This is a genomic window from Verrucomicrobiota bacterium, from assembly GCA_016871675.1.
Classification (GTDB): domain Bacteria; phylum Verrucomicrobiota; class Verrucomicrobiia; order Limisphaerales; family VHCN01; genus VHCN01.
In genome coordinates, this window is the sequence record VHCN01000019.1 from 1 (window position 1) to 55,026 (window position 55,026).

A 55,026-nucleotide genomic window follows, 5' to 3' on the forward strand; every position below is an offset into this window, starting at 1 on the left:
GGCGGGATGACGATGGAATACGCCGGGCGCTTCTCGCTGACGCGCGCCGGGTCGGCAGTGAAGCAGCCTTGCTTCACCCAGAAGTCATACCATTTGTCCTCCACGGACTGCGGTTCGTAGGCTTTGGTAATCTCGGTCATGGGAGGAAAACCACAAAGGCACGAAGTGCACGAAGGTTCACAGCGAGTCGGGTTCTGTGTGGTCTTTGCGTCTTCGTGGTTTTGAAATCACTTCTTCAGCAGCGCGAACTCCATCGAGTCCACGAGCGCTTGCAGGCTTGCCTCGATGATGTTCTCGCTCACGCCCACGGTGCCCCACTCGCGCCGGCCGTCGGTGGAGGTGATGAGCACGCGGGTCTTCGCGCCGGTGCCGGCCACCCCGTCGAGGATGCGGACCTTGTAGTCGGTCAGCGTCACGCGCTTGAGCTGCGGAAAAGACTTCGCCAGCGCGGTGCGGAGCGCGCCGTCGAGCGCGTTCACCGGGCCGTCGCCCTCGGAGACCGTATGATGCACCACGTCGCCGACGCGCACCCTCACCGTCGCTTCGCACACGGATTCCTTTGCGTCGCGGCGCATCGAGACGTGGTAGGCGTCCACGGTGAAGAGCAATTGGGGCTTGTGATCGAGGATGCCGCGGATGAGCAGCGCAAGGGAAGCCTCGGCGGCCTCGTATTCGAAGCCCTCGTGTTCGCGCTGCTTGATGGTGTCGAGAATCTGCCGCAGTTCGGGCGTGTCGTTCGTGAGCTTGAGGCCGAGCTCGCGCGCCTTGAGGACGATGTTGCTGCGGCCGGCAAGGTCGCTGATGAGCACGGTGCGCGCATTGCCGACGAGCGCGGGGTCAATGTGCTCGTAACTCGCGGCGACCTTTTGCACGGCGTTCACGTGCGTGCCGCCCTTGTGCGCAAAGGCCGTCGGGCCGACCCACGGCTGGCGCGGGTTGTGGCGGAGGTTGGCGACCTCGTCCACGAACTGCGACAAGTCCTTGAGCTTGCGCATCGAGGCGTCGGGCAGGCAGCGCAATCTCATCTTGAGTTGCAGGCACGGCAGCACACTCGTGAGGTTGCAATTGCCCGTGCGCTCGCCGTAGCCGTTGATGGTGCCCTGCACGTGCGTCGCACCGGTTTCGATGGACGCGAGCGCGTTGGCCACGCCCACGCCGATGTCGTCGTGCGAGTGGATGCCAACCTTGCAGGTCAGGTTGCCTATCGCGTCGCGCGTGACTGCGGCGATGTCGGTTGGAAGACAGCCACCGTTCGTGTCGCACAGGACGACCACGTCCGCACCGGCCTTCTCCGCGGCCCGCCACGTCGCGATGGCGTAATCGCGGTCGAGTTTGTAGCCGTCGAAGCAATGCTCCGCATCGTAGATGACGAACTTCCCGTGGTCTTTCAAGAAGCGCACGGTGTCGGCGATCATGCCGAGGTTTTCGTCGGGCGAGCAGCGCAGCACTTCCTTCACGTGCAGCATCGACGTCTTGCCGAAGATCGTAACGACCTTCGTGCCCGCGTCGAGCAGCAGGCGCACCTGTTCGTCGCGCTCGACCCTCACGCCCTTGCGGCGCGTGGAGCCGAACGCGGCGAGCCTCGCGTTGCGGAATCTGCGGCGCTTCGCCTGCGCGAAAAACTCGATGTCCTTCGGGTTGCTGCCGGGCCAGCCGCCCTCGATGTAGTGAATGCCGAAGGCGTCAAGGCGCTCGGCGAGGCGGAGCTTGTCCGCGACTGAGAAGTTGATGCCCTCGCCCTGCGAGCCATCGCGCAGGGTCGTGTCGTAGATTTCGACTGCCGGATTCATTCACGCCCGCCGAAGCGGGACGTGATTACTACGCCAACCACAGAGGTGTTGCAAACGGGAAAACCCCGCGACGGTCCTGCGTTTGAGTCGACCGGCGGCCCGGAATCGCGCGCCTGACAATCCGCTTGTGCCTCCCGCGCGGATGGTCTCAACTTTCATCGTCGCACGCATGGAAGAGCGCTCCACATCGCCCGCCGGATTTGTCTGCGCGCGACTGCCGTGGATTCTCGGTGCGGCCGCGCTGGCGCTGTATCTGGCGACGCTCTCGCCTTGGGTCACATTCGCCAGCCTGCCCGTGGTCGCAACGGTGACGGGTTGGAACTGGTGGGAACCCACGCTGGTCAAGCCGCTCTTCCACCTGGTCTCCGCCCCGGTTCGCTGGCTGCCGCCGGGTGCGCAACCCCTCGCGCTCAATGTCCTTGCCGCGGTTTGCGCGGCGCTCACGCTCGCGTTGCTGGCGCGGTCGGTCGCCATCTTCCCCTGCGACCGCACGCGCGAACAGCGGCAGCGCGCGCGCAACGAGCACGCCTTGCTCGACGTCCGGCTGCGCTGGATTCCGCCCGTGCTCGCGGTCGCGGTGCTCGGTTTTCAATTCACGTTCTGGGAACACGCGACCGCCGCGACGGGCGAGATGCTGGGCCTGCTGATCTTCGTCGCGCTTGTCCGGTGCCTGCTGGAGTTCCGGCTCACGCGGAAGGATTCGTGGCTGTTCCAGTTTGCCCTGCTTTACGGGTTAGGCGCGGCCGACAACTACGCGCTGGTCGGTTTTTTCCCGCTCGCGCTCGGGGCGCTCGTCGTGCTGAAGGGGCGCGCCGTGCTCGACGGCCGATTCCTGCAGACGATGCTCGGCTGCGGACTGCCGGGGTTGTTGCTCTACCTGATCCCGCCGTGGTTGATCCTGCGCGACCCGGACAACGTCGGGACATTTCTTGAGTTGATTCGCATCGAGCTCGGCACGCAAAAGAACCAGTTGCTCGGTTTCCCGCGGTCGCGCGCGTTGCTGCTTGCGCTTGTGACGGTCGTGCCGGCGCTGTTGATGACCGTGCGGTGGTCCACGGCCTCGGGCGACACGAGCGCCGCGGGCACGGCGATCACGGGCTTGCTCCTGCGTGTCGTGCAGGCGGTGTTCCTGGCGGTCGGCGTGTGGGTGGCGTTTGATCCGGATTTCGGCACCCGCGCGCTGGGGCTTGGAGTTCCGTTTTTGACTTTCTCGCTGCTGGGCGCGCTCGCCGTCGGGAACTTTGCCGGGCATTTCCTGCTGCTCGTCGCGAGCCCGGACGGCCAGGGTTCGTGGCGCAAGGAAGCGCTGCCGCTTCGCGCGCTCAACCATCTTTGCGCCGCCGCCGTGTGCGTGGCGGTCGTCGCCGTGCCCCTGATGCTCGCGCAGCGAAACCTCGGCGACCTCCGCGCACAGAACGGGCTCGCGCTTCGCGACTTCGCCGGGATGGGCGCCGCCGTGCTGCCGCAAGGCGCCGTGCTGCTCAGCGACCGGCCGGACCTGCTGATGTTGCAGGCTGCGGTCGCCGACCCGCGCGCAGCGGCGCCGGTGTTGGTGGACATGCGCTGGCTGCCGCGCGTTTCGTATCATCGCAAACTTGCGCGAAAACACCCCGGCCTGTGGCCCGAGGTCGCGGCTGCCGTGCCCCGGACAAACTCGTTGTCAGCCGTGGAGTGGACGCAGCGGCTCGGCGCCGTCAGCGCGAAGCAGCCCCTGCTCTATCTCCACCCGTGCTGGGCCACGCCGTTGCTCGAGACGCACCATCTCGTCCCGCGCGGCGTCGTGTTCGACTTGCGCCCCTACGCGCCCGGCGTGATGACCCCGCCGCCCGCCACTGCGGAGGAAATCGCCGCGAACCAAGCCTTGTGGAAAGCCGCGATGCCGGGGTTCGCCGCGCTGCGCCGCGCGCCGTCCGGCAAGTCGGTCGCTGGCCCCGCGCTGGGAGGCTTCTACTCCGCCGCGCTCAACTTCTGGGGCGTGGAATTGCAACGCGCCGCCGCCCTCGAAACCGCCGGGCAGGCCTTCGCCGCCTGCGTGCAGCTCAACACCAACCCGGCGGCGCGGCTGAATCTGGGGGTCAACGAGGCGCTGCGCGCCGGCAAGCCCGTCGGCACGAACTTCACCGCAAGATCCTCCGAACTCATCCGCGAAAGCGGCGCGTGGATCTCACTCTTCACCGCCCACGGCCCCGTGGACGAGCCCGAGCTCGCCTTCCAACTTGGCCGCGCCTTTCAATCCACCGCCCTCCAACGGCAGGCCCTCCACCAACTTGCCCGCGCACGGGCGCTCCACCCGGGGAGCTTCGCCGTCCGCTACACCATCGCCGAGTCCCTGCTGCAGGCGCATCGCACGGACGCGGTCGATGCCGAACTCCGCGCGCTCCGCGCCTCGGCAGAGTTTCGCGGCGAGGTGGCCGCGAACGAGGCGATGCTGCTCCGCCTCGACGGGCTCGCGCAATTGCAGCGCACCAACTTTACAGCCGCCGAGGCGCTGCTCGCCCGCGCGCGGACCTTGCAACCGCGGAATACGGCCGTGCTGGAATCGCTCTTCCAGGTGCAGATGTTTGCCAACCAGCTCACCAACGCCGCGGCCACGCTCGAGACGCTCCTGCAAGTCACCCCCGACGACGTCCGGGCGCTCTCGAATCTCGGCTCGCTCTTCGCCCGGTTAAACCTGCCTGAACGCGCCCTCACGGCCCTCGACCGCGCGCTCGCCATCCAACCCTCAAATGTCAACGCACTCATCAACCGCGGCCTCGTTCACTTCACGGCCGGCCGCCTCGATGCCGCCGGGCGCGACTACGCCGAGCTTGCGCGAATAGCGCCCGCGATGCCGGCGGGGCACTTCGGCCTGGCGGAGATTGCGCTCAAGCGCGACCAGCCCGCGGCCGCGCGCCGGCATTTTGAGCGCGGGATCCAGGTCGCTTCACCCGGCGCGCCCGACGCCGTCCGCGCCACCGAACGCCTCAAACAGCTCCAAGCCACCGGCAAATGAACCCGCGGCGATGCGCGTCACCCACGTCATCACACGCCTGATTCTCGGCGGCGCGCAAGAAAACACCCTCGCAAGCGTCCTCGGCCTGCGCGCGAAACCCGGGCTGGACGTCCGGCTCATCTCCGGCCCCACCACCGGACCCGAAGGCTCGCTCGAATCCCAGGCCAGCGCCGTGCCCGGCCTGCTCACCCTCGTCCCGGAACTCGTCCGCCCCGTCTCCCCCGCGAGCGACTGGCTGGCGCTTCGACACCTCACGAACATTTTTCGCGAGACGAAACCCGACATCGTCCACACGCACAGCGGGAAGGCCGGGATTCTCGGCCGGTCCGCGGCGAGACGCGCGGGCGTGCCGGTGATCATCCACACCATTCACGGCCCGTCGTTCGGCCCGTGGCAGGGCGCGTTTGCCAACCTCGCATTCAAGTCCGCCGAACGATACGCGGCCCGGGCCACCACGCACTTTGTCAGCGTGGCCGACGCGATGTCGCGCCAATACCTCGCCGCGGGCATCGGGAGGCCGGAGCAGTTCACGCGCATCGTGAGCGGCTTCGATCTCGCGCCCTTCCTCGCCGCGACCAACGACCCGCGACTGCGCGCCCGGCTCGGCCTCGCCCCCGGAGACTTCGTCGTCGGCATGATCGCCCGGCTCACGGAACTCAAGGGGCACGATGACTTGTTCGACCTCGCCCCCGGACTTCTGGCCCGGTGCCCGCGGGTCAAACTCCTGCTCGTCGGCGGCGGCCCCTGGCGCGCACGGCTGGAAGCACGCGCCCGGCAACTCGGGCTTGCCGGACGCGTCACCTTCGCCGGGCTCATCCCGCCCGCGGACGTGCCGCGCTTCACGGGCGTGATGGATGCGGTGGCGCACCTCTCGACTCGCGAAGGGCTGGCGCGCGCGCTGCCGCAGGCGCTCGCCGCCGGCAAACCCGTGGTGGCCTACGACTGCGACGGCGCGCGCGAGGTGTGCCTCGATGGCGGGACGGGTTTCCTCGTGCCCGCGGGCGAGCGCGAGACGGTCGCATCCAAGCTCGCGCTACTGTGCGAGAGCGACGAACTCCGCGCGCGGCTCGGCGCGCGCGGCCGCGAACTGGTCAAATCCGAATTCACCGTCGAGCGCATGGTGGATGAACTGCACGCCCTCTACTTGCGACTCGCGCTTCCGCAACCGGCAACCGGCAACCGGCAACCGGCAATCCCATGAACTTTCCCGTCGGCGCTTATTTGCTCGCGTTCGTCGGCGCCTTCGCCGCGACGCTCGCGTCCATGCCGCTGTGGCGCGCGTGGAGTCTGCGCGCGGGCCTCGTGGATGACCCCGGGCACCGGAAAGGGCACGACCAGCCCACGTCGCTGGCAGGCGGGCTGGCGGTGTTCACGGGATTGGTGATCCCGCTGCTTGGCGCGTTTGTGGTGGTGAAGGCGGGCTGGCTGGGCGCGGAAACCGCCTTGTCCGGAAGGCTCGAGCACGGTTTCGAGCGGCGCGCGGTCCAGCTTGCGGCGATCTTCGCGGGCGCGCTCGGAATGCTCGTGCTCGGCTGGCTGGATGACAAACACGAGCTTCGGGCGCGGACGAAGTTCGCGGGGCAGTTCGCCATCGCCGCGCTGGTCGCGGCGGCGGGCGTGCGGATTACGCTGTTCGTGCCGAGCGTGGCGTTCAGCTACGCCGTCACCATCCTGTGGATCGTCACGCTGGCGAACGCGATGAACTTCCTCGACAACATGAACGGCCTTTGCGGCGGGCTGGGCGTGATCGCGGCGGCCTGCCTCGGCGCGATCGCGGCGATACACGGGCAGTATCTGGTGGCGTTGCTCGCGTTCCTCGTGAGCGGCGCGCTGCTCGGATTTCTCCCGTTCAACTTCCCGAAGGCGAGCGTCTTCATCGGCGACTCGGGCGCGCACCTCGTCGGCTACCTGCTCGCGGTGCTGGCCATTCTGCCGCACTTCTACTCGGCGGGATCGCCGCGGCCGCTCGCCGTGCTCTCGCCGTTGCTGGTGCTCGCGGTGCCGCTCGGCGATTTGGTGTGCGTGGTCTGGATTCGCGCGCGCGCGCGCATGCCGTTCTGGATTGGCGACACAAACCACATCTCTCACCGGCTCGTGCGGCGCGGCTTGGGCAAGGCGAAGGCGGTGGCCGTGGTGTGGGCGCTCGGAGCGCTCGGCGGGCTCGCGGCGATCGCGTTGAACTGGTGAAGAGGTCGCCATGAAGTCTGGTCTGAAATTGGACACGATGCGCGCGCACTTTCCTTCCCGCAACGGAGTCGTGCCCCGCGTTGCCTCCGGGTTCGCCCTTGCCGTGGCGCTGGTGATTCACGCGGCCGAACCCGTCTGGCCAAAGCTCCCCGAGCGCGACGGGCCCGTGATGATCCCCGCGCAGGAATGGCCCGCGCGGCCCGGGCCGCGCGAGGTCCGCGTGCTCGTGCATTATCCCGGCGGCGCGCGCGCCAACGTCGGCCCCCGCACCGGCGTCTTCCTCACGCTGCACAATTGGGGCGGGACGGACTGCGTCGGCACCGCGAGCCCGCAGTCGCTCGCGCGGGAGTTCGACGTGATCGCGGTCTGCGTGAACTACCTCCAGAGCGGAAAGAAGGAGTCCATGGACGACCGCGAGCCTTACGACTTCGGCTGGCTTCAAGGGCTCGACGCGCTGCGGGCGCTGTGGTTCGTGTTCAGCGAGCTCGATTCCGCGAAGGTTCCGTTCGCGCGCGGCCGCATATTCGCCACGGGCGGATCCGGCGGCGGCAACGTCACGCTCATGGCGAACAAGCTCGCGCCGCGCACGTTCGCATGTGTCGTGGACATGTGCGGGATGAAGAAACTGAGCGACGACATCGCGTTCAACATCCCCGGCGGCAGCTCACTCGATGCGCGTTGGAGCCGCGATCCGGCGAGCGCAAGCTTCCTCGCGCCCGGCGCGCAGGAGATTCGATTCGCCGGCCATCCGGCGCACCTCGCGGAGATGAAGCGGCTCGGCAACAGGACGAAAATCATCTCGGTGCACGGAGACGAGGACACGACGTGCCCCTTTGCGGACGCGATCGAACTGGCCGCGAACATGAAGCGCGCGGGCCTGGATTTCACCGCCGAGTGGGTGACGAAGGCGCGGCTCGACGGCAAGGTCTTCACCAGCGCGGGCCACTCGCTGGGGAATCGCACGCTGATCCCCGGCCATGTCGCGGGCCGTTGGTTGCTCACCACGAGCCCCGAGGCGGTCGAGCGACGGACGCCTTCCGATTTCGAGCGCCGTGATGAAGTGCGCTACGTGACGGGCGACGGCGTTTTCGTCGTGAGTTACGCGCGTGGATTTCCAGTCGGCCGGTTCGAGCCGGCGGCGCCGCCGCCGGCTTACACGAATCACTTCGCGCTCCTTCAAGTCGCCGGGACTGACGGGGGGATGTTCACCGCGAAGTCCGCAGGCGACTGGGAGGCGCGGCGTCGGCACACGCTCGCCCACATGGAACGGGTGATGGGGTCCTTGCCCAACCCCGCCACGCGCGTGCCGCTCGACGTGAAAGTTTACGAGGAAGTGACGCTCGAAGGCGGACTCGTCCGGCGCAAGCTGAGCTTTCAAAGCGACGTGTCCGACCGTGTGGCCGCGTATCTGTTCCTCCCGGGAACCGACGTTGGCGCGAGGATGCCGGCTGTCCTTTGCCTGCAACAGACCACGCAGGCCGGCAAGGCCGAACCGGCCGGTCTTGCGGGTGATCCCACCTTGCACTACGCGCTGCACCTCGCACGCCGCGGTTTTGTGACGCTCGCGCCCGACTACCCCGGCTTCGGTGATTCCAAATTCGATTTTGCGTCCGGATCGGGCCGTCATTACGCCAGCGGATCGATCAAGGCCGTCTGGGACAACGTGCGCGCGGTGGACCTGCTTGAGTCCCTCCCTGGTGTGGACGCAGAGCGCATCGGCGTGATCGGTCACTCGCTGGGCGGGCACAACGCCATTTTCACGGCCGCGTTTGAACCGCGCCTGCGGGTGGTCGTGTCCAGTTGCGGCTTCACCACATTCACCAAGGACGACATGCCGAGCTGGTCGGGTCCGCGCTACATGCCGCGCATCGGGACCCTGTTCGGCAACGATCCGGCGAAGGTGCCGTTTGATTTTCCGGAGGTGGTGGCTGCGCTGGCGCCGCGCCCGTTCCTGGCCTGTGCTGCGGAGTTTGACAATGATTTCGACGCCGGAGGTGTGCGCGAAGTGATGGCGGCGGCGCGCGCGATTTACGCGTTGCACCGAGCCGATGGAAACATCGACGCTCGGTATCCGAGGACACCACATTCCTTCCCGGAGGAGGCGCGTCAGGCGGCGTATGAGTTTCTCGACCGGCACCTAGGGAAACGATGAATAGACCGCGGGTGGACACCGATGTTCCCTGTCTCCGGGCACGACTGTGGTTGGCAAAAAAAAACCGGGTCAGGCAACCAGAGGGTGGTCGCTCTGACCCGGGGAGTTTTCGGAATCAGCACACAGGGGGTATCGGGGACTTCCGGAACCGGCTGTGCTCACCGGAACCAAAACTTGTTGGGCTTCAAAGAACGATCACCGACTTACTTGCCCGAAATTCGTGTCTTAACTTGCTATTATTAGTGACAGGTGTTCGACGGGGCGTCAAATGGTTTGTTCAAATCGGCTTTCGGTATTACTCCAGCTTGTCGGTCGGATTAGTAGGAGATCGTCCAGAGACAATCGGGTGCCTGAATCAGGAGGGAACTGACACGCGGTGCCTGCACGATCGAAGCACCACACGAGACGAATCGAAACAGGTGGGGGAGTGGACCACTGGGAGTGGGGTGGCCAACGGGATTCGAACCCGCAACAACAAGCTCCACAAGCTTGGACTCTACCATTGAGCTATGGCCACCGTCCGATGAGTGGGACGATATGGATGGGGCTGCGGGGCGTCAAGTGATGAGGAGGATTTCCGATTTCCAATTTGCAATTGGCGAATGGAAATTGAGAATTGAAAATCGAACGTGAACGACTGGGTTTCAAACTACGTAACGGCTCAGAAGGCGGCGCTGGACTCCATCCCGCAGGAGGCGGTGGTGGCATTGATCGGGCGGTTGCGCGCGGCGTGGCGGGAGGATCGCCAGCTTTTTGTGTTTGGCAACGGGGGCAGCGCGGCGAATGCGTCGCACTTCGCCACCGATCTGGGCAAGGGTTCGTCGGACAAGCTGGGCAGGCGGTTTCGCGTGCTTTCGCTCAACGACAATGTGAGTTGGTTGACGGCGCTGGGCAATGATTACGCCTATGATGAGGTGTTCTCACGCCAGTTAATGAATTACGGGCGTGCGGGCGACGTGGCGATGACGTTGAGTGTGAGCGGGAGTTCGCCGAATTGTGTGAAGGCCATCGAGTGGGCGAATGCGAACGGGTTGCACACGGTCGCGCTCGTCGGTGCCAAGCGCGGCAAGCTTGCGGAAATCGCGAAGGAGACGATCGTCGTCCGGGACGGGCACTACGGCCGCGCGGAGGACGCACAGATGGGCATCTGCCACATGCTCTGCTACGCGTTCATGGAGTTGCCGGAGTTGGGGCGGTAGGGGGTCGCGCCCCGGCTCGCAAGGGGCGGGTCACGGGATGATTTTCAAGCTCCACGGATACTTGAAATCCTTGCCGTCATTCGCCTGGATGCCCGCGATCGTCGAGAGAATCAGTCCGCCCCACCAGATCACGAGGAACAGGGGCGCGATGAGCCAGCCGATGCAGAGGAAGAACGAGATCATGGTGATGACGCCCATGGCGAGCATGGCAAGTGAGACGGTGATTTGAAAATTCACGGCAGCCTTCCCGTGGAGGTCCGTGGAGGGGATTTCGTTCTTCTTGAGCTGCCAGATGACGAGCGGGCCGACGATGTTTCCGCCGACGGGGATGATCAAGCCGAGCAGTGCGGTAAGGTGGCAGAGCATGTTCCAGCGGCGGACTTCGGCGTCGTTCATCGGCGGCGTGTTCATTGCGGCGGGATATGGTGTGGGGTAAATATTCGCAAGCAGGGCGGCTGGCAACGCCAATCTGAGCGACCCAAGAAGCTGTCACAGTGCGAGCAGCAGCGAACTGGGCAGGTCTCGATTCCGTGGGCGGGGAGGGGCAGCGGCTGGGTAAACCAAAACCCCGACCGATGGCAACGAAACCGACGCGACTGCGACATTGACTTGCCCCCGGGGCTTCTCTATCACGGGCGCGCATCAAAAATCTCCCCGCGCCTATGCCCCCAAAACCCGCCGACAAATCTCCCGATAAACCCGCCGCAGACACGAAGGCCGCCGATGCCGCCAAGCAGTCCGCGGCGCGCGCGCGCGAGCTCGAGTCTGCCATCTCCACCATCACCAAGGCCTACGGAGAGGGCTCGATCATGCGGCTCGGCGACGCACAGTCGCAGCGCAAAATGGAGATCATTCCGTCCGGGGCGCTCGCGCTCGACCTCGCGCTGGGCGTGGGTGGCGTGCCCCGCGGGCGCGTCGTGGAGATCTTCGGCCCCGAGTCCAGCGGCAAGACCACGCTCATGCTTCACATCATCGCCAACGCGCAGAAAGGCGGCGGCCTTGCGGCGTTCATCGACGCCGAGCACGCGCTCGACCCGGTCTACGCGAAGAAGCTCGGCGTTAACCTCGACGACCTGCTCGTCTCACAACCCGACAGCGGCGAGGAGGCGCTGACGATCTGCGAGACGCTCGCACGCTCCAACGCGCTCGACGTCATCGTGGTGGACTCCGTCGCAGCGCTGGTGCCCAAGGCCGAGCTCGAGGGCGAGATGGGCATGGCCACGATGGGCATGCAGGCGCGCCTCATGTCGCAGGCGTTGCGCAAGCTCACCGCCATCCTCGCCAAGGCCAAGACCACCTGCCTCTTCACAAACCAGATGCGCGAAAAGGTCGGCGTCATGTTCGGGAATCCCGAGACCACGCCCGGTGGCAAGGCGCTGAAGTTCTACGCGAGCGTGCGCATGGACATTCGCAGGCGCGATGCGATCAAGGACGCCACGGGCGCGGCCATCGGCAGCCACGTGCGTGTGAAGGTCGTGAAGAACAAGGTCGCCCCGCCGTTCGCCGAGGCCGAGTTCGACATCATGTTCAACCACGGCATCAACAAGGAAGGCAGCATCCTCGAGGTTGGCATCGACAAGGGCGTGGTGGAGAAGAAGGGCGCCTGGCTCCAATTCGACGGCGACCTCATCGGCCAGGGGAAGGACGCCGCCGTGAACGCGCTCCGGGACAAGCCCGGCCTCGCGAAGAAAATCGTGGATTCGATTTACGCGAAGCTCGCGGCCCCGGCGCCCGCAGCGGCCTCAGCGTAGCAGAACGGCCGCCGCGTGATCGGCAAAGCGCATCCCCATGCGCGTGAGGTGAAAGCGCCTCGCGTCTGACTCCGCCAACCCGCCGGAAATCAGTTCATCCATCTCCGCGCGCCATTCGCGTCGCAGGTCGAAGCCCGTCGTGCGCTCGAACTCGTCGAACGGCCAGCCCGCGTTCATTCGCAAGCCGAACGCGGCCGTCTCTCCCGCGCGCCGCAGCGGCGGCAGTTGCTCGCTCGACTCGATGGCGCGCGCGCCTTTCTCGAGTTGCTCGCAGTAGAGCTGCGTGTTGGACCAGTTCTTCGTGCGCACGCCATCCACGTAACCCGCCGCGCTCGGGCCGAGGCCGTGATACGCGCCGCCGCGCCAGTAGTTCACGTTGTGCCGGCAGGCGCGCGCCGGGATGCCACCCGCCGCGTCCAGCACTCCGCCCGGGTGCTTCCCGAAGTTCGCCACCTCATACTGCGCAAACCCCGCCCGGTCCGCCGCGCGGAGCAGTTCCTCATACATCGCCTCGGCGAGTTCCTCATCCACGTCGAACTCGCCCGCCTGCAACTGTGCGAAGAGCGGCGTGTCCTGCTCGTAAATGACCTCGTAGCAGGAGAGATGTTCGCTGCCCAGCGCCGCGGCTTCGCGCAGGGTGGACTGCCAGGTCTCCATCGTCTGGCCGGGGATGGCGAACATGAGGTCCACGTTCACGTTGTCGAAGCCCGCGGCGCGCAGCGTGTCGAAGGACTTGAAGACCTGCCCGCGCGAGTGGAGGCGCCCGAGGCGGTCAAGGAGCTGCTCGTCGAGCGACTGAACGCCCATCGAAACGCGGTTCACGCCGAAATCGCGCAGCAGCTTCGCCTTGTCGTCGGACACGGTCGCGGGATTGCACTCCACCGTCCACTCGCCGGCGCCGAGCAGGTTAAGTCGCTGCATCGCCTCGAGGATTCGCCGCCATTGCGCGAGGTTCAGGAGCGACGGTGTGCCGCCGCCGAAGAAAACGGTCTGCGGCTTGAGTTCATGCGCGACCAATCCCATCTCGCGCACAAGCGCCGCGACATAGCGGTTTGTCACGTCGCCCGACGGCGGCGCCGAGTAAAAGGCGCAATACTCGCACTTGTGCGCGCAAAACGGCACGTGCACGTAGAGGCTGGTGACAGTCGGCACGGGCGGACGATGGCGGAGGAGCGGGCGCCGGGCAAGGGCGGGGCGTCACCCCGCCATCAGTCGCGCCACCAGGTCGGAAAGCAGCACCCCTCGCGATGCGGGCCACGGCGGCTTGCCGGTGCGAAAGAAATCATCCATGGCTGCGACAAGCCGGCTGTAGTGATTCTCCGCCGGGGACGGGCCGCGCAGGACTTGAGCCGAGAGGATTTCCCCGGAGCGCAATTGCACGGCGAAGTTGATGTCCGCCACGACGCCGTCGAGCACGAGCACGGTCGTGCGGAGGCCGTCCTTGTGGAAGATCGAGACGCCGCGCGGCTCACGCGCGAGCTTGGGCACGAGGCCGAGGCCGGCGAGGTCCTGCGTCCGGGCATCCTTGAGCGCGTCGCCCTGCGGCGAGTTCGAGCGCGAAAGCGCAGCGGCAAGCAGCGGCCAGGACCACGCGCGCCGTTCGCTGTCGCGCCAGACATCCTCGCCGGCAAACGTGCGAACGGTGTCAATCCCCGCCTCGCCGCCGCGCCGGCGTTCGACGAGGGCAAGCGCGAGGTCGAGTCCGTGCAGCTCCGCGGCCGGCTTCGGGCCTTGCACGACGACGAGCGCCTCTTTCAGCGGCGCGCCGGGGGGAACGTCCACCTGCGGCAGTCGCGGGGCGACGGGCACCCAGGTCCCGGAGAGGAGGCTGGTGCGCGACGCTGCAGCGCTGCGCCCGGAGAGGCGCGCCGATTCGAAGTCGTCGGCCAAGGGACCGTAGATGAAGCAGGTGCCGACGCGCGCCCGGATCGCGCTTGCCGTGCGGACCGGGAGTTCCGGGCCATGCTTCGCGCCGGGCGTCGTCGGGATGATGATGACCGCGTCGGACGTGGCGAAGTGGCCGAGTTCATCCGTGATCCGCGTCACTCCGTGGTCGCGCACGCGACGCGTCAGTTCCGCGTCGCCGATGCTGCGACTTGCAGCGACGAAGCATTTCGTGCCGGGGAATGTTCGCCATCCGCCGTCGCGCGGGTAACCGAGGAGGAACCGGTCGAGGATTTGTTGCGCCGGACTCTGCAACGAAAACTCGCCAAGCAGGAACGTGATCTTCTTCAGGTCGCGCATCAGGCCCTCCAGAAGTGCGATTCCCCCGGGGCTTTGTAGGCGACGTTCATCCACGGTGTCGCGAGGCGCTCGCCGCCGCGGTGCAGCGAGTCGAGTCCGGCCGCGGTCATGCCCGTCGTGAGCAGCGTGCGCTCGACCGGATACGGCGCGCGCCCGGTCTGAATCGTCGTCTCGACGTGGTGCATGAGCGGGTTGAAGAAGTCCGCAAGCGTCGTGTTGTAGGGCGGCATGGGCAGGTGGAACTTCGCCGAGTGGACGCGGCCGCCGCGCTCGAGTCCGGCCCAGGTGAAGTCGCGCGCGAACCGGTCGGTCCACAGCGACGTGCGCGTGCGCTGGTCGCGAAAGGCCACCGCCTCGACCGTGCCGTTGAGCAGGAACACCGTGCTGCGAAATCCATCGGCGTGCTCGGCGAGGAAAACCGTGAAGTTCGGCGAGCCCTGCCGCACCCGGTCCAGCGTCGGTTCGGCGAAGGTGTAGCCGGCGGGCGCGCTCACCGCATCGCTGCGGCAAAGCGCGGCGAGCAGCAGCCGGCGCGTGCCTTCGCGGCCCGTTGCGTCGAGGACTTCCCACGCCGTCTCGCCCTTGAGCGCCTGCATCGAGCGCACGCCGGTCTCGCCGCCCTGGCGCCGCTCGGCCATGCACTGCGTCGTCTCGAAGCCGTGGAAGTCATACGAATCCACGCCGCCGTAGCAGACGCAGACGCTCTCGGTGAGCGGCGCGTCCAGCGGCAGTTCGAGCGCGGGCAGGCGCCACGTGACGGGCAGCGACGAGCCGGCGATGAACGCGAATTTGAGCCGGCGCGCGTCCTCGACCATCTCGACCGCCTCGCGCCATTCGGTGGACAGGTGCTTGTCGTTGAAGACCGGCACCGCGCGGTTGCTCGCCTCGAAGACGCGCACGATTTCCTTGAACCACTTGTAGCGCGGGTAGAGCACCTGCCCCTTCTCGTTGCGCGGGTAGTCGCCGTGCTCGCCGATGATGAGCACGCCGTCCACGGCGAGCCGCCCGGTGCCGAGCGTGAGCGCGTCGGCGACCGTGGGCTGGAGCTTCACTCCAAACCGCGCGCTGCGCTCGCGCGCAAGGTCTGACGCGGGGAACTGGTCGATGTAAAGCCCGGCCAGTTCGAGCGCGGGATGATGGTGGCGCCCCTGCCAGCCGTAGCCTTCGAGCAGCCGGTCGAGGAAGTGTTGCGCGTGCGAGAACTTCTGCACGTGCGTGCCGATGAGCGCGACCTTCTTGCGGGCCGCGGACGGCGGCTGCTCCGCGCCCCCCGCCGCGAGCGCAAGCGAGGCAGCCGAAGTCGCCCCGACGAATGCGCGCCGGGACCAGCCGGGCGGCGGATGCGGGTGTGGATTCATGGCGGTGCTACTTCGCTCCCTCGACGACGGGCATCGGGTTGGCGATGTAATCCCGCTGGCACCGGAGGCACAGGTCAAACTTGAACTCGACGAACACGTCCTTCATCAACTCCTCCTCGGTCATGCCCTCGCACTGGCGGAGGAGCGCGGCGATTTCATCCCGATGGCTCGTGGTGAGTTCACCGTGCGAGACGGCCAGCGGCCCCGGGCTGGCGAAAACCTGGATGCGCGCGACGAACCGCACCTCGGCGGAATCCAGCGGACGGCCGCACCGGTCGCACAAGTGAGTGAATTGAGGCGTGGGCTCGGCCATGGCGCTGCTCCCGCGGAGAGTGCCGACGGCGGGACTTGAACCCGCACGACCCGCAAAGGCCGGGGGATTTTAAGTCCCCTGCGTCTGCCATTCCGCCACGTCGGCTCGGATGTTCACCTGGACTCGAAAATGTCGTGACACGAAGGACGCCACGGGTGAACAGCGCCCGGGGCCGGTGTCACCCCCGCGAGGCCCGGCGTGTCGGCGGAAACGTGTCGCTCCAAACTCGGCGTCATCGCGATGGACACTATCAGAGCGCGTCGAGGGCCCGCAAGCGGGCCGTGCGCGGCCTCGGAACTCAAGCCGTGACAGGGGCGCGCCGGTTTGCGAGCCTGAGTCATCACTCGATGAACTTCCAACTCCAATGCCCCGTGCTCGCGCTTGCCGCGGGCTTCGCGTTCGCCGCGCGCGCTGAAGCCGCCGAACCCGCGAAACCCGTGCCGCGGCTTCCCCGCACGAATCTGCTCGTCTTTGCCACGCACGCGGGCGAGGTGAAGCCCGTCAAGTCCGTCGGCGACTGGCAGAAGCGCCGCGCCTCCGTGCTTGCCGGCATGCAGGACGTCATGGGCAAACTGCCCGGCAAGGAGAAGCGCGCCGCGCCGGACTTGAAGGTGGACGAGGAAGTGGACTGCGGCACCTACGTGCGCCGGCTCGTCAGCTACGCGAGCGAGCCGGGCTGCCGCGTCCCGGCCTACCTGCTCATCCCGAAGGAAGTTCTTGCCGGAAAAAGAAAGGCGCCCGCAGTGCTGTGTCCGCATCCGACCGACAACCGCATCGGCCACCAAGTCGTCGTCGGGCTTGGCGGCAAGGCCAACCGGCAGTATGCGGCCGAGCTCGCCGGGCGCGGCTTCGTCACGCTCGCGCCGTCGTATCCGCTGCTGGCAAATTACCAGCCCGACATCAAGCTGCTCGGCTGGGACAGCGGCACGCTCAAGGCCGTGTGGGACAACATGCGCGGGCTGGACCTGCTTGAATCGCTGCCGTTCGTCACGTCGCGCAAGGGCTTCGGTGCCGTCGGCCATTCGCTCGGCGGGCACAACTCGGTTTACACCGCCGTCTTCGACGACCGCATCAAGGTCATCGTGTCGAGCTGTGGACTGGATTCGTATCTCGACTACTACGGCGGCGACCCGAAGAACTGGCAGCCCGAGCGCGGCTGGTGCCAGACGCGCTACATGCTCCGGCTCGCGAACTACTCCGGCCGGCTGCAGGAAATCCCGTTCGACTTCCACGAGATGATCGGCGCGCTCGCGCCGCGGGTGGTCTTCATCAGCGCGCCGATGAAGGACTCGAACTTCAAGTGGGACAGTGTGGACCGCGTGGCCGCAGCCGCGGCGCCGGTGTTCAAGCTCTACGGCAAGCCGGACAACCTGATGGTGGAGCATCCCGACTGCGACCACGACTTCCCCGATGCCATGCGCGAGAAGGCCTACAAGCTCTTCGAGCAGCATTTGAAGTGACCGCGCGCCGGCGCCCTCACATCAGCTTCGTGTCCTGCCCCTCCAGCTTCTTGAGCTGCTTCTTGATGATCTCCACGTTCGTCGTCAGCGCAAACTGCGCCTTGATGATCTCGTCCTGAACCGCCTTGTCGCCCAGCGCGCGCGAGGCGGGGAGGATCTTCATCATCTCCACGGTCATGGCGTTGCAGGCTTTGCGGATTTGCTCGGTGGCTTCTGTCGGTGTCATGGGAATTGTCCTTCGATTACGACGACGCGGGAGACGATGATCGTTTCACGAAAACCTGTCCTCCGTCCACGGGTCCGCCGTGTTCGAGTAGCCGCGCACTTCCCAGAAACCCGGCTTGTCCTCGTCGAGGAACTCAATCTCGCTCACGAACTTCGCGCCCTTCCACGCGTAGCGCTTGGGGAGGATGACGCGTGCCGGGCCGCCGTGCTCGACCGGGATGGGCTTGCCGTTCCACGAATGCGCCACGAGCACGTCGTCGTCGAGGCACGCGTCGAGCGGGTTGTTCGTCGAGTAGCCGTCGTAGCCCTTGAAGAACACGTGCGTCGCGTCCGGCTTGGGCCGCACGAGGTCCGCGAGCGTGAAGAACGCCACCCCGCTGAACTCCATGTCGAACTGGCTCCACGTCGTCACGCAGTGAAAGTCGCTCACGTCCGTGAACTGCGGCAGCGCCATGAAGTCCTGCCACGAGAGCGTGACGGGGTTTTCGACGTGGCCGTGAATCTTCAGCTCCCATTTGTCGGGCGGCACGTCCGGATGGATGCCGAGGTCGAGCACGGGGAAGTTGTGCACCTGCCGCTGGCCCGGCGGCAACCGGTCCGACGAGCGCACGGCGGGCTTTTCCTGGCCGGCCATCTTCCGCGCCCAGCGTTCCTTGCGCGCGATGTAGCCGGCCTTCATCGCCTCGTCGCTCATTTTCTCCCCTTCACCCACGCCAACCCGGGCTTGTCCGTGCGAAACGCCACGAGCCGCGTGTGCTGCACTTCCGTCACGTAAGCCGTGCGGCCATCCGGCCCGCCGAAGCAGATGTTGCTCGGCTGCTTGCCCAGCACGTCCACCTCGCGCAACACCTCGCCCTTGGGCGACATGACCGCCACCACGCCCTTGCCGTAGCGTGTGATGAAGAGGTTGCCGTCGGCATCCGCGCGCATGCCGTCAAAGCCGTGGTCCTCGAATTTCCTGAGCAGCCGCTTGTCCTTGAGCGTGCCATCGGCCGCGATGGTGAAGGCCCACACGTTGCGCTGGACGCTCTCGTTCACGTAGAGCGTTTTGCCGTCGGGGCTGACCTCGATGCCGTTGCTCGTGCCCATGCCGGGCGCGGCGAGCGTGACCTTGCCGTTGGTGCCGATGCGCCAGACCTGGCCGGTGCTTTCCTTCCAATTCGGGTCGCTCGCCCAGAGCGTGCCGTCGGGCGCGAGCGCGAGGTCATTCGGCTGGTTCATCCTCGGCTCGTGTGCGAACACGCTGAGGGTCTTCGTGACCGGGTCAATTTGCAGCACGTTGTGCCCGACGTAATCCGCGACGAACATGATGCCCGCGCGGTCGAACACGATGCCGTTGCCCGTGCTCTTGCCCGGCAGCGTGATGAAGACCTCGGACTTCCCGTCCGGCGTGGTGCGGCCGATGGTCTGCTGCTTCGCGAAGTTCACCGCGTAGATGTTCCCCTCGCGGTCGCACGCCGGCCCCTCGATGCCGGGCGTGAACTCGCCGGGCTTGGTGAGGGGCTTGGCGGTCCAAAGCGGTTCCTCGGCGGCGAAGGCGACAGACCAACCCCAAAGCACGGCCAGCGCGGCGCACGGCAGGGGCGGAAGTGGATTCATGCGAGGGAGAGTCAGCGTTCGTGTGCCCGAAAGCAAACCCGGAGGCGGCCCCGGGCGCGGTCACTTCACTCCCGCGAGGCGTTCTTTCCAGAACTTGTGCAGCAGCACGGTGGCTTGCACGTCGCGCAGGCAGTAGTCGGCGATTTGCTTGAACTTTCCCTCGCGCAGCAGGTTCGTCACATCCATGCCCGTCACGCCGTGGCTCTTGGGCGACTCGATGCCGAAGGCCTTGCAATAGAAATCCAGGTTGAACTTCCGCGCCGCGCCGTCGCGTCCGCTCACGCCGTAGAACGTGAACTGGTCGGCGAGGTCGCAGTGCGGTTCCGTGGCGAAGCGGTAGCCGAGCCAGTCGCGCCTCGAAATCGGCACGTTGAGCACGGCGGAGCGCAGGTAGAGGAACGGCACATCAAACCCGCGGCCGTTGAAGGTCACAATGTGCTGGTAGTGTTTCGCGGCGTCCCAGAACGCGGTCAGCAGCTCGGCCTCGTCCGCGCAGGGCATGAACTCCACCGGGCCCGCCCCGGCGTCCTCCTCGAAATCCTCGGCGAGGAACAACACCTGCCCGCGCTGCGATTCGGCGTTGAGCATCGCGATGCAGACGACCTGCGCGGTGAGCGGCCAGAGATTGAACTGCCGCTCGATCTCCTCGCGCCGGGCCGCGCGCTCGGCTTCGGGCAGCTTCTCGGCGTCGCGGAAGAGATACTCGCGTTGCGCCTCGTCAAAGTTTTCCAGCGGCTGTCGTGAAGTCTCAATGTCGAACACCAGCGTGGCCATGCGCGTGAGCTTCGCTCCTCGGGTTCCCGGTTCAAAGTTCAAAGTTCACGGTTCGACGCCGCACCTTTGTGCCTTTGCGGCTCCGCGGCTTTGCGTTAAGAACTCCCGCGATGTCCGCCGACGCCCAGCTTACGCCCATGATGGCGCAGTATCGCCGCATCAAGGCCGAGCTGCCCAAGGACGCGCTGCTCCTGTTCCGGCTTGGCGACTTCTACGAGATGTTCTTCGACGACGCGGTCGAAGGGGCGCGCATCCTCAACCTCGCGCTCACGCGCCGGCAGGCCATCCCGATGTGCGGCCTGCCGCATCACGCCGCCAACGGCTACATCGCGCGCCTCCTGCGCGCCGGCCGCAAGGTCGCCATCTGTGATCAGCTCGAGGACGCCAAGCCCGGCAAGCTCGTCAAGCGCGATGTGACGCAAATCCTCTCGCCCGGCACGCACTTCGATGAACGGATGCTCACGGCCGAGCGCAACAACTTCCTCGCCGCCGTGCACGCCGTCGGCTCGATGTTTGGCATCGCGTGCGTGGATCTCACGACCGGCGACTTCAAGACGACCGAACTCGGCAGCGAGGCGGAGCTGCTCACGGAACTCGAACGGCTCCGGCCCACGGAAGTGATCCATCCCGGCGAGGCGGCATCGCTGCGCGCGCTGTTGCAGCACGCGTCGCGCATCCTCGTCGGGCACGACGACTGGACCTTCGCGCCGGAAACGGCCGTGTTCACGGTGCGTGAGCACTTCAAGGTCGCGTCCCTCGACGGCTTCGGCCTCAAGGACCGCGTTGCCGCCACGGGCGCGGCGGGCGCGGTGCTGCATTATCTCACGCAGCAGTTGCGGCGCGACGTGAAGCACCTCACGCGGCTGTCGTTTTACCAGTGCCGTGACTTCCTCGTGCTCGACGCCACGACGCTGCGCAATCTGGAAATCCTCGAGCCGCTGCATCGCGACGCGCCGCGGAACACGTCGCTCTTCGGCGCGCTCAACCGGACGGTCACGCCGATGGGCGCGCGCCGCCTGCGCGACTGGCTCACGCAACCGCTCGCCGCCGTCGAGCCCATCCACCGCCGGCAGGACGCCGTGCAATCATGGCTCGACCACACCGCGGCGCTCGACGCATTCCGCGCGAAGCTCGCCGCCGTGCGCGACCTCGAGCGGACGATCAGCCGGCTCTCGGTGGGCACCGGCAACGCGCGCGACCTGATCGCGCTGCGCATGGCGCTGGAGCAGTTGCCGGGATTGCGGGAGACGCTCGCCAGCGTGGGAGGGCCGGGTTCCACGCCGGCCGTGATCGAAGAGGGGGGGGCGCAGGCGGAACCGCGTCCGCCCAGCCCGGTCGCCGGGCTCGCCTCGCAAGTGACGGAGATGCCCGCCCTCGTCGAGCTGATCGGCCGGGCCATCATGGAGGATGCGCCGCTGGCGTTGAAGGAAGGCGGCATCATCCGCGACGGCTTCGACGCCGCGCTCGACGAACTTCGCACTGCGATGCGCGGCGGCAAGGATTGGATCGCGAAACTGCAGCAGGACGAGATCACACGCACCGGCATTGCGTCGCTGAAGGTCCGATTCAATTCCGTCTTCGGCTACTACATCGAGGTGACGAAGTCGAACCTCGACAAGGTGCCGGCTGATTACGTGCGCAAGCAGACCGTCGCGAACGGCGAGCGGTTCTTCACGCCGGCGCTCAAGGAAATGGAGTCGCGCATCCTCGGCGCCGAGGAGCGCGCGACGAAGCTCGAATACGACCTCTTCCTGAAAGTGCGCGAGCAGGTGCTCGGCTGCCTGCGCGCCATCCAGCAGACCGCGGGCGCGCTCGCGCAACTCGATGCGCTCGCGGGCTTCGCCGAATCCGCGCGCCACTTCAACTACTGCCGGCCCGAAGTCGGCGACGAGGGCCGCATCGTGATCCGCGACGGCCGGCATCCCGTGCTCGACCAGGCGCTCGTGGAGGAACGCTTCGTGCCGAATGACACCTTGCTGGGGAGCAGCGGACGTCAGTCCGCCCCGGTCGAAGCGAATGAGAGCCAGAGCCGACTGACGTCGGCTGCCACGGAATCGCCCCAGATCGCGTTGATCACCGGGCCGAACATGGCGGGCAAAAGCACCTACATCCGGCAGGTGGCGTTGCTCGCGTTGCTCGCGCACACGGGCAGCTTCATCCCTGCGGCGTCGGCGCGTGTGGACCTCGTGGACCGCATCTTCACGCGCATCGGCGCGAGCGACGATCTCGCGCGCGGGCAGAGCACGTTCATGGTGGAGATGAGCGAGACGGCGAACATCCTCAACAACGCCACGCCGCGCAGCCTCATCATCCTCGACGAGATCGGACGCGGCACGAGCACGTTCGACGGGCTCTCGCTCGCGTGGAGCATCGTCGAGCACCTGCACAACGCCGTTGGCGCGAAGTCCCTCTTCGCCACGCACTATCACGAGTTGACCGAGCTCGCGGGAAAGCTCGGTCGCGTGCGGAACTTCAACGTGGCCGTTCGCGAGTGGCGCGACTCCATCGTTTTCTTGCGCAAGATCGTCGCGGGCGGCACGGACAAGAGCTACGGCATCCAGGTCGCGCGGCTCGCGGGCGTGCCGCGCGAGGTGATCGAGCGCGCGAAGGTGATTCTCGGCAACCTCGAGGAGAGCGAACTCACGCCCGAGGGGGACGTCCGCCCATCGCGCCGCGAGCAGGACCGCGCGAGGCTCAAGTCCATCGCGCCCTCGCCGCAGATGGATTTGTTCTCATGAAACCCCGTCGTTCAATCGCTTGGGCCGCACTGCTCATCGCTGGGCATTTTGCGGTGGCTGCATCCGGCCCCGGTGGCATCTGTGACACGCCGACTCTCGACGATTATCTCAAGCGCGCCGATGAGCTCGACCGCGCCCGCGACACGACCGCGGCGGCGCAGGCGCTCGAGGACGCCGACGCGAAGTTTCCGAACAATCCCGAGGTGCTCTACCGGCTCTCGAAGCAACATTCCGACCTGATCTTCGCGGCGAAGTCGAAGCCCGAGGCGAAGGCGCTCGCGGCGAAGTGCCTCGCCACCGCGCGCCGGGCGGTCGAGGCCGGTCCGAAACACGCGAAGGCCCGCCTGTCACTGTCCATCTGCTACGCGAAGAATTTCCCGCACGTGGACAACCAGACCAAGGTGAACTACTCCCGTGCGCTCAAGGAGGAAACGGAGCGGGCCATCGCGCTCGACCCGACGCTCGACCTCGCGCATCACATGCTCGGTCGCTGGCACTTCGAGTCGGCAAACATGAACTTCGTCACGCGCACCCTCGCGGCGGCCGTCTACGGCGGGTTGCCGAAGGCGAGCTTCGAGGACGCGCGCGCCGGATTCCATCGCGCCGTGGAACTGGCGCCGAAGCGCATCCTCCACCGCTTGCACCTTGCTGGGGCGCTGCTGGCGTTGAAGAAGAAGCCTGAGGCGATCGAAGCATTGCGAACCGCTTTGAAGCTCGAACCGCTCGACAAGGACGACGAGGAAGCCAGGCGTGACGCGGCGGCGGCCTTGAAGAAGCTCGGCGTGAAGGATGCGGCGGAGTGAATCCGGAGCGCGGCGCGGCCGGCCGTTGTTTCCGGTTTTTTCCAGTTGCGTCCATGCTGAACCCCGATATTCTCACCGTTCCTTCGGCGGAGAAGCGAACCCGAACATGAACAGCGAACTGGCAAAACGAGCCCTCGACAAGGTCGGCAACCCCAACATCCTGATCAATTACATCTCCCGCCGCGTGCGGCAGCTCAACTCGGGCAGCCGTCCGCTGATGGCCGAGACTGCGGGCCTTGGCCTGGCGGACATCGCCTTGATTGAGCTGCTCGAGGAGAAGATGGCTTTCGAGATGATCGAGCCGGCGCCGGCCGCCGCGGCGCCCGCCAAGAAGCGCAAGAAACACTGAGTGGTTTTTCAGCGCCGTCCACAGGCCAGTCCCGAAGCATCGGGACTGGCTGCTTTTTTATGGCCGACATCGTGACCAACCCGAAGGCGCGGCGCGACTTTCACATCCTGGACACTTACGAGGCGGGCCTCGTGTTGCGGGGCACGGAGGTCAAGTCGCTGCGCGCGGGTCGCGGCCAGATTGGGGATGCCTTTGCGCGGGTGGACGCGGACGAAGTCTGGCTGTTCAACGCGCACATCGAGGAGTATTCCCACGGCAACCTGCTCAACCACGCGCCGAAGGCACCACGCAAACTGCTGTTGCGCCGGCAGGAAATCCGCAAGCTCGCCGAACTCACGCGGGTGAAGGGCAATGCGCTCGTGCCGCTCGCACTCTATTGGAAGGAGGGCAAGGTGAAGGTCCGGCTCGGCGTCGGAAAGGGAAAGCTGGAGTTCGACAAGCGCGAGGACCTCAAGCAGCGCGAGGCGGACTTGGAAATGAAACGGGCTCGAATGTCCCGGATGAAGGGCCGGTGACCTTCCTGGATGACCGGGTGCCGCGGCTACGCGGGCCTGGGCGCCTCGGGCTTTTTCCAAGTGCGCTTGAACGGCTTGATGACCAGGCCTTTTTTGATGGCGCTCGTCGCGACCCGGATTCTCATCACGCGCCCGTTTACGAGGGCCCGGACGCGCTTAAGATTGGGATAGAATCGCCGCTTGGTGATCGCGGTGATGTGCGTGCCGATGCCGCCGGACTTCTTCGCCTTGCCGCTGCGCCAGATGTGGTTGCCCCTGACCGGGCGTTTGCCAGTGAAGTAGCAGATTTTTGCCATAACTTTCGATCACATCTCGTTTTAGGAGCGCGGACGTTATCAGCGCCGTGAGACGTGGCGCAAGCACCAATTCGACGTCCGATCGCGGGAATTGCCGGCTTCCATGCCCCGTCCGCCCCACGTAACCTGACGCCATGCCGTTGCCGGTGCTGAGCGTCGCGCAGATGCGCGAGTGGGAAACCGCGACATGGTCGCTCGGCGTCTCGCAGGAGTCCGTGATGCGTCGCGCGGGCGCTGCGGTCGCCGCGCGCGTCTGCCAGCTCACCCGACCCGGCGAGTCGGTGCTCGTGCTCGCGGGGCGCGGTCACAACGGCGACGACGCGCGCTTTGCCGCGGAGGGTCTTGCCGAGAGGGCCGTGCGGCTCGTGAACGTGACCGACCCGGTCGCGGCGGCTGCCGAGGTCCGGATCGCGCCCGCGGCGCTTGTGGTGGACGGGCTTTTGGGAATCGGGTTGAACCGCCCGCTCGATGCCGCGTGGAACGGACTTCATCGCACAATCAACTCACGCGGATGTCCGGTGCTCGCGGTGGACGTGCCGAGCGGGTTGGACGCGGACACGGGCGAGGCGCGCGGCGACGTGTTGCGCGCCACCGTCACGGTCACGTTTGGCGCCGTGAAGCGCGGCCTCCTTCGCACGGACGCGGTCCCGCTGATCGGCCGGCTGGAACTCGCCCATGACATCGGCCTTGCGCCGTGTCCGTTTCTCGAAGCGGACGTGAACTGGACGCTCGCCACGGATTTCGGCGGTTTCCCGCCGGGACGTTGCGTCTCGGGACACAAAGGGACCTTCGGCCACGTCGTGATTGTGGCGGGCAGCCTCGGCTTTCATGGCGCGGCGGTGCTCGCGGCTTCGGGTGCGCTTCGCGCGATGCCGGGACTCGTCACGGTGCTGACGACGGACGCGGCTTTCATCCCGGTTGCTTCGCAGATTTCGCAAGCAATGGTCCGGCCGTGGAAGGCGGGCGCGGCGCTGCCCGCCTCGTGCTCCGCCGTGGTGTTCGGCCCCGGGCTTGCCGGCGACGACGTGCCACCGGGGTTGCGCGAGGCCATGACACGGCTATGGCGCGAAGCAAATCTGCCGGTCGTCGCCGACGCCAGCGCGCTCGACTGGCTGCCCGCGGAACGGATTCCCTCCGGCTCGACGCGCGTCATCACGCCGCACCCCGGCGAAGCGGCGCGTCTGCTCGGGCAATCCGTTCCGCGCGTGCAATCCGACCGGCCCGCCGCCGTGCGCGAACTCTCTCGCCGCCTCGGCGGCTGTCACGTCGTGTTGAAGGGGCACCAGACGTTGTGCGGTGCCGCCTTCGGGCCGGTGATAGTGAATCCGACCGGCAATCCCGGCCTCGCGCAGGGCGGCACCGGCGACGTGCTCGCGGGATACCTCGGCGGCCTGCTCGCCCAGCCCGGAGCCGATGCGTCGATGGCGATGCGATACGCGGTGTTCCAGCACGGACGCGCGGCCGATGAACTTTCGGCGCGCGGCGGCGCGTGGACGGTTGCCGGCCTGCTCGCGCGCCTCGGCGGCACCGGCTAGGAATCGTCGCGCCCGGCTGAAAAGTGCTTTCGCTGCCCCTGTCCTTCTGATAACAACACGCGCCATGAACCGGTCCATCGGAATCGCGGTGTTGAGTTGTCTCTGCGCCGTGGTCGTGCTGCGGGCAACGTCCGCCGATTACAAGCTGTTGAACGGGAAGTCCTACAAGGGCGACCCGACCGGCGCGAACAACGTCAGCGTCATCATCCGCGACCCCGACGCCAGCACCAACGCGCCCCGCACGGCGTGGACCAACTTCACCCAGGAAGCACTCAAGGAATTCGCGAAGAACGCCAAGCTCAAGCAATACGTCGAGATTCTCATCGAGGAACCCGAGCAGGACCTCGACACCTCGCTCATGCCCACGGTGCAGAAGCGCGCGCGTCCGGCGATGAAGCTCGTGCCCGTCGAGAAGCCCCAGCGCTACAAGCCACGGCCCGGATTCATCGGCAGCATCTTCACCTCGGCGATTGGCTGGTTTACGCTGTTCATTCTCTACGCTGCAAATCTCTACGCCGGCTACGAAGTCGCCATCTACCGGCGCCGTCCCATCAAGCTTGTCATCGGCGTTTGCGCGGCCGCGCCGCTCTTTGGGCCCATCACATTCCTCTGCATGCCCGAGATCAAGAGGGTCACGGAAGCCCCGCCACCCGTCGCCGCCGAGGAGGAGGAAATCAAGGCGCCCGGTCCAAGGCAGATGCACAAGGGCCCCGGTGTCGCCGCGCACGGCGCGTCCGCGAGCGGACCGCTGGCCGACGTGCCCACCATCGCGCCGCAGGCTGCGCCCGTTCCCAAGACGCAGTATTTTCGCCGCGGCGAAGTCTCCTTCAACCGCCGATACATCGAGTCCAAGTTCGCGCCCTTCTTCAAGATGGTCCTCGGCGAGAAGGAGCAGGACCTCTTCCTGGTCTTCAACACGGTCCGCGGGCAGTTCATCACGCAGCACGTTGTGAAGGCCACGCAGGCGGACATGACCGTGAAGATCGAGGCCGAGAACGGCGCCTCGTGCGACGAAAGTTTTCCGTTCAACGACATTCAGGAAATCCAGATCCGCCACCGCGAGGCCACCGACTGATGCGTTACCGGACCGTCCTCCTCTTCGGGGCGCCCGGCGCCGGCAAGGGCACACAGGGGAAAATCCTCGGCAGCGTCCCCGGCTTCTTCCACTGCGCCTGCGGAGACGTTTTCCGAAATCTCACCGTGGACAACGAACTCGGCCGCAAGTTCGTCGAGTATTCCAGCCGCGGCGAACTTGTCCCCGACGAATACACCGTCAAACTCTGGCGGCAGAACATCGAGGCCAGCACGGTCGCCGGACGGTTCAACCCCGAGCGCGACGTGCTCGTGCTCGACGGCATCCCGCGCACTGTCGCGCAGGCTGAGTTGCTCAAGGACACCCTCGACGTCCGCGCCATCCTCTACCTCTCCTGCCCCGACACCAATCGGATGATCGAGCGGCTCCAGCGCCGCGCGCTCCGCGAGAACCGCCTCGACGACGCCAACCTCGACGTCATCAAGCACCGCCTGGATGTCTATCGCCAGGAGACCAAGCCCGTGCTCGACTATTACGGCGAGGACCTCGTCCACACCGTGGACGCCACCCAACGCCCCGTCGAAGTGCTCGGCGACATCCTCAATTACGTGACGAAGTGCTGAGCGCGGGTCGGAGCAGCCGCAAGTGAAGGCAAAGTCGGGGACGGGAAATCGGGCTGACCGGACATGAGTCGGGCCGTTGTGTCGTGGCTCCAATGAGGCCAGCCACTCTTTGCTTTCTCGGTGTTCCTTCGCGGCCAATTCCCGCGCGTCAGTTGAACCAACTGCGTCTGTGTCCACCATCCACCATCCACCATCCACTTCGGCACATCGCATTCTTTTCATGGGCACGGCCGACATCGCCCGGCCCGCGCTTGAGGCGTTCGCGCGCGACCCCGCCTTCCATCTCCTTGCCGCCGTCTCCCAGCCCGACAAGCCCCGCGGCCGCGACCTCCAGCTCCAGCAGACACCCGTCAAAGCCGCCGCCGTCGCCCTCGGCCTGCCCGTGCTCCAGCCCGCGCGCGCCCGCGATGCGTCCTTCCTCGCGCAACTCCGGGAACTCGCCCCCGACCTCATTGTGGTCTTCGCCTATGGTCAACTTCTTCCGCGAGCCTTGCTCGACATCCCGCGGCACGGCTGCCTGAACATCCACACCTCGCTCCTCCCGCGCTGGCGCGGCGCCGCGCCCATCCAGTGGGCCCTGCTCGCGGGTGACACCGAAACCGGAGTGACCTTGATGAAAATGGATGCCGGCCTCGACACCGGCCCCATCCTCGCCACGCGCACCACGCCGATCGCTCCCGAGGACAACGCGCAAACCCTCCACGACCGCCTCGCCGCGCTGGGCGCGGAACTCGCCGTGCAAACCATCCCGCGCTACGTCGCCGGCGACCTTGCGCCGCGACCGCAACCGGCCGGTGGCGTCACCCACGCGCGCAAGATTTCCAAGGCCGACGGCCGCCTCGACTGGACGCAGCCCTCGCGTGCGCTGTGGAATCAGGTCCGCGCTTTCACCCCGTGGCCCTCGGCGTTCACGTTCCTTCCCGCGGACGGCAAGCCGCGCCTCCTGAAAATCTGGCAGGCCCGCGACGACGACGCACCGCCGCCTGCCGTCGCCGCGCCCGGCACGGTGCTTTCGGCCGACAAGACCGGCATCTTGATCGCGTGCGGCCAAGGGGCGCTCCGGCTTCTCTCCGTGCAACGCGAAGGCAGCCGCCGGATGAACGCGCAGGAATTCCTCACAGGCCACTCCGTCGTTCCAGGCACAATCCTCGCGTCCGCATCACCTTCCTCCGCCGGTTCGGCCTGAGCAGTCAGCCCTCCCGGTCGCGGGGCGCTGGCTCCGCTACTTCAATTCCTTCACGAACACGCTCGCGAATTGGGCGGCGGCTCCGTCGTGCCGGAGGGCGAAGGGTCCGGACGGCGCGGACTTGACGGGCAGGTTTTCGACAAGAGCCTGGCCGTCGAGCGTCACCGAGAGCGCGCTCCCCTTGCGGGTGATCTGAAACCGGTGCCACTGGCCGGACTTCCGCGCGTCGAGCCGGGGCCCGAGCGCGGCGCGCAGTTTGTCGGCGTCGAGCGCGTCGTCGCCGCCCGGCAGGATCACCGGCAGCGGCACGCCCGTCAGCGGCTTGGAGGGCCGCCAGTCCACCACGAGGGCGAAGTCTCTCAGCGGTTTCTCGCTCCACAGGTTTTTGTCGGCGGCCTCGCTTTTGCCGTCGTAGTTGAGGGTCCAGTCGCGAGGCGTCCAGTGGCCGGCGTGGCCGGGGTCGGCCTTGAAGTTGCGCAGGTCCACGCCGGTGTAGAGCGAAACGAAGCCGTCGTAGGCGCGCGCGGTTTGCTCGGGAGTGGCGTTGGAGGCGGGCAGTTCCTTGATGCGGACGTTGCGGAAGTGAATCTCGCTGCCCTCGCTCTCAAGGCAGAGGTAACCCTTGCGCGGGATGCAGTCGCGGCTGGTGCTGACTTCCTTGCCGTTGACCGAGAGACTCACGGTGCCGTTGGTGGCGACGACGCGGTAGTGGTTCCACTCGGGCGAAGGCTTGGTGCGGTCCTCGGTGGGGAAGGCGCGGCCGCCCTTGGACACGCGGCCGAGCGGGGTCATCTTCGCGCCGTGAATGGGAAAGATGTCGCCGTGAGTGGTGAAGGAGACGTTGCGGGCGGCATTGCCCTCGCCGTAACCGGTGTCGAGGATTTGCACCTCGATGCCGCGCGAGAAGGGCGTGCCCGCGGCGGAGATGGGGTCGCCCCAGAGGAAGAGGCCGGAATTGCCGCCGGGCTTCATGTGGCGCCATTCGAGCTCGATGATGAAGTTCTCATACATCCGCTCGGTGCGCATGGTGCCGGTGGGGATGCCGGTGCAGTGGATGAGCCCGTTCTTCACGGTGAAAGTCTCGGGCGCGACGTTCACGGGCACCCAGCCTGAGAGGTCGCGGCCGTTGAACATGGGGACGAAACCCGGTTCATCCGCACCACCCCCGGCGGGCAGAGCCGCGGTGAAGACGACGGCAGCAGCAGCGGCGGTTGTGAGGATTGCAACGCGGAGTGGAAGCGGGCTTTTCATGGACAATGCGGTTCGGGCTTTGCAGGATGGAGCGTAGCCAAGCCCCGCACGTTGGAAATGAAAAAGTCCGCGCCTCAAGCGAAACGTCGTCCCGGCCTGCGCCCGCTCCCCGCCCGCATCACGACCGTCGCGCCATTGGAGGATTTGCTCAGCGAGCCCACGCCCGGCGCCATCGAGGCGATGCGCGCGCTCGACGGCGACCTCATCCTGCTCGGCGTCGCGGGCAAGATGGGCCCGACCCTTGCGCGCATGGCGAGGCGCGCCTGCGACTCTGCCGGCGCGACGCGTCGCATCATCGGCGTCTCGCGCTTCACAAGTCCCGCGGACGAAGCCGCACTCCGCGCGCACGGCATCGAGACGATCCGGTGCGACTTGCTCGATGAAGCCGCCGTCGCCGCGCTGCCCGACGTGCCGAACGTGATATCGATGGCCGGGATGAAGTTCGGCGCGACCGGCAACGAGCCGCTCACGTGGGCGATGAACGTCCACCTGCCGGCCATCGTGTGCAGGAAGTTCCGGAACAGCCGCATCGTGGCGTTCTCGACGGGAAATGTTTACGGCCTGAGCCCGGTCCCGCGGGGCGGGTCGGTCGAGTCAGATGCGCCCGCGCCCGTGGGCGAATACGCGACGAGCTGCCTCGGTCGCGAGCGGATGTTCGAGCACTTCAGCCGGACGCTGGGAATCCCCGTGGTGCTGTTGCGGCTCAACTACGCGGTCGAGTTGCGCTACGGCGTGCTCGCGGACCTCGCGCGCAAGATCCGCGACGGCGAGCGCGTGGACCTCGCGATGGGCCACTTCAACTGCATCTGGCAGGGCGATGCGAATGCGATGACGCTGCAAGCCTTCGCGCTCGCCGACACGCCCGCGCGCGTGTTGAACATGACCGGCCTGGCGACCTTGAGCGTTCGCGAGACCTGCGCCACGCTCGCATCACTCATGAATACGACCGTGAAGTTCACGGGAACCGAATCCGCGACGGCGCTGCTGAACAACCCGGCGAAGTTGCACGCACTGATCGGCGCGCCGCGCGTCCCGGTCTCACAAATCTTGGAGTGGGTCTCCGACTGGACGCTGCGCGGCCGGCCGACGCTCGGCAAGCCCACGCACTTCGAGGCGCGCGACGGGAGGTTTTGAAACACGGGAACCGAACAAAGAACAGCCCCCATGAAAACGAATCGAACTCCGGAATGGGCCGCGAGAGGACGCAGCGCGGCATTGCCGAACCGGTGGGTTCCCCAAGCCGTCGCCGAGCGGCTGGCGACCATGGTTGCGCTCGCATGCGGCATCGGTGCGCTGGCGGCTGCGGCCTCTGAACCGTCAACGAACGACCTCGCCGGCGCGCTGGCGTTCCGGTTGAAGTTCTGACCGGGCCGCCTCGCGGGTTGCTACGGGGGGCCGGTTGTTCCATGGTCGCTCCCGTCAGCACCAGGTGGCTGGCCTTGCAGCAATCCAACCCTCACCCCGACCCTGCCATGTCTGCCAAACAAGCCCGACGCAAGCAGCCCTTCGCCATCAGCGCCCCCGCCGCGCAAAGCGTCGCCGTGGCCGGCTCGTTCACCAACTGGGAGCAAAGCCCGGTGCCGCTGAAGCGCCAGAAGAACGGCGTCTGGAAAACGACGCTCGAGCTCGGTCCCGGCCAGCACGAATACCGCTTCCTCGTGGACGGCCAGTGGGTGGATGACCCGGACTGCCCGCAACGCGCGCCGAATCCTTTCGGCAGCGAGAATTGCGTTCGACAGGTGGGTTGAGAAATCCTCGGGGCGGTCGAAAGCGGAAGCGGGTGCGGATAGCAGGACTTGAACCTGCACGCCTTACGGCACTACCACCTCAAAGTAGCGCGTCTGCCAATTCCGCCATATCCGCAACGGCGCGGAGAAAGTGCCCACTGCCTCCGGCTCGCGCAAGTTCTATTTGGCCGGAGTGGACGACGGTTGAATCGGGCGAAGCCAAACCGCCAATGCGCGTCACGCCAGGCCAACGTCCTGCGCGGTGAGACTCGTGTATCGGGTTGCGCGGGTGCCCGACCGCGCGAGCCAGCCCGCTTCGAGGACTTTTCCCTTCATCCCTGCACGCACGCCGTCCCGCCGCTCGGACTCGGCTGGCAGCCCCCCATCGAACGTGTGCCCGGCCGTCACGCACCACCACGCCTGCAGGAGCGTGTCCACCACCGCCGCGCGGTCGGACTTGCCCGCGAGCGCGTCCGAGAGCCACTTCTGCGCGGCGGACTCGGCTTCGGCGGTGCTCGCAGCCACGTGCACGCCGCCATGTTCGATGGTGAAAGCCCCGTCGAAATGCAGCCGGTAGAACGAATCCTCCGCGGGCGCGGCGCCGAGTTCGGCCAGCACCAGTTCGACAAGAGACGGCGCCGCGTAAATCTGCTCGAAGTTCGTCTTGAGTTGCGGGCTCAATCCGAAGCTCACAAGCCGCCGCATGCTCACGTCCTCCGGCGCTCGCGTGAAAGCTTCGAGATGCGCGGCATCAATCGCGGCCTGCCGGACTCTCTCGATGTCCGCGGGATGGCCGAGCCCCGCGAGCGCGTGACGGTCAAACAGCTCGAACACCTTCGAACGCCCGGTGCCGACGCCGAGCAGCAGGATGCCGTCCGCGAGGCTCGCGGCGAACACGGGCGAGCCGCCCTTGAGCTGTTCGCGGACGTATTCGCGCCGGTTCGCGACGGCTTCGAGCCAGCGATAGGGTTCCTCGGTCATTGCCTCAGCCACTCCGCTTGTTGTTCGTCGCTCACGGTTTCGACCCCGGACGCGCGCAGGACCTTGATCGTCGCGAACGTCTCCGCGCCGGGATTCACGCCGCCCGTCGCCGCGTCGAGCTCGGACGCCGTCATCAGCAGCCGCAACGCGAATCGCACCGCTTCTTCGAGATTCATCTGCGACGGACCCGGCCGGCCGTAACGCTCCTGAAAACTCAGCACGCTCCGGATGGTCCCCGAACCCGAGCCGCTGGCCGCGTGGCCGACCGCCTGAAACTGCGCGCCGAGCGGGTCGTAAAAGTAAATCTGCGGTTTGGGAGGCGTCGCGTGCGCGTCCACGCCGGCGAAAAGCGGCACGACCACGCCGACGCCCTGCATCGTCATGGGTAGATTGTCACGGAGCAACCGCGCGAGCGCGCGGACCTTCGCGGGAAGGCTGAGCGATTGGAGCTGGCTGCGCCGGTAATACTCGAACGACGTTTGCAGCACGCGCGCCATTTCGAACGCGGTTGCAGGCACGCCCGCAATGGCGAGCAACGACGTGGCGTCGAGTTCGAGAACCTTGTCCACCCGGTCGGTGACGATGACGTTGCCCGCGGTGGCGCGCCGGTCGCCAGCCATCAGGACGCCCCCGGCGAAGTGAAACGCAAAGACCGTCGTGGCCTGCGTCTGCGCAGGAGCCGCGTTCGATGCGTCGGCGCGAACCGGCGCGAGATTGTGGCTCGCGAGCAGGGAGACGAAATCGCCGGCGATCGGAGTTTGCGCGCTCATTCGCCTGTGCGCTGCCGGTAGCGTTTGGCCTGGTCGGGGTCCACCTTGCGCATGCGCTTGAGGAGTTCCTCCACGTTCGGTTTGTCCACCTTCGGCTCCTTCGGGCCGTCACCGCCGCCACCGGGGTTGCCCGGCGCGACCGGCCGCGTCTTCTGGGATTGGTCGGGCATAACTTAGCGCGAACCTAGCTTTCGAAGGCCGATCACGCCACGCAAATCATCCGGCGCGCGCGCCGCGTCCACGGCTTGACGGTAGCGCAGCACGTCCTCCGGCTCGAAGAGGTCGAGCAGCGAAATCTTCACCAATCCGTGATCGTCGGCGAGCGTGAGGTGGTCCCACTGCGCGTTCTCGACGGCCTCGGCAAATTTCTGGATGCACTTGCCGCGCACATACGCGCGCGTCGTCAGCGGCGGCTCGAACACGGCGCGTTGCACGATCGCTTCGTCGGGGACGCCGCGCATCGCGCCGGCCTGTTCGAGCCCGAAGTAGAGCCCCTCGACCGCGTCGAGCCGGTGGTATTCGAGATCGAGCGCCTGCACCCACGGGTCGTCATCCGCGACGCGCTGCGCGGCTTGGAATTCGCGGATGAGCGCGAGCTTCGCGACCCAATCGAGCCGGTCGCGGCAGCGCATGAAATCGGCTTCGAGGTCGTTCAGCACGGTTTCCCAATCCGCGATGACCGATTGCCTTTCCGCGGACGACAGGTCGCAAAGCGCCTTCACTGCGGCGAGATACTCGCGCTGCACGGCGAGCGCGGTCGAATGGCGCCGGCCGGCCAGCTTCACCTCCCACTTGAACTCCGGGTCGCGCGAAATCGCCGTGAGCGCGCGCAGCGGGTCCGAGAGCTGCGGCCACGCGCGGCGCGGGTCGCGCACGAGCGCCTCGAGCACGAGCGCGGTCGCGCCCGCTTTCAGCCTCGTGGCGAAGGGCGACATGTTCGCGTCGCCGAGGATGACGTGGAAGCGCCGCCAGTGCTGCGGGTTCGCGTGCGGCTCGTCGCGCGTGTTGATCAGCGGGCGGCGCTGCATCGTGTCCACGCTTTGCAGCTCGCTGAAGAAGTCGCCCCGCTGCGAAATCTGGAAATGCGGTGAGAGGAGGCGATCCTCGGCTTCGATGGCAAACTTGCCCGCGCCGGCGAAGACCTGCCGCGTGACGAGGAAAGCCTGCATCGCCTGGGCGAGCGTGTCCCATTCGAGCGAGCGCGGCAGGAGATAGTTCTCGTGGCAGCCGTAGCTGTGGCCGCGGAAGTCCGTGTTGTTCTTGTAAATCCGGACGGTCGCGCCGCGCTGTTCGGAGAGCCGCTCGGCGCACTGCATCACGATGCGCTCGCCCGCGCGGTCGTGCGCGGCGATTTCGTCGAGCGTGCTGCACTCGGGCGTGCAGTATTCGGGATGCGCGTGGTCGTTGTAGAATCGCCCGCCGTTGCCGAGCGCGAGGTCGCTTTTGATCTCGGCGAAGGACAGTTCGCGGTGGGCATCCTGCTCCACGTATCCCGCCTCGTCCGTGTCCTGCCGCAGCGCCTCGACGTGGAAGCCGCGCGCGTCCGCATGCGGGTCCTCGGTCGCGTAGTCCCAGCGCATCCGCACGCCGGGTTCGACCGCGCTGCGCACGAGTGCGATGGACTCGGCGACGACATCGAGTTCCTCCGCGCCGTCCCGCGCGATGCCGTATTCGGTCTCGATGCCGAAGAGGATAGTGACTCGTTCAAACACTGTGGCTTGCTGTATGCGTCAGTTGTTACGACTGTCTCTCGCAAGGCTTAGATCCGAATCGAGTCATCGGGTTCGCAGATAACCTTTCCCGTAACAGGTCTGACACTCTTTCGACCCTCCGCATTTTTGCAGGCTTGGATAGAACTGCTCAACGACTCTGCAAGCGCCTCAAAGAAGTCTTGCTCCACTCCAGTGCCGTGACATTCGTTGCACTTGCCGTTTCCACCCCAAGCTTCGCTGACAAAATCGCAGTCAGGGCAATGTTCGATAGCCATTGTCAGTCCTCATCTGCAGATTCAATTTGTTTCGCCTTCTGATACCGTCGGCAGACCAGGCGTCACACCACCCCGCTCGTCTCGACCTTGCGCGGGCGAACGGGGCCGAGCTTGACTACGTTCTCGGGATCGAAGTCCGTCAGCTTGAGCCAGTCCTCGGTGAGGTCGGTGGCGGGGAAGAGGTCGTTCTCCTCGTGCTCGCGGCGCAGCGCGGTGACGAGGTCTTCGCGCGCGATGTGCGTCTCGGCCTTGGTCTCGATGCTGCGCTTGATGGCGAGGCTCTTGGCGCGTTCGACGACGGCGGCGATGATCGCGCCGCTCGCGAGGTCGCCGCGATACAGCACGTCGCGCCGCCCGCTGCGGTAGATGACTTCGAGGAATTCGTTCTCCGGCCTGTGCGCGAAGTGCTCCTCGGTGATGGCTTCGGCGAGCGCGGATTTCGGCTCGGCGAGCGGCAGCGATTCGCGCAGGTAGATTTCGTAGATGGCTTTGGCGCCGGGGCGGTCGGGGCGCTTGACGCGAATCTTCCTGTCTATGCGGCCGGGCCGCAGGATGGCCGGGTCAATCAGATCCGCGCGGTTCGAGGCGAGGATGACGACGACGTTCTGCAGGACTTCGATGCCGTCCATCTCCGTGCAGAACATCGGCACGAGGGTGCTGAGGATGCTGTGGTAGCGGCCCGCGCGGCGCGTGCCGAGGATGCTCTCGGCCTCGTCAATGAAGAGGAACGCCAGCGCGCCGTCCTTCGCGCGCTCGCGGCACTGCGCGAAGAGGTCGCGGACCTGCCGCTCGCTTTCGCCGACCCACATGTTCAGGATCTCCGGCCCCTTCACGTGCAGGAAAAACTCGGGATGATCCACGCCGGTCTGCGACTTGACCTGCTGGCGCAGGTTGTAGGCGGTGGCCTTGCCGAGCAGCGTCTTGCCGCAACCGGGCGGGCCGTGGAGCAGGAAGCCCTTCGGCACATGGTGGTCGAAGCGCTTGAACAGGTCGCGGTGCAGGAAGGGAAGCTCGATGGTCTCGCGGATGGCCTGCACCGCCTCGTCCTGCCCGCCGATGGCCGACCACGGCAGCTCGGCGACGGTTTCGAGCGAGCGTTCGATGCGCTTGCCGACGCCGATGACTTCGAGCGCGACGCGCTGGTTCACGTCGAGGCGCACGTCCATGCCGGGCTTGAGCTTCTCCTTCGTGAGCAACGCCGAGCGTTGGATGACGGAGTTGGTGATGCCCGCCTCCTGCCCGATGCGGATGCGGCCGTCGGAGAGCAACTCATCCACGCGCACGATGGGGCCGTTGCGGTCGAAGCCGAGCGGGCGGACGACGGCGAAGGCTTCGTTGCAGAGCACGCGCTGCCCGACTTGCAGGCTCGAGAGCGGCACAGCGAGGTCCACTTTGCAGACGTAGTCCATCCCGCCGAGGCAGACTTGCGCCATCTGCGGCTCGACTGCGGCGAGAAACGTGCCGACGCGAAACGCGGGCAAACGCAGCGCTTCGATGGCTTTGTCCATCTTCTCCAAAGCCTGCCGGGCTTGATCGTTCATCTCCTCCACGTCCGCGATGCGTTCGCGCAGATACACGAGGTCCATGAGCGACGAGTGGCGCGGCGGGAGCTTGCTGGCGATGAGGTCCACGAGCTGGAGCGTGGAGAGTTTTTCGAGGTCCTCGCGCGGCAGAAGGTCCTCCAGCGGCGGCAGCCCCTTGGGGTTTTCGGCGGATGACTTGTCCGCGGCGGGCGGGGCTCCCTTCTTCCTTTGCTCAGCCATGGCGCCAGTGTAGCGCGGGAGGCGGGGATTGCAAATGCGTGGTGGACTCGGTCGACCACGTCGTCGTCCTCGTCCTCGATCCTTCGACACCTGCACCAAGGTGGGACGGGCCGCGCTGCGGTCCGTATCCGGTCGCAGCGCGACCGGAGTCGCCTGTTCGACGACGAGGATGACGGAAACTACTGCGCGTAGTTCCGCACAATCCCCTGCGCTGCGGCGAGGACGCGCTCGCGCAACTCGGACGGCTGCACGACTTCGACACCGCCGCCCCAGCCGAGAATCCAGCGCTCGATCTCGACCAGGCTCGAGAGCTTGAGCCGCAGTTCGAGCGAGCCGTCTTTCAGTTCGCGCAATTCCTGCGAGGGATGCCACCGTTTCTCGCGCACGTAGTCTGCGACGGCGGCGTTGAACCGCAATACCACCTCGAACTCCCCCTCGGCCGAGTGGACGCCGAAGCTCGATTCGAGCAGCTTGGCGACGGAGAACTTGGCGGGTCGGGTGAACTTCTTGCCGGTGGCGCGGACTTCCCTCACCCGCGCGGGCACGAACGTGCGCTGGGCTTTCCGCAGGTGGTCGTAGGCGAACAGATACCACTCGCCGTTGATGTTCGCGAGGTGCCACGGGTCCACGACGCGCTTCTCGATGTCGCGCCGGCCGGGCTTTCGATATGTGATCTCGATCTGCTCGTGCTTGGCCGCGGCCTTGGCGATGGCGTCGAAGACCTCGAGGTTGAGCACGGGTTGCGCGCTCGTGCGGAAGGACACCGTGGCGTCCCAGTCCGCGAGGTGCAGCGAGATGGTGTCCGGCAGCGACGAGGCCATCTTGCCGAAGGCGCTCTTGAGCGGGCGCTCGAAGTTGGTGCCGCGGTATTGTTGCAGGGCCTTTTCCGCCACGAGGAGCGCGAACAGTTCGCCCTCGGTGATCTGCAGCGTGGGAAAGGAGCCGACTTCCTCCGTGTAGTGGTAGCCCCAGCGGCTGCTGTCGTATTCGAGCGGAAGCATCAGCCGGTCGCGCATGAACTCGATGTCGCGCCCGATGGTCTTGGTGGAGACTTCCATCTCGGCGGCGAGCTTGGTGGCATTGGGAAATCCGCCGGCGCTGATGGCCTGGTGGATGCGCATCATGCGCTCGAGCGGCGGCCGGGATTGCGGCAGGGCCGGCAGGGCGCGGGACGCGGGCTTCATGGTGCGGGCGGAGGTTCGGGTTTCGGCTTCGTGCGGCGCTCCGCCGGTGGCGGTGCGGGGTCAGAGGCTTTGGCCGATCGCAAGGCGATTTTGAATGTCCCGGTAGGTGGAGAGGAAGAAGTCGTTCTCGGCGAGCGTCTTGAGCAGGATGCGGCCGAAGCCGGGGAGGTCGCCGCGATGGACAACCGCGTGGACGCTTAACTGGTAGGCTTGCATCGTGTTCATCGTCTCGTAGCTGTCGCCGATCAGGACCACGACGGCGTGGCGGCGCAATTGCATCGGCATGTGCTGGAGCATCGTGAGCGTGCGGTTCTCGGCGCGGGTGGTGGCGCAAAACAAATCCTCGATGACGACGATTGGGTATTGCACGCCGCTGAAGAGGCGGTCGAACTCCTCGTGGTCCGCGGCGACGTGCATCTTGTATTCCAGCGACGCGAGCACGCTCTGCATGTTCGAAAGCAACTCGTGGTCCGAGAGCGCGAGCAGCGCCGGCTTGTCGCCGGAGGCGAGAAAGTCGAGGTCAACAGCCATGGTCACTTGAGCTTGAGCACGAGCGGTCCGCCGCCCGCGGCCGGGTCGGGTTTGCCCGCCGGCGGGCCTTCCTTCTTCACCTTCAACTGCGCGACGTCGGTGGTCATCTCGCCGCGCTTCTTCTTGATGAGGTCAATGCCCCGCGTGACGGGTCCGCGCCGCGAGCAGTAGAGGAGGGCGTTTTCCTCGGAAATCTGGCCGTTCTCGTAGGCTTCGAGCGCCGAGTGGTCGAAGGTCTTCCATCCGTAAGTCGTGGTCGCCTCGATGATCTCGTAGAAGGTGCGGCCGTCGGCCTCGCCCTGCGCGACGCTTTCCTTCGTGCGAAGGCTGTTGCCCATGATCTCGAAGAGCGCGTGGCGTCCGCCGCTGATCTTTGGCGCGAGGCGCTGGCTCACGATCCAGCGCAGCGTGTCCGCGAGGCGGAGGCGGATTTGCGGCTGCTCCTCGGGCTCGAACATGCCGAGGATGCGGTTGATGGTCTGCCCCGCGTCGTTCGTGTGCAGCGTGCTCAGGACAAGGTGGCCCGTCTCGGCCGCGCTCAACCCGATTTCCACCGTCTCCCGGTCGCGCATTTCGCCGACGAGTATGATCTTCGGCGCCTGACGGAGCGCCGCGCGCAGGCCGGTTGAAAAGCTGTCGAAATCCGTTCCCAACTCGCGCTGGTTGAACGTCGCCTTCCTTTGCTGGTGCACGAACTCGACCGGGTCCTCCAGCGTGATGATGTGGATGGACTTGGTCTCGTTCACCTCGTTCAGAATGGCGGCGAGCGTGGTGGACTTGCCGGAACCGGTCGCGCCCGTGACGAGCGCGAGCCCGTTCTTCTCCCGCGCAATCTCGCGGATGCTCGCCGGCAGCTTGAGCTCGTCCACGGTCGGGATTTTCGTGGTGAGCTTGCGCAGCACGATCGAGTAGCAGCCGCGCTGGGAGAAGATGTTCACGCGGAAACGCGCCTTGCCGAGCAGCGTGTAAGACGTGTCGCACGAGCCGGTCTGGATCAGATTCGCCGTCAGCCGCCGGTTGCCTTGAAGCAGGTTGAACGCGATCTGCTCGGTCTGGAACGGCGAGAGGGCTCCGAGGTCAGGTTGGAACGCGACCGGCATGAGCTGGCCGTTGGACTCGACCTGCAACGGCTTGTCCGCCGTGATGTTCAGGTCCGACACGTCCTTTTGCGACGCGAGCATCGTGCTCAGAATCTGGTCCAGTTCGGGGCGGCGCATGGGGTTCGGGTTTGTTGGTCGCGCGGGCGCGGGATCACATCTCGTTCTCGCCGCTCGCGCGCATCTCGTCCTGCATCTCTTTCGTGAGGAAGGGGAAGAATTTCTTCCGGTCGAGGGACTTGTCGAACGCCTCCTCGGGCGCGATGCGCTTCATGCGCAGGTGGTCCATGATCGCGTCGTCGAGCGGCTGGTTGCCGAGTTTCTTGCCGACCTGGATCATGCCGGGGATCTGGTGCGTCTTGTTTTCGCGGACAAGGTTTGCGATGGCCGTCGTGAAGACGAGGATTTCGAGCGCGGCCACGCGGCCTTTCTTGTCCACCCGCTTGAAGAGGTTTTGCGCCACGACCGCCCGCAGCGCCTCCGAGAGCGTCGCGCGAATCTTGTTTTGCTGCTCGGCGGGGAAGACGTCGATGATGCGGTCCACCGTCTTGGCCGCGCTCGGCGTGTGCAGCGTGCCGAACACAAGGTGGCCCGTGCTCGCCGCGGTGAGCGCGAGATCGATCGTCTCCAGGTCGCGCAATTCGCCGACGAGGATGATGTCCGGATCCTCGCGCAACGCGCCGCGCAGCGCCGAGGCGAAGGACTTGGTGTGCACGCCGACCTCGCGGTGGTTCACCAGGCAGCTCTTGCTCTCGTGCACGAACTCGATCGGGTCCTCCACCGTGATGATGTGGTCCTTCCGGTTCTTGTTCGCGTAGTCGATCATCGCGGCGAGCGTCGTGGACTTGCCCGAGCCGGTCGGCCCCGTCACCACCACGAGCCCCTTGTGCAGCATCGCGAGTTTCCGGAGCACCGCGGGCAACGGGGCGTCGAACTTCTCGAAATCCTCGAACGAAAGCACCTTGCTCGGGATCTGGCGGAAGACCGCGGCCACGCCGTTCTTCTGGTTGAAGAAATTCGCGCGGAAGCGCGACAGCCCGGGAATCTCGTAGCCGAAATCCACGTCGCCCGTTTCCTCGAAGACCTTCACCTTATACTCCGGCGCGATCTCGTAGAGCATCGCCTTGAGCGGTTCGCTCTCCAGCGGCGGGTAATCCACGCGCACCAGTTCGCCGTTGAGCCGGAGGATGGGCGGGTTGCCCGACGAGAGATGCAGGTCCGAGGCTTTCTCCTTGAACATCAGGTCGAAGAAGGCGTCAATTTTGGCCATATCGCTTCGGGGTGGCGGCTCGTTGCGGCCAGTCTAGCCGAAGCCTCCCCGACTGCAAGCCGTTGAATCCCCTCGCCGAAATCATCCGTCGCGAGATCGCGCAGTCCGGACCGATGTCCTCCGCGCGCTTCATGGAACTCGCGCTTTACCACGCGGCGTTCGGCTACTACGAACGCGCCCCGCGCCCCATCGGGCGGCGCGGCGACTTCTTCACCAGCGTCAGCGTCGGCCCGCTCTTCGGCGGACTGCTCGCGTTCCAATGCTCCGAATGGCTCGCCGAACTCGAAGCCCAAAAACCCAGACTCGAAACACTGCACCTCGTCGAAGCCGGCGCGCACGACGGCCAGCTCGCAGCCGACATCCTCGGCTGGCTGCAACGCCATCGTCCCGCGCTCCTCGAGCGGATCGAATACCTCATCATCGAACCCTCCGCCCGCCGCCGCGCGTGGCAGGAAGAAACTCTCCGCAACTTCGCGCCGCGCGTCCGCTGGCTCGAAGCCCTTCCGAAAAGTCCGGCTTCACAGCTTGAGGCCGCACCAGGCTGCCACCCCTCACCCGCCCTTCGGGCACCCTCTCCCCTCGTCGGACAAGGGGAAACGGACGAGGTGAGGGGTGAAGTCTCCGCCAATCCGCAATCCGCAATCCACGATCCGCAGTTCACCGGCGTCATCTTCTCCAACGAACTGCTCGATGCCTTCCCGGTCCATCGGCTCGGCTGGGACGCGAAGAACCGCGCGTGGTTCGAGTGGGCCGTCGAGTCGCGCGGTGACGCCTTCGAGTGGACCCGCCTGCCGCTCGTCCCCGACTCCCCTCTGCTCAAGCCGCAATCCGCAATCTGCAATCCGCAGTTGCAAGCCGTCCTGCCGGATGGCTACACCATCGAACTCTGTCCCGCCGCCGAAACGTGGTGGCGCAATGCCGCCCTCTCACTCGCCCGCGGCTGGCTCCTCGCGATTGATTATGGCCTCACCGACGACGATTGGCTTCGACCCGAACGGCCGCACGGCACCCTGCGCGCCTATCGTGACCACCACGCCAACTCCGACCTGCTTGCGAACCCCGGCGAACAAGACCTCACCGCGCACGTGAACTTCAGCGCGATTCAACGCGCTGGTGAATCAGCCGGGATGCGAACGCTCGCCTTCGAGCCGCAATTCCGATTCCTCACCCGCGCACTCGACGCCGCGCGGCGGCCGGCTGCGAACTTCGGCGAATGGACCACAGAGCAGACAAGCCGGTTCGCCACGCTCACCCACCCCGACCATCTCGGCGGGGTGTTCCGCGTTCTGACCCAAGAGCGCTGAGGATTCAGCGTCTCGACAAGCAGGGGGCGCGGTGGCAGTTTGCGCGGCGTGGACAAGCTCGAATCCCTTCGTGGCGCGCTGCGATCGTTCGGCTCGTGCCTCGTGGCGTATTCGGGCGGCGTGGACTCGGTGTTCCTCGCATTCGTCGCGCGCGGCGTGCTGGGCGAGCGCTCTCTCGCGGTGATTGCGGATTCGCCGAGCCTGCCGCGGCGCGAACTCGACGAGGCGCTCGAACTCGGGCGCAGGTTCGCGTTTCCCGTGCGCGTGGTCCACACCGCGGAGTTCGACAACGCGAGCTACACCGCCAACCCGTCAAACCGCTGTTACTTCTGCAAGCGCGAGCTGTTCGAGGAACTCACGCCGCTCGCGCGCGCGGAGGGTTTCGCGGTGATCGCCTACGGCGAGAACGCCAGCGATGTCGGCGACTTCCGCCCCGGTTCGAAGGCCGCGCAGGAGTTTCAGGTCCGGGCGCCGCTCAAGGAGTGCGGGTTGACGAAGGCGGAGATTCGCGAACTCTCCGCGCGGTTCGGACTGCCGACGGCGGACAAGCCGCAGATGGCCTGCCTGAGTTCGCGCGTGCCCCACGGCGAGTCGGTCACGCCGGCGAAGCTGCGCATGATCGAGGCGGCGGAGAATCTGTTGCGCGACCTCGGCTTCCACGACGTGCGGGTCCGCCATCACCAGCTCGAAATCAGAAGTTCAGAACGCGCGACAGGCGCGGCGCTCGCGCGCATCGAGGTCGGCGTGGCGGAGCTGCCGCGACTGGTCGAACCGGCGTTGCGCGAGCGCGTCACCACCGCGATGCGCGGGCTCGGCTACGCGGAGGTCGAGGTGGACCCGCAGGGCTACCGGCGCGGCAGCTTGAACGAGCCTGTCCGCGCGGCGGCTCGCTGACGCCCTGGGCTTTGACGACCGCTTCATCATGGCTTCGCATCCCGGCAGCATGCTCAAGACCGGCGCGTCGTGGTTCGTCTCGGCGTGCTTGTTGATCGTGGTGGGCGGGCTGCTGCTGCTGGCCTACGGATTGTGGCGCACGCCCATGCCGCGGCCGGAGGTCGAGGAGTTCCGGCAGTTCTTTGCCACGCGCCACGCCGCGCTGCTGCAGCTCGCGGACAGCCCGGCGGCCACCGCGAACCGCGGCCGGCTGCCGGACGCCGCCGCGATCACGGGCTTGCTCGAGGACGCCCGCAAAGTCCACACCGAGGCCATCGAGCGGCTTGTGGACCGGGACGTGACCATCTGGAACTGGAGCCGCGCCATCGCCACGAGCCACCGCGACACCGAGCAGCAGCGCGAATACTGGTATGTGTTTCACTCGGCGAAGTTCGATCTCTTCAAGCTCGAGGTTCGCGACCTCACGACGCGGGAGCTCCTGCACGCGTTCCGCCACGAGAAGGAGGGGTCGGTGACTTTTCGCCGGCTCAAGGACGGCGCCTCATTTGTCACCCACACGAACGGCGCACTCGCCAGCGTGAGTGTCCCGCTCGCCGACGGCCGGCGCGTGCAGGTGGATTGGAATCCCGACGGCTCGATTCACGAACGGCGCGCGCCTGCGAAGGAGAAGCGTTGAGACGGGTGACGGGTCTCTGACGCGTCCACCTCACCGGCCAAGAATCTTCCGCGCCTCGGCATCGGGCGTGGCGGAAGTGCGGCGCGTGAGCGTGTAGGTGTTCGTTTGCGTGAGCGAGTCCCCGGCGCGCACCGTGACCGCGGGGCCGAGCGTCTCCAGTTCCACATACGGCAGCGCGTCGGGGTTCGTGTAGATTTCCGCGCTGTTGCCCTGATGCACGTAGTCGCCAAGCGCGGCGCGGCGCGTGTCGATGTGCAGCGCTTGTTTGTCGCCGACCCACAGCAATGACTGGGCATCGTTCCCGATCTTGAACGACGTCGTGGCGTCGCGCTTCACTGAGATCAAGCCGCGGTCAATCCTCAGGCTCGGCGGCGCGGACTTCGAAACGACCGTGTAGCCCGTGGCGTTGATCGAGTCCTTTGGGATTGGAAGGAACGCGGCTTGCGGATCCTTGAGCTGCGTGACGACCCAGACTGCGACTTTCACGGGTTCGCCGAGCACCTTCTCGAACGTGGTCGCGATGGTCATCGCGGGCTGCCCCGGTTCGAGCGCGATGCGGCGCACGACGCGGATGCCGTAATGGGTATCCACGGCGGATCGGAGGATCGCGGTCGCGCCGTCCGGCGAGGACTCCAGATCGAGCCCGGCCGCGGGCATCGAGTCAAACGCGGCCGGCGGCGGCCACGCGCGCGGGGTGACTTTGGCCCAGTCGGCCTGCGGCGCGGGCCATGCCTTGTCGCCGCCGAAGTTGATCCAGGTGTTCGTCCGCGCATCCGGGGGCTTGCCGTCGAGCGCGCGGTTTTCCCAGAATGGCCCGTCTTCCTCGCCCGCGAAGCGGAACTGCATCACGCGTCCGATTTCCGGGACAATGATCACCTCGACGCGGCCGTTGGAAAGAAACTGCGCCGCGCGCCACCCGTGATACGCGCCGTGGCGCGCGGAAGTCTTGCTTGCAGCGCTCGCGACGGTGAGCAGCTGCGGGAGCAGGCAAAGAAGCGCGAGGGCAGCGGCCCGGGTCGCTCGGCGGGAGTTCATCGGCGCGAGTGTGGCGCGGCGCGCCCGGCTTTCAAGCCCGTCGTCGGGCGAGGCGCAACGCTTTCTTCACGACCCATCCGCTGCGTTCGAGGCTTTGCCGCGCGCGGGTGGCGTCGGCGCCGGTGAGTTCGGAGACGATGCGCACCGCGCGGTCGCGCAGCTTCACGTTCGACGGATTCAAGTCCACCATCAAGTTGCCAGCGACCTTGCCGATGCGGACCATGGCAAGCGTGGTGAAGATGTTCAGCACGAGCTTGGTCGCCGTGCCGGCCTTCAGCCGGGTGGAACCCGTGAGCACCTCCGGCCCGACCGCGGGCGCGATCACGAGGTCGGCGGGGCGCGGCCGGCGGGCGGTCATCGCGGGATTGAAGCACAGCAGGATGGTGAATGCGCCGCGCCGCTTCGCCGCGCCGAGCGCGCCGTGAACGAACGGCGTGGTGCCACTCGCCGCGATGCCGACGACAACATCCCGAGCGCCCGCGCCGCGGAATTCCATCGCCCTCGCGCCGGCGCCGGCGTCGTCCTCGGCCCCCTCGACCGCTCGCCACAACGCCTGCTGGCCGCCGGCCACCACGCCCTGCACCATGTCGGGCGGCGAGCGGAATGTGGGCGGGCACTCGCTGGCATCGAGCACGCCGAGCCGGCCGCTGGTGCCGGCGCCGACGTAGAAGAGCCGTCCGCCGCGTTCGAATGCGGCCGCAATCCGCCGCACTGCGCGCTCGATCCCGGCGCGTTCCGTCCGCAGCGCGGCGAGAATCTCCGCGTCCTCGGCGAGCATCAACTCGATGGCGCGCGCGACGGGGAGACGGTCGAGATGTCTCGACCTCGGGTTGCGCGACTCGGTCAGGGGAGTTGGATCCGGTTTCCCGTGTCCGGTTTCGTTCCGCGTCGACGCAGGCTCGCGCCGGCCGGCCCTGGACTCGGAACGCAGCCCCTTGAACTTGCGTTCCGCGAGCGCCACCGCGCCCCAGGCGCCTTCGTGCCGGAGCGTCGTGACGGTTGCGCCGGGCCAGTGGCTTGCGAGTTCGCGGCTCACCTCCCGTGCGAAGCGCGGCTGCTGCGTCAACACGCCGCCGGCGAGGATGAAGGTCGCGGGCGCGCCCGGTTTCACGAGCTTTCGCGCGCACGCGGCCCCGTCCCTCGCGAGGCTCGACGCCGCGCCCTCGAGGATGTCCCGGGCAATGGCGTCGCGACGTGACGCGGCGGCGAAGACCCCGGCCGCGAGCGAGGCGATGTCCTTCTTCGTCGCGTTCTGCGCCCATGCGATGAGGTCGCCCGGTTCGTTCAAGAGGAGCGTCGAGAGAATGCGGCGGCCGAGGTCGGACCATGTGCCGTCGCGGTCGTGATAGAAAACCGCGGCCTTGAGCGCGCGAAGGCCGATTTCATAGCCGCTGCCCTTGTCGCCGAGCAGGTGGCCCCAACCGCCGAAGCGTGCGGCGCGACCGTCCGGCGCGAGTCCGTAGCAGCACGAACCCGTGCCGCTGAGGATGAGAATCCGCGGCGCGGACGGCGGGAGATGGCCTGTGGATGGCCCCGAGGTTCGGCGCGAACCGCGCGCGACGGGTATCTCGGCCGCGGCGATTGCGGTCTCGAGATCGTGCGTGGCATGGCACGGAACGCCCGTCCACACGCGGCCGGCAGCCTCGCGGATTTGCCCCCATTCGGCTTCGCCGCGCGCGCCCGCCAGCCCGATTGCCACGGCATCCGGCTTGGGAAACGACTTCGAGATCGTTCGCAAGTGGCGGAAGAGCTGCGGGGGAGTGAGCAGCTTGAAGTTGCCCGGCCCGAACTCGCGCCGGTCACGGAGTTGCCCGTCCGAATCGACGAGCAGCGCCACCGTCCGCGTGCCGCCGCCCTCGATCCCGAGGAACAAAGCGGAATGGGACGCTGTCGATTTCTTCTGCATCGCGCCGCGAGTATTCAAACGGGCTTCGGATTTGGGAAGTTCTTTGACGGCGCCAGTTCCCCTTGCCCATCCGCACTTCGCCGCTATCCTCCGCCGCGTTATGGAATGGCTCTCCGATCCCGCCTTGTGGCTTGCCTTCTTCACACTCACCGTGCTGGAGATCGTGCTCGGCATCGACAACGTCGTCTTCGTTTCCATCCTCGCCGACAAGCTGCCCCCGGACCAGCGTCCGCGCGCGCGCAAGATCTGGCTCCTGCTCGCGCCGACCAACCGCATCCTCATGCTCGTCGGCCTGGGCTGGCTCGTCGTGAAGCTCAAGGCGCCGTTCCTGCACATCCCCGGTTTTCTCGGCGTGGGCCCGTGGCATTTCTCCGGCAAGGACCTGGTGCTCATCGGCGGCGGGTTGTTCCTGCTCTACAAGAGCACGCACGAGATCCATGAGAAACTCGAGGGTGAGGACGGAGGGATCACGCGCACGCTTGCGCCGAACTTCGCCGCCGTGATGACGCAGATCCTCGTGATCGATCTCGTCTTTTCTCTCGACTCCGTGATCACCGCGATCGGCATGGTGAAGGAAGGGCCGGGCAAAGTGCCCGTGATGGTGGGCGCCGTCGTCGTTGCGATGGTCTTCATGATGGCCTACAGCAAGAAAATCGCGGACATCATCCACGACCACCCGACGCTCAAGATGCTCGCGCTGAGTTTCCTCATCCTCATCGGCTGCCTGCTCGTGGCCGAGGGCTTCCACAAGGAGATCCCGAAAGGCTACGTTTACTTCGCGATGGCGTTCTCCGTCGGCGTCGAGATGCTGAACATCAAGATGCGCACCAAGCGCGCGCGCGCGGTGGAACTGCACCAACCGGTGCGCTGACGGCGGTATTTGAGTTTCAAGTTGCGCGTTGCGTGCTCAATGTGGAGTCGTGAGATCTCCACTGCTTCCATTGCGCAGCCTTTCGCTGGCCACAATCGTGGCCGGCATCCCGGCGCTCCCGGGCTCGTTCGCCGCCGACGTTCCATCGCCGAAACGGCATACCGAGGTCTCCATCCGGGGCGCGGACTTCCATATCAACGGGCGGCCGACCTACGAGGGGCGGACGTGGAACGGCCGCCGCATCGAAGGGCTGCTCATGAACTCGCGCATGGTGCAGGGCGTCTTCGATGACCGGAATCCCGACACGGCGAAGCAGTGGGCGTATCACGACAGCGGCAAGTGGGACGCGGAGCGCAACACGCGCGAGTTCATCGCCGCGATGCCCGCGTGGCGGCGGCACGGGCTGCTGGCGGTCACCATCAACTTGCAGGGCGGCTCGCCGCAGGGTTATTCCCGCGACCAGCCGTGGCACAACTCGGCCATCGAGCCGGACGGTTCGCTGCGCGCGGACTACATGGCCCGGCTCGAGCGCATCCTCGGCCGCGCCGATGAACTCGGCATGGTCGTGATGCTCGGCTACTTCTACTTCGGGCAGGACCAGCGGTTGAAGGACGAGGCCGCCGTGCTCCGCGCGACGGACGACGCGACCAAGTGGCTCTTCGAAAGGGGCTGGCGCAACGTGATCGTCGAGATCAACAACGAGTGCAACGTCCGCTACGACCACGACGTGCTGAAGCCTGACCGCGTCCACGAGCTCATCCAGCGCGTGCGGGCCGCGAGCGTCGGCGGGCGCCGGCTGCTGGTGAGCACGAGCTACGGCGGCAACACCCTCCCGAAGGAAAACGTCGTGCGCGCGTCGGACTACCTGCTGCTCCACGGCAACGGTGTTTCGAATCCCGATCGCATCGCCGAGATGGTGCGCCTCACGCGCGCCGTGCCGGGCTACACGCCCAAGCCGATCCTGTTCAACGAGGACGACCACTTTGACTTCGACAAGCCGCGCAACAACTTCATCGCCGCCGTCGGCGAAGGGGCGTCGTGGGGTTACTTCGACTTTCGCATGAAGGACGAGGGCTTCGACGAGGGCTTCCAAAGCGTGCCGGTGAATTGGGGCATTTCAAGCGCGCGCAAGCGGGGCTTCTTCAACCTGCTGGCGGAGATCACGGGCTCCAAGCCGTGAGATGGCCGTCGCCTACCGCGTCACCAGTTCGCCCATCCGCACCACTTCGAGATCCCGGCCTTTCACGCGCTTGAGGGTCGCGAGTTGCTCCACGTCCCATCGCGGATCGGGCGCGCCGCTGATGAACCAGTCCGAGCCGTTGTCCGCGAGCAGCATGCCGTGCTTCTTGAGCGCCGTGAGGATCACCTGCACGGGCGCGGGAAACCGCGACACGTCAAATCCTGCCTTGAGCCGCACCCGCATCCCCATCGGCGGGAGGTTGGCGTCAGTCAGCCGGCTCGCAAAATGCGTCGCGGGCTTCACGTAGGCACGCCGCGACCGCCGCACGGTGAAGCGCAGGGCGTGGCGGATTGCCCTCATCTCCATCACTTCATCGTAACGCACAAGCCCCGGGAAAATCGGCAGGCCCGCGGCATCGGCCGAAGTCCAGCCGGCGGGGCGCAGCTTGTTGGAATTCAAGTCGAAGATCGCTCCCGAACTCGCGCGCCAGCGCTTGCCGCCGTCGAGCGGATGCGAGTCGAAGAGTTCGTAGAGCTTCCAGTTGTCGCGATCGAGCACGAGCACGTGGCGGTCGCCTTTCGCGTTGGGGCCGCCCTCAATCGGCGCGTCGGACGGCACCGGATACGGCCCCGGATCGCTTTCGTCCGCATACTGGAATTGCACCGGCACGCGCGGCTGTTTGCCATCCACCACGACATACGGGATGCCCGCGGGTGCGCCCTGCCAGACGGTGCCGAAGTCCGGGTGCAGGTTCCGCTCTAGCCCGATGCTCGCAAGGATCGCGTCCGAGTTCGGGTCCACGGGTTCCTTGGAGACGTCGAGATTCCACGGGTTGTCGTCAGGAAACGGCCGCCGTCCCTTGAGCGAACGGTTCGCGCCGAGCGCGGGAAGTTCCGCCGACCATGCGGCGAAGTCCCCTGCCGCGGCGAATCCAGCGGCCGCGGTGGCTGCTTTCACGAAGGTCCGGCGCGACAGGCGGGCGCGATGAAGCATCTGTGTCATGGTTGGCTTTGTGTTCTCGGGAATTCTATCCGGTTCCCGGGATGGAGTCACGCCGCGGTGTGGACACGACCCGGCGGCAATGTAAGCTGCGCCCATGGCCACGAAGTTCTTCACTTCTTCACGTCATTTGGTCTTCCTCGCGATGGCGCTGGGGCCCGCGAATGCGATCGCATTCAATGCCGAGGGAGCGGCGGCGCCCGCGAACTCGCGCCGCCCCACCGGGGACGGGGAACTCGCTTACTGGCTCGGCAACATGGTCACGCATCACCGGTTCACGATGGCCGAGGTCGCCTTGGCGACGGGCATGGCTCCGGATGAAATCGCCGCCGCGATCAAGCGACTCCGTATCCCGGCCGACCCCATCGCGCCCCGTCGACCGGACGCTCCGGTGCGGGTGCTTCCTTATCCCGGCGGGCGTCACCCGCGCATTGGATTCCTGGACGGCGCGGTTCATCCGCAGCGCGAGACAAAGGTGAGCGTGTTCACTCCGTGGGACGCGGCGAGCTACGTTGTCGTGGACGTGCCCGAGGCGATCTGGTCCAACCTCGGCCTGACCTACCTCGCGCACACGCACGTGCCGACCGTGTGGACGAAACAGAACGTGGAACTGCCGCGCCTCGAGTGGAACCGCCGCGCCGACGGCTCGTTGGACCTCGATCGCACACTTCCCAATGGGATTCGTTTTTCCTCCAGGGTTCAGCCCGTCCGTGACGGTGTGCGCATGGAACTCACCCTCTTCAACGGCACCAGGGAGAAACTCACCGACCTGCGCGTGCAGAATTGCGTGATGCTGAAGGGCGCGAGCGGATTCACGGCGCAGACCAATGCGAACAAGGTCTTGGCGAAGCCGTTCGTCGCCGCGCGCGACGAATCAAGGCGCCGGTGGATCATCACGGCATGGGAACCGTGCCACCGACCGTGGGCGAACCCGCCGTGCCCGTGCCTCCACTCGGATCCGAAGTTCCCCGATGCCGAACCCGGCGCAACGGTCCGTGTGCGCGGGTGGCTGTCGTTCTTCGAAGGCGCCGACGTGGAAATGGAATTCAACCGGCTGAACACCGCCGCTGAAAGCTGGTTGCGGGAATGACCGGCGGCCTACGGCCGGCCCTCGAACAGGCTCGGCGCGACCTGCCTCACGAGTTCGTTCGCGCGCGCCAGGATTTCCGCGCCGGACTCGCACTGGAGCGAGAATTCCGCGAGCGCCCGCGCCTCGGGCATCTTGAGCCGGCGGATGAGGAACTTCGTCTGCGGCACGAGCGACGCGCTGACGCTCAGTTCCTCCACGCCGAGCCCGAGCAGGATCGGCACGAGCGCGGGTTCGCCTGCCATCTCGCCGCAGACACCCGTCCAGATGCCGTTCCGACGGCCCGCGTCCACGGTCATCTTGATGAGCCGCAGGATTGCGGGATTCGTGGGCTCGTAGAGGTGCGCGACGCGCTCGTTGATGCGGTCCACCGCGAGGGAATATTGGATGAGGTCGTTCGTGCCGATGCTGAAAAACTTCACGCGCCTGGCGAGCGCATCGGCGACCATCACGGCCGCGGGAATCTCGATCATCACGCCGACCTCGAGCCGCTCGTCGAACGGCTTGGCCTCCGCGTGCAACTCGGCCTTGCACTGCTCGACGATGGCGAGCGCCTGCGTGAGTTCGTCCAGCCCGGAGATCATCGGGAACATCATCTTCACGTTGCCCTCCGCGCCCGCGCGCAGAATCGCCCGGAGCTGCTGGCGGAAGACGTCCTGCTCGTGCAGGCAATACCGGATCGCGCGCCAGCCGAGGAACGGGTTGAGCTCCTGCAACTGCTCCTGCTGCGCGAGAAACTTGTCGCCCCCGAGGTCGAGCGTGCGAAGGATCAGGGGCGCGGGCTTGACCGCCGCGGCCGCGGCGCGATAGGCCTCGAACTGCTCCTCTTCTCCCGGAAGACGTTCCCGGTTGATGAACAGGAACTCGGTGCGGAACAAGCCCGCGCCCTCCGCGCCGTTCGCACGGATGGAGTCCGTCTCGCCGGCCTGCCCGATGTTCGCCGCAAGCACGACGCGCGTGCCGTCGAGCGTCACCGCGGGCTTGTCGAGCACGTCGCGCAGCTTCTCGCGCAAGCCCTCCTGCGCGCGCACAAGCTGGCCGTATTCGAAAAGCGTCTGGTCGGTCGGGTTGACGATGACGACGCCGTTGAAGCCGTCGAGCAGCACGTAAGCGCCGTCCTCGAGGTCGCGCGAGATGGTCTGCAAACCCACGACGGCGGGGATTTGCATCGAGCGCGCCATGATGGCCGTGTGCGACGTGCGCCCGCCGGCATCGGTGGCGAACCCGAGCACGTTTTTCTTGTCGAGCACCGCGGTCGTGCTCGGCGCGAGGTCGTGCGAGACGATGATGCACGGCTCCTTGAGGCGCCGGATGTCCGGTGTCTCGTGGCCACCCGTGAGGTTCCCGAGCACGCGAGCCGCGACATCGCGCAGGTCGGCCACGCGTTCGCGGAGGTATTCGTCGTCCACGGCGGCGAGCGTCTCGATGAAGTTTCCAGACGCCTCGTGGAAGGCCGAGTCGGCGGCGAGCTTCTCGTCGCGGATGCGCCGCGTCACCTCCTCGATGAGCGTCGGGTCATCGAGCATCATCAGGTGCGCGTCGAAAATGAGCGCGTCCTTCGCGCCGAGCTTCTGCATCACCTGTTGCTGCAGTTCGTGGAGCTGATGCCGCGTGGTGATGAGCGCCTGCTCGAACCGCTCGAGCTCGCGCGGGACGTCGTCGTCCCCGACGTGACGGCGCGCGATCGTCCCTTGGGGGCGCCCGAGCACGAGCACGCGGCCGCGGCAGATTCCATTCGAAACGGGAACGCCTCGGAACGTCCGTTGACCGGCTTGGGCTGGCTCGGGCACGCGCAGGTTGTAGCGCGTGAGTGCCGGGTTGAGAATCAAATTCCAATACGCGCCGCGCTTCCGATCCAGCGCGTTTCGCGTAACATCGCCGCGTGAGCCTGGTCACCCGCTTCCTCGCCGGTTGGGCGCTGGCGAATGCGGCAAGGCTCGAGCGGCGCGGCGTGGGTTCTCGCCTGTCGAGGTGCTGTCGTCGCGCGCCGATGCGGCCGGGGTGGCGGCACTGAGGAACCGCCTGCTCGTGCGCCCGTAGGCCTTCAGGCCCCGGGCTCGGCGCGTTTGCGGTGGAAGACGGCGACGTGGCCGACGATGGCGAGAAGTTCGCTTCCGGTCTTCGCGGCAATTTCGGGCGCCAGTCGCTTGCGTTGGTCTTTAAAGGCGTCGAAGCGCAGCTTGACCAGTTCGCGGCGGGTCAGTTCCGAGTCCATCGCCTTCACAAAGCCCTCCGTCACGCCGGCCTTTCCGAGATGGATCGTGGCCTCGATGCGTTGCGCGCGGCCGCGGAGATCGCTCCTCTCGGCGCCGGTGAGTGGCTGGTTCATGGTCAAATTGCGAAGTCGTTGTATTCGAGTTTCACTCGTTCGGCCGGCGGCAGGAGCATCCCGGCGCCCACGGTGACGTTGGTGCCTTGCTCGATGAGGATGAACGCGCCGGTCAGCCGGTTCCATTCGTAGCCGTCATAGACGAGGGGGCGCGCGGCCTTGAGCCGCACTTCGCCGATGTCATTCAGCGCAAGCTCTGACGGCTCCGGCTCCGGCTCGAAGGTGGAGACGTTGATGCGGTCCTCGATGAGCGTGATGATGGCTTGCACGGTCTGCGTCCCGTGCTTGAGGAGAAGTTTTTTCCCGCGCACGAGCGGGCGCGGATGCATCCAGCACACGCGCGCGCGCAGGTCGCTGCCCATGCCGGGCAAATGATCCGTGCCGACGATCGTGTCGCCGCGGCTCACGTCGAGGTCGTCCGCGAGCGTGAGTGTGATGCTTTGCGGGCAGAAGGCTTCCTGCAAACTGCCGTCGTAAGTCCAGATGGCCTTCACCGTGCTGCTCTGGCCGCTGGGCAGCGCCATCACCTTCTGGCCGACCTTCACCACACCGCCGGCAAGCTGCCCGCTCAAGCCGCGGAAGTCGTGCAGCGCCGGGTTCGTCGGGTCATTCGGGCGGTTGACCCACTGCACCGGGAAGCGCAGCCCGTGCAGGTTCCAGTCGCTCGCGATGTGCACGGTCTCGAGGTGGCCGAGCAGCGTCGGGCCGACATACCACGGCGTGTGCTGCGAGGCGCCCACCACGTTGTCGCCGTGGAGCGCGCTGATGGGGATGAACTTCACGTCCTTGATGTCGAGCAGCGGCAGGAACTCTTCGAACGTGTCGCGGATTTTGGTGAAGCGGTCCTCGCTCCAGTCCACGAGGTCCATCTTGTTCACGGCAATGACGAGATGCGGGATGCGCAGCAGCGACGCGATGTAAGTGTGCCGGCGCGACTGCTCGATGACGCCCTGCCGCGCGTCCACGAGCACGATGGAGAGGTTCGCCGTGCTCGCGCCCGTGACCATGTTGCGGGTGTATTGCACGTGCCCCGGCGTGTCCGCGACGATGAACTTGCGGCGC

Annotated in this window: 51 protein-coding genes and 3 tRNA genes; 24 read left to right on the forward strand and 30 right to left on the reverse strand. The window is 66.5% G+C overall.

The genetic code is table 11. From position 1 onward, the window contains the following. Positions 1-227: 227 nt before the first annotated feature. Complete coding sequence (locus FJ386_06215; GenBank protein MBM3876299.1) at positions 228-1,790, reverse strand: citramalate synthase; 1,563 nt, start codon at positions 1,788-1,790, stop codon at positions 228-230. 142 nt (positions 1,791-1,932) lie between these two features. Between FJ386_06215 and FJ386_06220 the strand changes: the two genes are divergently transcribed. Genes FJ386_06220 through FJ386_06235 form a run of 4 tightly spaced genes read left to right on the forward strand, consistent with a single transcriptional unit; the run spans position 1,933 to position 9,121 of the window. Next, complete coding sequence (locus FJ386_06220; GenBank protein MBM3876300.1) at positions 1,933-4,782, forward strand: tetratricopeptide repeat protein; 2,850 nt, start codon at positions 1,933-1,935, stop codon at positions 4,780-4,782. A 10-nt stretch (positions 4,783-4,792) separates the two neighbouring features. Further along, positions 4,793-5,983, forward strand: coding sequence for a glycosyltransferase family 4 protein (locus FJ386_06225; protein ID MBM3876301.1), 1,191 nt, complete (start codon positions 4,793-4,795; stop codon positions 5,981-5,983). Next, entirely contained in the window at positions 5,980-6,969 is a 990-nt protein-coding gene (locus FJ386_06230) for an undecaprenyl/decaprenyl-phosphate alpha-N-acetylglucosaminyl 1-phosphate transferase (GenBank protein ID MBM3876302.1), read from the forward strand. The genes FJ386_06225 and FJ386_06230 overlap by 4 nt, the downstream gene beginning before the upstream one ends. 10 nt (positions 6,970-6,979) lie before the next feature. Further along, positions 6,980-9,121, forward strand: a complete 2,142-nt coding sequence (locus tag FJ386_06235; GenBank protein MBM3876303.1) for a DUF2920 family protein — start codon at positions 6,980-6,982, stop codon at positions 9,119-9,121. A gap of 442 nt (positions 9,122-9,563) precedes the next feature. Here FJ386_06235 and FJ386_06240 read toward each other — a convergent pair. Then, a tRNA-His gene (locus FJ386_06240) sits at positions 9,564-9,638 on the reverse strand. Positions 9,639-9,750: 112 nt separating this feature from the next. Here FJ386_06240 and FJ386_06245 point away from each other — a divergent pair. Then, positions 9,751-10,320, forward strand: coding sequence for an SIS domain-containing protein (locus FJ386_06245; GenBank protein MBM3876304.1), 570 nt, complete (start codon positions 9,751-9,753; stop codon positions 10,318-10,320). A 30-nt stretch (positions 10,321-10,350) separates the two neighbouring features. Here the strand turns inward: FJ386_06245 and FJ386_06250 are convergent, their stop codons facing one another. Further along, the gene (locus tag FJ386_06250; protein ID MBM3876305.1) at positions 10,351-10,731 is read right to left on the reverse strand and encodes a DUF4870 domain-containing protein; all 381 of its coding nucleotides are present in this window, start codon (positions 10,729-10,731) and stop codon (positions 10,351-10,353) included. Between the two features lie 251 nt (positions 10,732-10,982). On the opposite strand from FJ386_06250, the gene recA reads away from it, so the two are divergent. Next, positions 10,983-12,071: a recombinase RecA gene (recA, locus tag FJ386_06255; protein ID MBM3876306.1), complete on the forward strand. Its 1,089-nt coding sequence runs from the start codon at positions 10,983-10,985 to the stop codon at positions 12,069-12,071. On the opposite strand, the gene hemW is transcribed toward recA, so the two are convergent. From hemW to FJ386_06280, 5 genes are all read right to left on the reverse strand, one after another. Continuing rightward, complete coding sequence (gene hemW / locus FJ386_06260; GenBank protein ID MBM3876307.1) at positions 12,063-13,223, reverse strand: radical SAM family heme chaperone HemW; 1,161 nt, start codon at positions 13,221-13,223, stop codon at positions 12,063-12,065. The genes recA and hemW overlap by 9 nt on opposite strands. A 45-nt stretch (positions 13,224-13,268) precedes the next feature. Next, positions 13,269-14,315 (reverse strand): hypothetical protein, encoded by a 1,047-nt coding sequence (locus FJ386_06265; protein MBM3876308.1) that lies wholly within the window; start codon positions 14,313-14,315, stop codon positions 13,269-13,271. Beyond that, positions 14,315-15,538, reverse strand: a complete 1,224-nt coding sequence (locus tag FJ386_06270; protein ID MBM3876309.1) for a hypothetical protein — start codon at positions 15,536-15,538, stop codon at positions 14,315-14,317. Before FJ386_06270 ends, FJ386_06265 begins: the two co-directional genes overlap by 1 nt. Positions 15,539-15,680: 142 nt before the next feature. Then, positions 15,681-15,986 (reverse strand): hypothetical protein, encoded by a 306-nt coding sequence (locus tag FJ386_06275; GenBank protein ID MBM3876310.1) that lies wholly within the window; start codon positions 15,984-15,986, stop codon positions 15,681-15,683. A 20-nt stretch (positions 15,987-16,006) separates the two neighbouring features. Then, positions 16,007-16,091, reverse strand: a tRNA-Leu gene (locus tag FJ386_06280). 242 nt (positions 16,092-16,333) lie between these two features. Between FJ386_06280 and FJ386_06285 the strand changes: the two genes are divergently transcribed. Then, on the forward strand, positions 16,334-17,446 hold the full coding sequence (locus tag FJ386_06285; GenBank protein ID MBM3876311.1) for an alpha/beta hydrolase: 1,113 nt from the start codon (positions 16,334-16,336) through the stop codon (positions 17,444-17,446). Between the two features lie 16 nt (positions 17,447-17,462). Here FJ386_06285 and FJ386_06290 read toward each other — a convergent pair whose 3' ends face one another. From FJ386_06290 to FJ386_06305, 4 genes are read right to left on the reverse strand one after another with little or no spacing between them, the layout of a single operon-like run. Further along, on the reverse strand, positions 17,463-17,672 hold the full coding sequence (locus FJ386_06290; GenBank protein MBM3876312.1) for a hypothetical protein: 210 nt from the start codon (positions 17,670-17,672) through the stop codon (positions 17,463-17,465). Positions 17,673-17,717: 45 nt separating this feature from the next. Continuing rightward, on the reverse strand, positions 17,718-18,350 hold the full coding sequence (locus tag FJ386_06295) for a sulfite oxidase-like oxidoreductase (GenBank protein ID MBM3876313.1): 633 nt from the start codon (positions 18,348-18,350) through the stop codon (positions 17,718-17,720). Positions 18,351-18,361: 11 nt separating this feature from the next. Then, positions 18,362-19,270, reverse strand: a complete 909-nt coding sequence (locus tag FJ386_06300; GenBank protein ID MBM3876314.1) for an SMP-30/gluconolactonase/LRE family protein — start codon at positions 19,268-19,270, stop codon at positions 18,362-18,364. A gap of 60 nt (positions 19,271-19,330) precedes the next feature. Next, the gene (locus FJ386_06305; GenBank protein MBM3876315.1) at positions 19,331-20,044 is read right to left on the reverse strand and encodes a hypothetical protein; all 714 of its coding nucleotides are present in this window, start codon (positions 20,042-20,044) and stop codon (positions 19,331-19,333) included. 137 nt (positions 20,045-20,181) lie between these two features. Between FJ386_06305 and mutS the strand changes: the two genes are divergently transcribed. From mutS to smpB, 4 genes are all read left to right on the forward strand, one after another. Further along, on the forward strand, positions 20,182-22,782 hold the full coding sequence (gene mutS / locus FJ386_06310) for a DNA mismatch repair protein MutS (GenBank protein MBM3876316.1): 2,601 nt from the start codon (positions 20,182-20,184) through the stop codon (positions 22,780-22,782). After that, entirely contained in the window at positions 22,779-23,585 is an 807-nt protein-coding gene (locus tag FJ386_06315) for a hypothetical protein (protein MBM3876317.1), read from the forward strand. Before mutS ends, FJ386_06315 begins: the two co-directional genes overlap by 4 nt. A gap of 106 nt (positions 23,586-23,691) precedes the next feature. Continuing rightward, positions 23,692-23,934, forward strand: a complete 243-nt coding sequence (locus tag FJ386_06320) for a DNA-directed RNA polymerase subunit omega (protein MBM3876318.1) — start codon at positions 23,692-23,694, stop codon at positions 23,932-23,934. Positions 23,935-23,993: 59 nt separating this feature from the next. Further along, positions 23,994-24,449 (forward strand): SsrA-binding protein SmpB, encoded by a 456-nt coding sequence (smpB, locus tag FJ386_06325; GenBank protein ID MBM3876319.1) that lies wholly within the window; start codon positions 23,994-23,996, stop codon positions 24,447-24,449. A gap of 26 nt (positions 24,450-24,475) precedes the next feature. Here the strand turns inward: smpB and FJ386_06330 are convergent, their stop codons facing one another. After that, positions 24,476-24,745 (reverse strand): 50S ribosomal protein L28, encoded by a 270-nt coding sequence (locus FJ386_06330; protein ID MBM3876320.1) that lies wholly within the window; start codon positions 24,743-24,745, stop codon positions 24,476-24,478. Positions 24,746-24,879: 134 nt separating this feature from the next. Here FJ386_06330 and FJ386_06335 point away from each other — a divergent pair, with 134 nt between their 5' ends. The 4 genes from FJ386_06335 (at position 24,880) to FJ386_06350 (ending at position 29,122) form a co-directional block, all read left to right on the forward strand. Next, on the forward strand, positions 24,880-26,280 hold the full coding sequence (locus tag FJ386_06335; protein MBM3876321.1) for an NAD(P)H-hydrate dehydratase: 1,401 nt from the start codon (positions 24,880-24,882) through the stop codon (positions 26,278-26,280). Positions 26,281-26,344: 64 nt separating this feature from the next. After that, positions 26,345-27,355, forward strand: a complete 1,011-nt coding sequence (locus FJ386_06340; GenBank protein ID MBM3876322.1) for a hypothetical protein — start codon at positions 26,345-26,347, stop codon at positions 27,353-27,355. Next, positions 27,355-27,936 (forward strand): nucleoside monophosphate kinase, encoded by a 582-nt coding sequence (locus tag FJ386_06345; GenBank protein ID MBM3876323.1) that lies wholly within the window; start codon positions 27,355-27,357, stop codon positions 27,934-27,936. The genes FJ386_06340 and FJ386_06345 overlap by 1 nt, the downstream gene beginning before the upstream one ends. Positions 27,937-28,156: 220 nt before the next feature. Next, positions 28,157-29,122, forward strand: a complete 966-nt coding sequence (locus tag FJ386_06350; protein ID MBM3876324.1) for a methionyl-tRNA formyltransferase — start codon at positions 28,157-28,159, stop codon at positions 29,120-29,122. Positions 29,123-29,158: 36 nt separating this feature from the next. Here the strand turns inward: FJ386_06350 and FJ386_06355 are convergent, their stop codons facing one another. Next, the gene (locus FJ386_06355) at positions 29,159-30,373 is read right to left on the reverse strand and encodes a DUF1080 domain-containing protein (protein ID MBM3876325.1); all 1,215 of its coding nucleotides are present in this window, start codon (positions 30,371-30,373) and stop codon (positions 29,159-29,161) included. A 117-nt stretch (positions 30,374-30,490) separates the two neighbouring features. Here FJ386_06355 and FJ386_06360 point away from each other — a divergent pair, with 117 nt between their 5' ends. The 3 genes from FJ386_06360 (at position 30,491) to FJ386_06370 (ending at position 32,121) form a co-directional block, all read left to right on the forward strand. Beyond that, positions 30,491-31,507 (forward strand): NAD(P)-dependent oxidoreductase, encoded by a 1,017-nt coding sequence (locus tag FJ386_06360; protein ID MBM3876326.1) that lies wholly within the window; start codon positions 30,491-30,493, stop codon positions 31,505-31,507. Positions 31,508-31,537: 30 nt separating this feature from the next. Further along, positions 31,538-31,738: a hypothetical protein gene (locus FJ386_06365; protein MBM3876327.1), complete on the forward strand. Its 201-nt coding sequence runs from the start codon at positions 31,538-31,540 to the stop codon at positions 31,736-31,738. A 107-nt stretch (positions 31,739-31,845) separates the two neighbouring features. After that, positions 31,846-32,121 (forward strand): hypothetical protein, encoded by a 276-nt coding sequence (locus FJ386_06370; GenBank protein MBM3876328.1) that lies wholly within the window; start codon positions 31,846-31,848, stop codon positions 32,119-32,121. 30 nt (positions 32,122-32,151) lie between these two features. Here FJ386_06370 and FJ386_06375 read toward each other — a convergent pair. The 10 genes from FJ386_06375 to FJ386_06420 all read right to left on the reverse strand — a co-directional run bounded on the left by FJ386_06375 (position 32,152) and on the right by FJ386_06420 (position 41,683). Then, positions 32,152-32,236: transfer RNA gene (locus tag FJ386_06375), tRNA-Leu, on the reverse strand. A gap of 101 nt (positions 32,237-32,337) precedes the next feature. Then, complete coding sequence (locus tag FJ386_06380; protein ID MBM3876329.1) at positions 32,338-33,081, reverse strand: 20S proteasome subunit A/B; 744 nt, start codon at positions 33,079-33,081, stop codon at positions 32,338-32,340. Then, complete coding sequence (locus tag FJ386_06385; GenBank protein MBM3876330.1) at positions 33,078-33,851, reverse strand: proteasome subunit alpha; 774 nt, start codon at positions 33,849-33,851, stop codon at positions 33,078-33,080. Before FJ386_06385 ends, FJ386_06380 begins: the two co-directional genes overlap by 4 nt. Next, on the reverse strand, positions 33,848-34,021 hold the full coding sequence (locus tag FJ386_06390) for a ubiquitin-like protein UBact (GenBank protein ID MBM3876331.1): 174 nt from the start codon (positions 34,019-34,021) through the stop codon (positions 33,848-33,850). The genes FJ386_06385 and FJ386_06390 overlap by 4 nt, the downstream gene beginning before the upstream one ends. Positions 34,022-34,024: 3 nt before the next feature. Then, positions 34,025-35,545: a peptidase gene (locus FJ386_06395; GenBank protein ID MBM3876332.1), complete on the reverse strand. Its 1,521-nt coding sequence runs from the start codon at positions 35,543-35,545 to the stop codon at positions 34,025-34,027. A gap of 355 nt (positions 35,546-35,900) precedes the next feature. Further along, positions 35,901-37,601 (reverse strand): AAA family ATPase, encoded by a 1,701-nt coding sequence (locus tag FJ386_06400; protein ID MBM3876333.1) that lies wholly within the window; start codon positions 37,599-37,601, stop codon positions 35,901-35,903. A 179-nt stretch (positions 37,602-37,780) separates the two neighbouring features. After that, positions 37,781-38,785 (reverse strand): WYL domain-containing protein, encoded by a 1,005-nt coding sequence (locus FJ386_06405; GenBank protein ID MBM3876334.1) that lies wholly within the window; start codon positions 38,783-38,785, stop codon positions 37,781-37,783. Positions 38,786-38,845: 60 nt separating this feature from the next. Further along, entirely contained in the window at positions 38,846-39,316 is a 471-nt protein-coding gene (locus FJ386_06410; GenBank protein MBM3876335.1) for a hypothetical protein, read from the reverse strand. 2 nt (positions 39,317-39,318) lie between these two features. Next, entirely contained in the window at positions 39,319-40,533 is a 1,215-nt protein-coding gene (locus FJ386_06415) for a PilT/PilU family type 4a pilus ATPase (protein ID MBM3876336.1), read from the reverse strand. A 34-nt stretch (positions 40,534-40,567) separates the two neighbouring features. After that, the gene (locus tag FJ386_06420) at positions 40,568-41,683 is read right to left on the reverse strand and encodes a type IV pilus twitching motility protein PilT (GenBank protein MBM3876337.1); all 1,116 of its coding nucleotides are present in this window, start codon (positions 41,681-41,683) and stop codon (positions 40,568-40,570) included. A gap of 62 nt (positions 41,684-41,745) precedes the next feature. Here FJ386_06420 and FJ386_06425 point away from each other — a divergent pair, with 62 nt between their 5' ends. From FJ386_06425 to FJ386_06435, 3 genes are read left to right on the forward strand one after another with little or no spacing between them, the layout of a single operon-like run. Beyond that, complete coding sequence (locus FJ386_06425) at positions 41,746-42,987, forward strand: hypothetical protein (GenBank protein MBM3876338.1); 1,242 nt, start codon at positions 41,746-41,748, stop codon at positions 42,985-42,987. Between the two features lie 48 nt (positions 42,988-43,035). Beyond that, complete coding sequence (gene larE, locus FJ386_06430) at positions 43,036-43,881, forward strand: ATP-dependent sacrificial sulfur transferase LarE (GenBank protein MBM3876339.1); 846 nt, start codon at positions 43,036-43,038, stop codon at positions 43,879-43,881. Between the two features lie 28 nt (positions 43,882-43,909). Continuing rightward, positions 43,910-44,557 (forward strand): hypothetical protein, encoded by a 648-nt coding sequence (locus tag FJ386_06435; protein ID MBM3876340.1) that lies wholly within the window; start codon positions 43,910-43,912, stop codon positions 44,555-44,557. A gap of 30 nt (positions 44,558-44,587) precedes the next feature. Here FJ386_06435 and FJ386_06440 read toward each other — a convergent pair whose 3' ends face one another. After that, positions 44,588-45,592: a hypothetical protein gene (locus FJ386_06440; protein MBM3876341.1), complete on the reverse strand. Its 1,005-nt coding sequence runs from the start codon at positions 45,590-45,592 to the stop codon at positions 44,588-44,590. A gap of 31 nt (positions 45,593-45,623) precedes the next feature. Next, positions 45,624-47,696, reverse strand: coding sequence for an N-acetylmuramic acid 6-phosphate etherase (gene murQ / locus FJ386_06445; protein ID MBM3876342.1), 2,073 nt, complete (start codon positions 47,694-47,696; stop codon positions 45,624-45,626). On the opposite strand from murQ, the gene FJ386_06450 reads away from it, so the two are divergent. Both FJ386_06450 and FJ386_06455 read left to right on the forward strand, forming a co-directional pair. Then, on the forward strand, positions 47,599-48,369 hold the full coding sequence (locus tag FJ386_06450; GenBank protein ID MBM3876343.1) for a TerC family protein: 771 nt from the start codon (positions 47,599-47,601) through the stop codon (positions 48,367-48,369). The two genes, murQ and FJ386_06450, sit on opposite strands and share 98 nt — an antisense overlap. A 106-nt stretch (positions 48,370-48,475) precedes the next feature. Beyond that, positions 48,476-49,549, forward strand: coding sequence for a hypothetical protein (locus FJ386_06455; protein ID MBM3876344.1), 1,074 nt, complete (start codon positions 48,476-48,478; stop codon positions 49,547-49,549). A gap of 12 nt (positions 49,550-49,561) precedes the next feature. Here the strand turns inward: FJ386_06455 and FJ386_06460 are convergent, their stop codons facing one another. Beyond that, positions 49,562-50,506: a hypothetical protein gene (locus FJ386_06460; protein MBM3876345.1), complete on the reverse strand. Its 945-nt coding sequence runs from the start codon at positions 50,504-50,506 to the stop codon at positions 49,562-49,564. Positions 50,507-50,645: 139 nt separating this feature from the next. Here FJ386_06460 and FJ386_06465 point away from each other — a divergent pair, with 139 nt between their 5' ends. Next, a complete protein-coding gene (locus FJ386_06465) occupies positions 50,646-51,638 on the forward strand; it encodes a hypothetical protein (GenBank protein ID MBM3876346.1) in 993 nt (330 codons plus the stop codon). A gap of 8 nt (positions 51,639-51,646) precedes the next feature. Here the strand turns inward: FJ386_06465 and ptsP are convergent, their stop codons facing one another. The 3 genes from ptsP to FJ386_06480 form a co-directional block, all read right to left on the reverse strand. Beyond that, the gene (gene ptsP, locus FJ386_06470) at positions 51,647-53,425 is read right to left on the reverse strand and encodes a phosphoenolpyruvate--protein phosphotransferase (protein MBM3876347.1); all 1,779 of its coding nucleotides are present in this window, start codon (positions 53,423-53,425) and stop codon (positions 51,647-51,649) included. A gap of 254 nt (positions 53,426-53,679) precedes the next feature. Then, entirely contained in the window at positions 53,680-53,964 is a 285-nt protein-coding gene (locus FJ386_06475; GenBank protein ID MBM3876348.1) for a YhbY family RNA-binding protein, read from the reverse strand. A 2-nt stretch (positions 53,965-53,966) separates the two neighbouring features. Then, positions 53,967-55,026, reverse strand: a 1,060-nt coding sequence (locus FJ386_06480) for a sulfate adenylyltransferase (protein MBM3876349.1), incomplete at its 5' end; no start/stop codon positions are given.

What these genes read in the sequence shown, in the direction of transcription:
- FJ386_06435 (MBM3876340.1), top strand. Translation starts at nt 43,910, where the DNA reads ATGGCTTCGCATCCCGGCAGCATGCTCAAGACCGGCGCGTCGTGGTTC.
- murQ (MBM3876342.1), bottom strand. Translation starts at nt 47,696, where the DNA reads ATGGAAACGAAGACGACGTTGTCGATGCCGAGCACGATCTCCAGCACG.
- FJ386_06465 (MBM3876346.1), top strand. Translation starts at nt 50,646, where the DNA reads ATGGCCACGAAGTTCTTCACTTCTTCACGTCATTTGGTCTTCCTCGCG.
- FJ386_06250 (MBM3876305.1), bottom strand. Translation starts at nt 10,731, where the DNA reads ATGAACACGCCGCCGATGAACGACGCCGAAGTCCGCCGCTGGAACATG.
- FJ386_06365 (MBM3876327.1), top strand. Translation starts at nt 31,538, where the DNA reads ATGAAAACGAATCGAACTCCGGAATGGGCCGCGAGAGGACGCAGCGCG.
- FJ386_06220 (MBM3876300.1), top strand. Translation starts at nt 1,933, where the DNA reads ATGGTCTCAACTTTCATCGTCGCACGCATGGAAGAGCGCTCCACATCG.
- mutS (MBM3876316.1), top strand. Translation starts at nt 20,182, where the DNA reads ATGATGGCGCAGTATCGCCGCATCAAGGCCGAGCTGCCCAAGGACGCG.
- smpB (MBM3876319.1), top strand. Translation starts at nt 23,994, where the DNA reads ATGGCCGACATCGTGACCAACCCGAAGGCGCGGCGCGACTTTCACATC.
- FJ386_06380 (MBM3876329.1), bottom strand. Translation starts at nt 33,081, where the DNA reads ATGACCGAGGAACCCTATCGCTGGCTCGAAGCCGTCGCGAACCGGCGC.
- FJ386_06295 (MBM3876313.1), bottom strand. Translation starts at nt 18,350, where the DNA reads ATGAAGGCCGGCTACATCGCGCGCAAGGAACGCTGGGCGCGGAAGATG.
- FJ386_06275 (MBM3876310.1), bottom strand. Translation starts at nt 15,986, where the DNA reads ATGGCCGAGCCCACGCCTCAATTCACTCACTTGTGCGACCGGTGCGGC.
- FJ386_06415 (MBM3876336.1), bottom strand. Translation starts at nt 40,533, where the DNA reads ATGCGCCGCCCCGAACTGGACCAGATTCTGAGCACGATGCTCGCGTCG.
- FJ386_06330 (MBM3876320.1), bottom strand. Translation starts at nt 24,745, where the DNA reads ATGGCAAAAATCTGCTACTTCACTGGCAAACGCCCGGTCAGGGGCAAC.
- FJ386_06230 (MBM3876302.1), top strand. Translation starts at nt 5,980, where the DNA reads ATGAACTTTCCCGTCGGCGCTTATTTGCTCGCGTTCGTCGGCGCCTTC.
- FJ386_06340 (MBM3876322.1), top strand. Translation starts at nt 26,345, where the DNA reads ATGAACCGGTCCATCGGAATCGCGGTGTTGAGTTGTCTCTGCGCCGTG.
- FJ386_06410 (MBM3876335.1), bottom strand. Translation starts at nt 39,316, where the DNA reads ATGGCTGTTGACCTCGACTTTCTCGCCTCCGGCGACAAGCCGGCGCTG.
- FJ386_06315 (MBM3876317.1), top strand. Translation starts at nt 22,779, where the DNA reads ATGAAACCCCGTCGTTCAATCGCTTGGGCCGCACTGCTCATCGCTGGG.
- FJ386_06420 (MBM3876337.1), bottom strand. Translation starts at nt 41,683, where the DNA reads ATGGCCAAAATTGACGCCTTCTTCGACCTGATGTTCAAGGAGAAAGCC.
- FJ386_06440 (MBM3876341.1), bottom strand. Translation starts at nt 45,592, where the DNA reads ATGAACTCCCGCCGAGCGACCCGGGCCGCTGCCCTCGCGCTTCTTTGC.
- FJ386_06215 (MBM3876299.1), bottom strand. Translation starts at nt 1,790, where the DNA reads ATGAATCCGGCAGTCGAAATCTACGACACGACCCTGCGCGATGGCTCG.
- FJ386_06285 (MBM3876311.1), top strand. Translation starts at nt 16,334, where the DNA reads ATGAACTTCCAACTCCAATGCCCCGTGCTCGCGCTTGCCGCGGGCTTC.
- FJ386_06385 (MBM3876330.1), bottom strand. Translation starts at nt 33,851, where the DNA reads ATGAGCGCGCAAACTCCGATCGCCGGCGATTTCGTCTCCCTGCTCGCG.
- FJ386_06450 (MBM3876343.1), top strand. Translation starts at nt 47,599, where the DNA reads ATGGAATGGCTCTCCGATCCCGCCTTGTGGCTTGCCTTCTTCACACTC.
- FJ386_06475 (MBM3876348.1), bottom strand. Translation starts at nt 53,964, where the DNA reads ATGAACCAGCCACTCACCGGCGCCGAGAGGAGCGATCTCCGCGGCCGC.
- FJ386_06235 (MBM3876303.1), top strand. Translation starts at nt 6,980, where the DNA reads ATGAAGTCTGGTCTGAAATTGGACACGATGCGCGCGCACTTTCCTTCC.
- FJ386_06350 (MBM3876324.1), top strand. Translation starts at nt 28,157, where the DNA reads ATGGGCACGGCCGACATCGCCCGGCCCGCGCTTGAGGCGTTCGCGCGC.
- FJ386_06320 (MBM3876318.1), top strand. Translation starts at nt 23,692, where the DNA reads ATGAACAGCGAACTGGCAAAACGAGCCCTCGACAAGGTCGGCAACCCC.
- FJ386_06355 (MBM3876325.1), bottom strand. Translation starts at nt 30,373, where the DNA reads ATGAAAAGCCCGCTTCCACTCCGCGTTGCAATCCTCACAACCGCCGCT.
- FJ386_06370 (MBM3876328.1), top strand. Translation starts at nt 31,846, where the DNA reads ATGTCTGCCAAACAAGCCCGACGCAAGCAGCCCTTCGCCATCAGCGCC.
- FJ386_06335 (MBM3876321.1), top strand. Translation starts at nt 24,880, where the DNA reads ATGCCGTTGCCGGTGCTGAGCGTCGCGCAGATGCGCGAGTGGGAAACC.
- FJ386_06225 (MBM3876301.1), top strand. Translation starts at nt 4,793, where the DNA reads ATGCGCGTCACCCACGTCATCACACGCCTGATTCTCGGCGGCGCGCAA.
- FJ386_06405 (MBM3876334.1), bottom strand. Translation starts at nt 38,785, where the DNA reads ATGAAGCCCGCGTCCCGCGCCCTGCCGGCCCTGCCGCAATCCCGGCCG.
- recA (MBM3876306.1), top strand. Translation starts at nt 10,983, where the DNA reads ATGCCCCCAAAACCCGCCGACAAATCTCCCGATAAACCCGCCGCAGAC.
- FJ386_06390 (MBM3876331.1), bottom strand. Translation starts at nt 34,021, where the DNA reads ATGCCCGACCAATCCCAGAAGACGCGGCCGGTCGCGCCGGGCAACCCC.
- FJ386_06400 (MBM3876333.1), bottom strand. Translation starts at nt 37,601, where the DNA reads ATGGCTGAGCAAAGGAAGAAGGGAGCCCCGCCCGCCGCGGACAAGTCA.
- FJ386_06290 (MBM3876312.1), bottom strand. Translation starts at nt 17,672, where the DNA reads ATGACACCGACAGAAGCCACCGAGCAAATCCGCAAAGCCTGCAACGCC.
- FJ386_06300 (MBM3876314.1), bottom strand. Translation starts at nt 19,270, where the DNA reads ATGAATCCACTTCCGCCCCTGCCGTGCGCCGCGCTGGCCGTGCTTTGG.
- FJ386_06265 (MBM3876308.1), bottom strand. Translation starts at nt 14,315, where the DNA reads ATGCGCGACCTGAAGAAGATCACGTTCCTGCTTGGCGAGTTTTCGTTG.
- FJ386_06345 (MBM3876323.1), top strand. Translation starts at nt 27,355, where the DNA reads ATGCGTTACCGGACCGTCCTCCTCTTCGGGGCGCCCGGCGCCGGCAAG.
- FJ386_06305 (MBM3876315.1), bottom strand. Translation starts at nt 20,044, where the DNA reads ATGGCCACGCTGGTGTTCGACATTGAGACTTCACGACAGCCGCTGGAA.